Origin of the sequence: Cryptosporangium japonicum (assembly GCF_039524755.1) — a bacterium.
Taxonomy (GTDB): domain Bacteria; phylum Actinomycetota; class Actinomycetes; order Mycobacteriales; family Cryptosporangiaceae; genus Cryptosporangium; species Cryptosporangium japonicum.
The window spans coordinates 50953-108623 of the sequence record NZ_BAAAGX010000028.1 but is presented as its reverse complement, the minus strand read 5'-3'; the positions used below and the strand labels follow the sequence as shown (position 1 = coordinate 108623).

The window sequence follows — 57671 nt, the reverse complement described above, 5'->3', positions numbered from 1 at the left end:
GGCAGTTCGTCGATCGACACGGTCGTCCCTCGGTTCCGGGCCCGGTTCTCGGGCCGTCGGAACGAGATGCGGCCCACCGGGTCTTTCTGCGCGCGGTTCGGGGTGACCTACGTCTCAGCCGGTGCGGCTCGTCCCGTAGACGAGTCCGAGCTGCGCGACCCGGCCCTCCCGCATCCGCAGCAGCCAGGCGAACGTCGGCGGGCAGTGCTCCGGGTCGGACGGCGGGTTCACGAAGTCGCCCTCCCAGACCAGCACACCTCGGCTGCCGACCGCGTCGTGCAACCGGGTGACGACACCGGCCTGCAGCGTGAAGTCGATCATCGTCCGCATCATCGAGCGGTCGCCGACGATGCTGCCCTGGACGACGACGGAGGCGTCCGGGCGGAACCAGTCCCGGACGACGTGGTCGTAGCCGTCGGTCTCGATCGACGCGAGGTGCTCGCGCGCCCGGAGCCGGTGGGCGGCGGCCTCGGTGTCGGTGGCGCGGTAGGCGTCACCGGCGGTCTCGCGCAGCGCACGGGCCAGGGCCCGGCGCCCGTCACGCAACCGGCTGCCGACCGTGTCGAGGGGGATGTCGCAGAGCTGGGCGATCTGGTCGTAGGACGAGAACCGGCTGAAGTACCGCAGCAGGACGACCTCGCGGATCGGTTCCGAGAGGCGCGCGACCGCGTGCCACACCCAGTCCCGCGAACCGGCGCGCTCCAGTGCTTCGTCCGGCCGCGGATCGCCCGCGGGCGGGAGCAGGAGTTCCGGCTCGGCGACCGGGAGCGGGGTGCGTGCACGCAACTGCATCCGGCAGACGTTGCGCACTATCGCTTTCAGCCAGGGGCCGATCGCCTCCGGATCCCGGAGCTCGGGTAACCGGCGGAACGCGGTGAGCACCGCGTCCTGCACCGCGTCGTCGACCTCGTCGACGTAGCCCAGCAGGGAGATCGCGATCGCGCGCAGCGCCGCACGATGCCGCTCGGTGACCACGGCGAACGCCGCGGTGTCCCCGCGCTGGGCCGCACGCGCCAGCTCTCCGTCCGACTCCGCACCGACCGACCACATGGCACCCCAGTCTGCCAGCACCGGCCCGGGCGGCCCCCGTCTCGCTCAGTGCGCCGAGGGCCGGCCGCGCGGCCACCGTTTCGCTCAGCGCGCCGGGCCGGGCCGGGCGGCTCGCTCAGCGCGCTGCCGGGCCTCGCCGGCCGAGGCGGGCCAGGGCGGCTCGGCCGGCGCCACGGACACCGGCGGCCAGGAACGTCGTCCAGTCGAAGTAGTCACGCCAGAGCGTGATGCGACCCCCGTGCACCTCGAACGTTCCGCACACCCAGAACTCGGCTTCCCACGACCCGCGCCGCAGCACGTCGGTGCGCTCGGTCAGCACCACGGCGCCGTCCGCCGCGAGGTGATGCGTCCGCGCTTCGAACCCGCTGCAGAACCGCAACATCTGACGCAGCGTCCGCCCCACCGCGGCCCGCCCGCGCGCGGGACGCAGCGGCACGTTCTGGTACACCACGTCATCGGCGACGAGAGCCAGCGCGGCCTCGACGTCGAGCCGCTCCAACGCGGCCAGGAACTCGGCGACCACCGCCCGCGGATCGTCCGGCACGACGGGCCGCTAACCCAGCAGATCCGCGCCGACGAGAATCGCGAGAACAGTCAGAATCGGCAGGTACCAGAGCACGCGCTCGAGAAATTTCGGGGCGTCCGTCATGGACTCAGGATACCGGGCCGCGCCATCACCGGAGGGGCCGATCCGGCTGGTGATTCCAGGACAGCGCACCCAGGGTGTCGAGCAGATCACGCAGCACGGTGGCGTCCGCCGGCACGGCCGGACCGGCGGGGACCGGGAGCGCGCCGTCCGGCAACTCGGTCAGGACCGGCTCGTGGTCGGCCGGCCGGAGAGCTCTCGACGCGCCGCGGCGCGCAACCGGCGTTACCTTACCTGCGTGACCACGCTCTCACGGTTCGTGACCAGGCGGCGTAGGTGGATCCTGCTCGGCTGGCTGCTGCTGACCGTGGTGGGTGGCTTCGCGGCGCCCCGGGCGACGGCCGGGCTCTCCTACGACTTCTCCCTGCCGGGTCAACCCGGGTACGAGACCAACCAGGTCATCGCGCAGCGGTTCGGGTCGGGCGGGGACGCGGTGCCCGTCCTGCTCGTCGACGACGACCCGTCCCCGGAGAAGGCCGGGCGCGTGGTCGCGGCGGTCGAACGGGCGTTGCCCGGTGCCGACGTCCTGTCCTACGCCGACGAGAGGTCGCTGGCCTCGGCCGACGGGCGCACGGGGGTGGTGGTCGTCTACCCGCGCCTGGTGCCCGGCCCGGAACCCTACGTCGCCGCGCTGCCCGTGCTGGCGAAGGTGGCCGAGGCCCAGCAGGTCGCGGTCACCGGCAAGGACGCGCTCGCGGCCGAGGGCGGCGGCGACCGGGGCGCCACCGTGCTGGTCGAGACCGTCGTCGGCGGAACCGGGGCGCTGATCGTCCTCCTGGTCGTGTTCGGCTCGGCGCTGGCGTTGATGCCGCTGCTGGTCGCGGCCGCGTCGATCCTCACGACGTTCCTGATCGTCTGGGGCCTCACCGCGATCACCGACGTCTCGTTCATCGTGCAGTTCCTGCTGGCGCTGATCGGCCTGGGCGTGGCGATCGACTACGCGCTGCTCATCGTCACCCGCTGGCGCGAGGAACTGGGCCGGGGCGTGGACCCCGACGAGGCCGTGCACCGCGCACTGGCCACGGCGGGCCGGGCGGTGTTCTTCTCCGGTGTCACGGTCGCGGTGAGCCTGGCGGCGCTGATCGTCCTGCCGGTTCCGTTCCTGCGCAGCGTCGGCTTCACCGGGCTGCTCATCCCGGTCGTCAGCGTGCTGGCCGCGTTGACGCTGCTGCCCGCGCTGCTGCTCACCGCCGGCCGGCGGCTGGACTGGCCGCACCGGCGCACCGGCGACCCCGACAGCAGGCTGTGGCGGCGGGTCGGCACCGTCGTCGTGCGTCACCGCTGGGTGTCGGCGACCGCCGCGACGGTGGTGCTGCTGCTCCTGGCCGCACCGGTGCTGACGCTCCGGCTGGGTGAGCCGACGAACGCGTCGCTGGCCTCCTCGGACGGGCCCGCCGCGACCGCGATCACCCGGCTGGACGACTCGGGGATCGGCTCCGGACTGTCCACCCCGGTGGAGATCCTGACCGGTGACGCCGCCGCGGTCCGGGCCGCGGTGGCCGGCCTGCCCGGCGTGGCCGCGGCGATCGTCCGGCCGCGGACCGGCGACGGCGACACGCTGGTCCGGGTCTGGACCACCGAGGACACGTCGTCGGCCGCGGGGTCGGACACGGCGGCGGCGATCCGGTCCGCGGCCGAGGCCACCGGTGCCCGGGTCGGCGGCCGGCCCGCCGGTGACGCCGACTTCATCGCCGCGGTCTACGGCAACGCGTGGTGGGTGATCGGGCTCATCGTCGTCGTCACCGCACTGCTGCTCACCCGCGCGCTGCGCTCGATCGTGCTGCCGGTCAAGGCGCTGCTGCTCAACGTGCTCTCGCTGGGCGCGGCCTACGGCATCACGGTGTGGATCTGGCAGGACGGGCACGGTACCGAGGTGCTGTTCGGCCAGCCGGCGTCGGGCGCGATCACCACGTGGGTGCCGATCGCGGTGTTCGCGTTCCTGTTCGGGCTGTCGATGGACTACGAGGTCTTCCTGCTCTCGCGCATCCGCGAGGAGCACGACGACGGTCTCGGCACCGACGAGGCCACGGTGGCCGGGGTGGCACGCACCGGGCGCCTGGTCACCTCGGCCGCGCTGATCCTGTTCCTGGCATTCGTCTCGCTGGCGCAGGTGCCCACCGTCGAGGTGAAGATCCTGGCGACGGCGCTCGCGCTGGGCATCCTCATCGACGCGACGATCGTGCGCGGTGTGCTCGCTCCCGCGCTGGTCGCCGCCCTGGGCGACGCCAACTGGCGGTCGCTGCGGAGGACCCGGTGACCTTCGACGGCTTCGACGAGTTCGACGTCCCGACGTCCCGGACGTCGGTGCACGGTGTCCGGGGCGGCTCCGGTCCGCCCGTGCTCCTGCTGCACGGCATCCCGGAGACGCATCGGATGTGGCACCGGGTCGCGCCGGCGCTGGCCGAGCGGTTCACCGTCGTCGCCACCGATCTGGGTGGGTACGGCGCGAGCGGCCGGCCGCCGAGCACGCCCGACCACGCGCCGTACCGGATGCGTGCGCTCGCGCGGGACCAGGTCGAGGCCATGGCGGCGCTCGGCTTCGACCGGTTCGCGGTCGTCGGGCACGACCGGGGCGCCCGGTGCGCGTACCGGATGGCGCTCGACCACCCCGGCACGGTCAGCCACCTCGCGGTGCTCGACGTCGTCCCGACCGCCGACGCGTTCGCCCGGGCCGACAGCGACTTCAGCCTCGGCTACTGGGTGTGGTCGTTCCTGGCCGCCCCGGCCCCGGTGCCCGAGAACCTGATCGCCGCCGCCCCCGAGGTTCTGGTCGACCACATGCTCGACGCCTGGTCCGGCGTCCGCGGCGTGTTCCCGGCGGACGTGCGCGCGTCCTACGTGGACACGTTCCGCGATCCGGCGGCCGTGCACGCGATCTGCGAGCAGTACCGGGCCGCCGCGACCCTCGACCGCGCCGACGACGAGGCCGACCGCGGCCGCCGCCGGATCACCTGCCCGACGCTGGTGCTGTGGAGCGCCGACGGCCCGGTCGGCCAGTGGTACGACCCGCTCGAGCTCTGGCGATCCTGGTCCACCGACGTCCGAGGCGCCCCGATCGACGCCGGCCACTTCCTCCCGGAAGAGGCCCCGGAGGAAACCCTGGACCATCTCTGGGGACTGCTGACCTAGCGGCCGATGGCTTCGGTGGCGGTGCTCCCGTCGATCAGCGGGCGGGAGCCCAGGAGCTGGGTCAGTGCCACCGGGAACAGGCGGAGCGGCGGGTACGGCTGGGGCGGCGGTGAGCCGCCACCACTGCTGTCTCGGCGCGACCGCGCCCCGGAGCGCGAACGCGAGCAGCGCGATCCCGCCGATGATCAGCCCCACGCGGACGAGGCGGATCAGCTCGTCGCGGCGAGCTGTCGCGACACCGCGTCGAGGTCGCCGGCGTCGGAGATCAGCCCGACGTACCCGTCCGGGCGGATCAGCACCAGCGTGTCCGGACCGGCGCCGTAGGCCTCGGCGAGGTGCCCCCGGGTGTCGGCCAGCTCGTCGACGCCGGTCGGCCGGTCCACCACGCGCAGCACCCGCAGACCGGGCCACCCCGGCGTGGACCGGTGGCCGAGCAGGGTGAAGACACCGCCACCGATCAGCGCGAACAGCCGGCGTTCGCCGCCCACCGTGAGCAGCCCCGTCGCGTCGGGCGCGCGGTCACCGGCCCGGAGCGCCGCGGTGTCGTCGCGGTCGTCTGCGGCGAGCGCGGAGCCGCGGTATCCCACGTCGAGCTGGAGCGTGCTGGCGTCCCGTCGGACCGGGACGTCGTTGTCCTCCAGCATCTGACGCAGGCGCGCGTCGGACAGCGCGAGGACGTGCGCGGCCACCGGACGCCGCTCGGACTCGTACGTGTCGAGCAGCGCCGGAGGCGCACCCTGCGCGACCGCGGCGAGTTTCCAGCCGAGGTTGTACGCGTCCTGGATGCCGGTGTTCATGCCCTGCCCGCCGGCCGGGGAGTGGACGTGGGCGGCGTCGCCGGCGAGGAACACCCGGCCCTCCCGGTAGCGGTCGGCGAGGCGGACGTTGGCGCGCCACAGCGACGACCACCGCGGCTCGTGGAGCCGGATGTCGGTGCGTCCGGTGCGCCGCTCGAGCGTCGCCTGCAGCGCGGACCGGGTGAGCTCCGGGTGCTGTCCCGGCGCGACCCCGGCCCCGTACTGGAAGAGGTCGGTCGAGGGCAGCGGGCAGAGGCTGACGACACCCTCCTCGTGCCGCCACGTGCGCCAGGCCTGCCGGTCGAGACCGTCCACCCGGCAGTCGGCCACGATCATCCGCACGTCCTCGCGGGTCTCGCCGACGAACGCGACACCCGCCTGCTTGCGGACGACGCTGTGCCCGCCGTCGCAGCCCACCAGCCAGCGCGCGGTGACCGTCTCGGCGACGCCGTCGGTGACGAGCCGGGCGGTGACGCCGTCACCGGACTGCGTGAAGCCGACCAGCGCGGTGCCGAACTCGACCGTGCCGCCGAGCTCGGCCAGCCGGAGCCGCAGCGCCTCCTCGGTTCGCCACTCGGGCGTGATCAGGCTCGCCGGGTAGGGGATGTCGGGGCGGTCGCGCAGGAACGCGGGCACCTCGCCGCCGCGCGTCACCCGGCCGTCCGGGCCGATCGAGTGCATCGGCATCGCCGCCCGACCGGCGGTGAGCACGCGGTCGATCACGCCGAGGTCCTCGAAGACTTCGAGCGAGCGGGGCTGCAGCCCTTTGCCGCGTGAGCCGCCCTGCGGGCCGGGCGCCGCCTCGATCAGCCGCACCGGCACGCCACGGCGGGCGAGCACGCAGGCGAGCGTCAGCCCGGTCGGGCCCGCGCCGACGATCAGCACTGTCGTCGTCATGTCGCTCCTAAGAAAGGTTTTCCTTCCTAGCGACGGTAGGCCGGATTGCTAAGAAAGGAAAGCCCTTCTATCGTGGGGGTGTGACTGACGAGCCGCGGCGCCGACGGCACGGCCCGGAGCTCGAGTCGGCGATCCTCGTCTCCGCCTGGGACGAGCTGGTCGAGGTGGGCTACGCCCGGCTGACCGTGGGGTCGGTGGCCGCCCGCGCACGCACCAGCGAGCCGGTGCTCTACCGCCGCTGGTCCAACAAGGACGCCCTGGTGCTGGCCGCGATCGCGCACCACCAGGAGCGTCACCCGATCGACCCGCCCGACACCGGCAACCTGCGCGACGACCTGCTCGCCCACCTGACCACCGTGAGCCACGCCCGGGCCGCCCACTTCGCCATCGCGATGGCAGCCGCGTTCTCCGGGCTGCTCGCCGGCACCGGCCTCACGCCGGCGCAGCTGCGGGCCCGCTTCATCGGCGACCAGGACCCGGCCCGGCGGCGCACCGTCTACCGGCGCGCCCACGAACGCGGCGAGATCGACCTCGACCGCATCCCCGACGCGGTGCTGGCGATGCCGTTCGACCTGGTGCGCCACGACCTGCTGATGGACCTCGGCCCGCCGCCCGCCGCCCGGATCGCGTCGATCGTCGACGAGGTCTTCGTGCCGCTGCTCCGTCAGTACCCGGGCCCGACGGAAACGCGGTAGCCGCGCTCCTTCGGTGGGCCCGGTCCCTCCTCCTCGAGGAGGAGCCGGCGCGCCGTCCCCATCTCGTTCGCGCGCAGGTACTGCCCCGGCTCGCCCGTTCCTATCGTCGTGTCGACCGCAGACGACAGGAGGACGCCATGATCGAGGCGCAGGCGCTGACGAAGCGCTACGGGCCCACGACGGCGGTGGACGGGTTGTCGTTCACCGCCTTACCCGGCACGGTGACCGGGTTCCTCGGCCCCAACGGTGCCGGTAAATCGACGACGATGCGGCTGGTGCTGGGCCTGGAACGCCCGACGTCCGGCACCGTGACGATCGGTGGGCGGCGCTACGCCGACCTCGACGCGCCGCTGCGCACGGTCGGCGCGATGCTCGACGCCCGCTCGGTGCACCCCGGACGCACCGCGTTCCGGCACCTGCTGGCGCTGGCCCGCACGCACGGCATCCCGCGTTCGCGGGTGGACGAGGTCATCGGAATGACCGGTCTGGAGTCGGTCGCCGGGCGGCGGGTGAAGGGCTTCTCGCTGGGGATGAGCCAGCGGCTGGGGATCGCCGCGGCGCTGCTCGGCGACCCGGGGACGCTGATGCTCGACGAGCCGGTCAACGGCCTCGACCCCGACGGTGTGCTCTGGGTACGCAAGCTGGTCCGCGACCTGGCCGCCGAGGGCCGCACGGTGTTCCTGTCCTCGCACCTCATGCACGAGCTGGCGCTCTGCGCGGACCGGGTCGTGATCATCGGCCGGGGCCGGCTGCTCGCCGACGCGTCGATGCCGGAGATCCTGCACCAGTCCGAACGGGCGGGCCTGGTGCGTGTGCGCACGTCCGACCCCGCGCTGCTCGTGCCCGCGCTGCTCCAGCTCGGCGGCGACGTCGTCGCCCAGCAGGACGACGTGCTGCACGTGCGTCACGTGTCGCTCGAGGACGTCGGGGTCGCCGCCGGCCGGGCCGGGGCCACGGTCCTCGAGCTGGCCGCCGAGGCCGGTTCCCTGGAGGAGGCCTATCTGCGCCTCACCGCCGATTCCGTGCAGTACCAGGCCGGAGGGGCCCGATGACCACGCTCACGGTGACGGGGCCGTCGCTGCCCCGGGTGATCGCCGCCGAATGGACCAAACTGCTCGGCCTGCGCTCGTCGACGATCGTCGTGGTCGTCACCGCCGCGGTGTCCGGCCTGGTGACCTACCTGTCGGCGAACGCCTCGTCGGGCGACCCCGGGTTCGATCCGCTCGACTCGCTGACCACCGGTCTCCCGGTGGCGGTCATCGGCCCGCTGGTGCTCGGCGTGCTGGTCGGGACGGGCGAGTTCAGCACCGGGATGTTCCGCTCGACGTTCGCCGCGGTGCCGCGCCGCCTGCCGGTGCTGGTCGCCCAGGTCGTGGTCACGACCGCGCTCGCGCTGCTGGCCGCGGTACTCGCGGTGGCCGCGGCCGTCGTCGGCATCCTTCCGCCGGCGTCCTCGCGGGGCATCACGCCGGACCTGCTGAGCGAGGGCACACCGCAGAGCCTGCTCGGAGCGGGCGGGTTCCTCGTCGGCGCGGCGCTGTTCGGGCTGGCGGCCGGTGCGCTGCTGCGCCGCACGCTCCCGGCCCTGCTGGCCACGATCGTCGTGACGCTGGTGCTGCCGGTCGTGCTGCTGCTCGCGTCCGAGCTCGCGTCCGACCCGCTGGCGGCCTCCGCGTCGAACACCGTCCCCACCCGCACCGCGGTGGTCAACACGATCATCACGTTCACGCCGACCGGTGCCGGTTCGCTGCTGACCGAGCCGAGCTCCTCCGGGGTCGACGGCGCCCCGAACATCGGGGCGCTCGGAGCCGCGCTGGTGCTGGCGGCCTGGGTGTTCGTTCCGCTCGGCGCGGCCGCGCTCCGGCTCCGCCGCCGAGACCTGGTGTGAGCGGGCACCGGCTGCTCGCGGTCACCTTCCCCCGGGTCCTGGCCGCCGAGTGGAGCAAGCTGACGAGCGTCTCCTCGACGCTCTGGATCGCGCTCGGCACGGTCGTCTCGACGCTCTCGCTGGCGTTCGCGCTGGGCCTGTTCGTGCGCGCGGGCGACGCGGTCTCCGGCGCCTCGGTGGCGGTGTCCGGGAGCCTCTTCGCCCAGCTCGGGATGCTCGTCCTCGGGGTGCTGGTCGGGGCGGGCGAGTTCAGCACCGGCACCTCGACGGTGACGTTCGCCGCGGTGCCCCGCCGGCTGCCGGTGCTCGCCGCGCAGACGCTGGTGACCGTCGCCGTCGCCCTGCCCACCGCGGTGGTGTGCCTGGTGGGGTCGGCGCTGGTGACCACCGCGGCGCGCAGCGCGGCCGGGCTCACGCTCGACCCGGCCGACGCCGGAACCGTCCGGATCCTGGCCGGGTACGTGCTCTACCTGACCGGCGTCGCGCTGTTCGGCGTCGGGCTCGGCGCGCTGGTGCGCCGCCCGACCGGAGCGCTGCTGGCCGGCGTGGTGCTGTTCGTCGTCCTCGACCAGCTGCTGGCGACCAACCCCGGGCGGATCACCGACGTCCTCCGGGCCGCGCTGCCGGCCGCCGGGACCCGCCTGTTCGCCGACGAGGGGGCGCTGCCGACCCACCTCGGTGCCGGCGGCGGGGGACTGGTGCTCGGTGCCTGGGTCGTCGCGGCGCTGGCCGCCGCCGCGTACCGGCTGCGACGCTTCGACGTCACATGAGCGGCGGAACGCCACGGATGTGGGAGGGTGGCCGGGTGAGGATGCCGGGGCGGCCCCGGGAGAGCGACGCCGCGGCCGAGCTCACCGAGTCGCACGTGCAATGGCCGACCGCACCCGGCCGGCTCTTCGCCGCCCGCCCCTGGACCGCCCACACGATCGTCGCCGCGGCCGTACTGCTGCTCGGGCTGATCACCACGATCATCGCCTCGGAGACCGTCCGCGGGTCCACCTCCCTGGGCCTCTTCCGGCCCGACGAGCCCGTGCAGGAACGCGTGGTGGGCACCTGGCTCGCCGGTGCCGCCGTCGGGGCGATCACGCTGACCGCCCGCCGCGCCTGGCCGCTGGGCATCACGGTCGTGCTCACCGTGCTGGCGCTCGTGTCGCTGCGGACCGCCGGTGTCCTCGGCGTCGTGGGTGTGTGCCTCGCCTGGGCGCTGCACGCCGTGGCCGCGCGCCACCGTGCCCGCACCGCCTGGATCACCGGTGCGGTGGTGCTCGGCGTCGTGTCGGTCGCGCTCTGGCGGTGGCAGGACATCGGGCTCGCCGAGATCCTGCTCTGGAGCGACACCTACCCGCTGACGGACGGCGGGGTGCCGGCGCGTCAGCTGGCCGAACCCCCGTTCTCGGCCGGGCGCCGGTCGATGTCGGTGATGCTGCTGCTCGCGCTGCTCGTCCTCGGCGGGGTGACCGGAGCGGGCGCCCGTACCCGCCGGCTGCACGCCCGCGACCTGGTCGAGCGGTACGCCGCGCTGGCCAGGGAACGCGACACCAGCGCGGCGCTCGCCCGCTCGGCCGAGCGCGCCCGCATCGCCCGGGAGATGCACGACATCGTCGCCCACAGCGTCTCGGTGATGGTGGCGCTGTCCGACGGCGCGCTCTCGGCCCTCGACCGCGCGCCGGACCGGTCGCGGGAGGCCCTCACCGAGCTGTCGCGCACCGGGCGGGACGCGCTCGACGACCTGCGCGGCATGCTCGGCTCACTGCGTACCGACGACACCGAGCCCACGGCGCCCACCGACACCGACCTGGCCGCGGTCGTCGACCGGTTCCGCGCCGCCGGGCTGCCGCTCACGACCACCGGGCTGGAGACCCCGCTGCCCCCCGACACCGTGCTGCGCCTGGCCGTCGTGCGGATCGTCACCGAGGGACTCACGAACGTGCTCCGGCACGCACCGGGCACCCGGTCGGTCGGGGTCGCGCTCCGTCGCGCCGGGTCGAGCGTCGAGGTCGAGATCGCCGACGCCGGGGGCACCCGGCCCGGTGCGGACAGCGGAGCCCACCGTGGTCTGATCGGCATGCGCGAGCGCGCCGAGCTGCTCGGCGGCCGGGTCGAGGCCGGCCCCGCCGCCGGGGGTGGCTGGCGCGTCCGGGTGTCGCTGCCGACCAGCGTTCCAGCCGGGGAGGACAACACGTGACGACGGTTCTGCTCGTGGACGACCAGGCCCTGATGCGCATGGGGTTCCGCCTGGTCATCGAGTCCGAGCCCGACCTCGATGTGGTCGGCGAGGCGTCCGACGGCGCGGTCGCGATCGACCAGGTCCGCGCGCTGCACCCGGACGTCGTGCTGATGGACATCCGGATGCCCGGGATGGACGGCATCGAGGCCACCGGACGCATCGTCGCCGAGCACCCGTCGTCGCGGGTGCTCGTCCTGACCACGTTCGACGTCGACGAGTACGCGTTCGCGGCGCTCCGGGCGGGCGCGAGCGGCTTCCTGGTGAAGAGCGCCCAGCCGGCCGAGCTCGTCGACGCGATCCGCACCGTCGCCTCCGGCAACTCGGTCGTGGCGCCCCGCGTCGTGCGGCGCATGCTCGACCTGTTCGCGTCGCACCTGCCGGACGCGGCCGACGGGGCCGCCCGGAACGACCTGGACCCTCGCCTGCGTGCGCTGACCCCGCGCGAGCTCGAGGTGCTCGGCTGCATCGCCGAGGGCCTCTCCAACGCCGAGATCGCCGACCGCCTCGTGCTCTCGGCGACCACGGTGAAGACGCACGTCGGGAACATCCTGGCCAAGCTCGGGCTGCGCGACCGGGTGCAGGCGGTGATCGCGGCCTACGAGTTCGGGCTCGTCGGCCGGGGCGACTGAGCACCGCCGGCGTGCAGCACGGGTGACGACTGTCCTCAATGCCCGGTCGAGACGCCGAATCACTGACAAAATGGCCGTATGTCGCACTCGTCATCGGCCACCCCCGTAGTGGACCTCCGCGACCCGGCCGTCCTCGGTGATCCGATGCGCGGCTACGACCGCCTCCTCGCCGAGTCGCCGGTCTGCTGGGCCCGGCTCCCGAGCGGTGAGGAAGGCTGGGTGATCACCCGGAACGCCGACGTGCGGGCCGTGCTCGCCCACCCGGCCGTGCGCAACGACCCGGCCGGGCTGCCCGGGCCCGGCGCACGGCGCCAGGAACAGGCCTTTCTCGACCTGGGGACGCCACCGGAGCACCTGCCGTACCTGCGGGCCAGCATGCTCAGCCTGGACGGCGCCGCGCACGCGCGGCTGCGCCACGGCATCCGGGACGCGTTCACCGCGTCCCGGGTCGAGGAGCGGCGCCCGCGGGTGCAGCAGATCGTCGACCGGCTGCTCGACCGGCTGGACGCGTCGGCGCAACCGGTGAACCTGCTCGACGCGTTCGCCTATCCGCTCGCCACCGACGTGGTGTGCGAGCTGGTCGGGGTACCGGAGTCCGACTGGCCCGACTGGTGGCGCTGGGGCAAGGTGCTGGTCGGCGAGGACCCGGCCCGGATCACGCCCACGCTGGGCGAGATGTTCGCGTACTGCCACGCCCTGGTGGACCGGCGCCGCGTCGAGCCGGCCGACGACGTGCTCGGCCGGATCCTCGCCCAGGAGGGCACGACCGACGTCGACGCGGTGGCCCTGGTCGTGTTCCTGGTGCTCGCCGGGCACGAGACCATGGCGCACATGCTCTCCAACGGCGCGCTCGCGCTCATGCGCGACCACGCTCAGCGCAACCTGCTGCGCGCCGAACCCGAGCTGTGGCCGGCCGCGGTGCGCGAGCTGGTGCGCACCGACGGGCCGGTGCAGCTCGCCCGCCTGCGTTACGCCGCCGAGGACCTCGAGGTCGGCGGCGTCCGCATCCGCGCGGGCGACCCGATCCAGGTGGTGCTCGGGGCGGCCAACCGGGATCCGGAGCGCTTCGCCAACCCCCACCACATCGACGTGCGGTGGCAGCACGAGCACGGCGCGCGCGAGGGGGGCGTCGGGTTCGGCTGGGGGCCGCACTACTGCCTCGGGGTCGCGCTCGCGAAGCTGGAGGCCGAGGTCGCGCTGCGCGGACTCTTCGACCGTTTCCCCGGGATGCGTCCGGTGGACGAGCCGGCCTGGGTGCCGCTGCCCCGCGGCCGGCACCGGGTCAGCCTGCGGGTGCGGCTGCGCTGACCGGGCGGCGCCTCACCGCGGGCGGGCGAACGCGTCGACGGGCATCGTCACCTCGGCGCTCGACGCACCGCACTCGAGCATCCACAGCGCCGCCGCGGGGCCGAGGCCACCGCCCAGCGCGCGCAGCGCCTCCGGGTCGGGGGAGACGGCCTGCGCCTGCCCGATCCCGAGCCGGAACGCGTCCGGATCCCAGCCGGCCGGATCGGCGTCCCCGAGGCCGCGCGCCCCGTCGGCCATCGCGGCCAGCGTCGCCGGCGGCAGCGGATCGGTCACCGCCATCAGACCGTGGGTGCGTTCCCCGGCGAGGATCCCCATCCACCGGGAGCTCTCCGGGGTGGGGCGGGGCCCGGTCCAGCCGGGCCGGCCGTCGTGCGCGGGCAGCCGCGCCGGTACGCCGGTCGCGGCCCACCGGCCGGCCCACTCGACGGCCAGGCCCGGAGCGCTCCGGGTGGCCGGGTTGTGGAACCGGGCCATGTCCCACCGGTTGCCGACCGCCACCGCGGCGACGTCGCGGTGCGGCCAGACCCGCGCCTCCCACCAGAAGCCCCACGGGAACGCGGCCGTGTGCCCCCACCAGTGGTCCTCGCCCAGCGCCGGGTCGGCGATCTCGATCGTCAACCCGGAGTACGAGCGGGCGCCGCCCGGGCTCGGCCGCCGCGCCCGCGGAGCCACCATGACCTCGAGCGTGTCCGGTTTGATCAGACCAGGAGTGCCCCGGGCGGTACGCAGCAGCGACTGCAGCAGCCGCCCGGCGTCGGCGACGGTGGTGTGCAACCCGACGCCCGGATACGCCGAGGTCCGCAGCGGCGGGCTCGGCACGCACCAGTCGCCGAACGCCATGTAGCCGGTCGCCGCGTCCCCGGCCCGCGCGCGCGAACCGGTCGCCCACGGGTTCCGCGTGCCGTCCTCGACGCTGGTGCCGGTCAGGCCGGCCGCGGCGAACACCTGCTTCTGGACGCGGGCGCCGTACGGTTCGCCGGTCAGGTGCTCGACCGCGCCGCCGAGCACCCCGATGCCGAAACTGGAGTACGAGTACGAGCCGGGCGTCGTCGTCAGCGGCAGCGTCCCGTCGTACTCCGCCGCGGTACCCGCCCGGTGCCGGCGCCGGACGTAGTCCAGGATCCCCTCGGCCGGCGACGAGGGCGCGGTGGCGGTGACGATGTCGCTGTAGTAGCCGCCCTGGTGGGAGGCGAGCATCGCCGCGGTGACCGGCGCCGGGTCCGCCCCCCGCAGGCCCGGGGGCAGCACCTGGTCGATCGGGGTGTCCAGCTCGACCATCCCCTCCTCCACCAGCTGCAGGAACGCCAGTCCGGTGACGGGCTTGGTGAGCGAGCCGCCCGGCGCACGCGTCCGCGCGGTCATCGGGGTGGCCGAACGCAGGTCGGCGAACCCGGTGGCGGCGGTACGCAGCTCGGTGCTGGTCGCCACCGCGACCGCGACACCGGGCGTGCCGGTGGCCGCCGCCAGCCGGGGCAGGACGCGCTCCAGCGCGCCCATCACGTCGTCGAGCACGGTTCTCCTCAGCCCTTGAGCGGGCCGCCGTTGATCGCGATCCGGCGGCCGTAGCGGGTGAAGGGGTAGTAGTCGTACGTCGCGTGGTGCTGGACGCAGCGGTTGTCCCAGAACACCAGCGTGTTCGGCTCCCAGCGCACCCGGCAGGCCAGCATCGGCCGGTTCGGGACGAGCGTGAACAGCAGGTCGAGCACCGCCCGGCTCTCGTCGGCCGAGAGCTGGGGGATGTGCGAGGTGTAGGCCGGGTTGACGTAGAGCAGCGGCCGGTCGGTCTCCGGGTGACGCACCACCAGCGGGTGCTCGCTGGACGGCGGCTCGTAGCCGGGCGGGATCGTGGTGCCGCGGAAGGCCAGCGCCCCGTCGTGCACCGCGGTGAGCCCGCTCAGCAGCTCCTTCATCGGCGGCGAGAGCATGTCGTAGGCCAGGTGCATGTTGGCGAACAGGGTGTCGCCGCCGGTGCCGGGCTCGGGCATCCGGGTGATGTGCAGCATCGAGCCGAGCGACGGCTCGGCGTCCGCGGTGCCGTCGGCGTGCCAGCCGTTGCCGAACACGTTCGCGGCCTCGGCCGAGGTCGCGACCTCCAGGATGCAGGGGTCGCCGTGCTCGGGCGGCGGGTTCACCGGGCGCAGCTCACCGAAGTGCGCGGCCAGCCGCTTGTGGTCCTCGGGCGCGATGTCCTGGTCGCGGAAGACCAGCACGTGGTGGTCGAGGAAGGCGGTCCTGAGCTCGGTGAGTTCGTCACCGGTCAGTTCCCGGGTCAGGTCGAGGCCGGTCACCTCGGCCCCGATCACCGGGGTGAGGCCACGCACCGCCAGCGTCCGGTAGTCGCGGGCGGGCCGGGTGGTGATCCGCCTGACGGCGTCGAGCTCGTACTGCTCCATGCTCATCCTTCCGGGGTCGGGTCGAACGCTGCGGCCACGGCGGTGACGTGGGGAGCGCGCACGATGCCGTAGTGGGTCGTGGGCAGCTCGTGCCAGTGGCTCGGGTCACCGAGCCGGTCCCGCCAGCCGCCGCGGTCGGCGACCGGCAGGCCGGGCTCGGCGTCGACGGCCAGCCAGACGTGGCTCGGTGTCGACGTCAGGCGCGGCAGCACGTGCCCGGCCATGCTGTCCAGGTTGGCCCGGCACGCACGGGCGAGCCGCCCGGCGTACTCGGCGGCGACACCGTCACTCGCCCCCAGCTCGCGTGCGAACAGCGCCGCGAGCTGCGTGTCGTCGTAGTCGGAGGCGTCCGCGCCCGGTGGCGGCGGATCGAGCAGGTGCACCGCACGCACCGGCTGCCCGGTCGCCTCGGCGTCGGCGGCCATTCCGGCCGCCACCCAGGCGCCGAACGACCACCCGGCCAGCTGCCAGGTGCGGGCCGGGAACTGCGCCCGCAGCGCGGCGTAGTACCGGCGGGCCCGCTCGGCCACCGACCAGCCCGGCGGTTCCGGCCGGCTCAGCGCGGGGTCGGCGATCACGCAGACGCCGAGCGCCGGGTCGAGCGCGGCGACGAGCGCGCGGTACGCGTGGACGTCGCCGCCGATCGGGTGCACGAGACAGACCGCGTCCCGGCCCGTCCCCTCCCGCCACACCTGCACCGTGATCTCGTCGGTGTCGACGTCGGTCGCCAGCTGGGCCAGCAACGACGCCATCGTGACGTCGGGGCCGAGCGAGGCCGGGTCGAGGTCGACACCGAACAGCCGCTTCACCGCCTCGACCAGTTCCAGCAGGAGCAGCGAGTCGGCGCCCAGGTCGTAGAGCGGCACGTCCGGCTCGAGCTCGGCGACGCCCAGCAACGCACGCACCTCGTCGATCAGCTCGGACCCGGAGTGCCGGGCCGGTTCGGCCGGTGCCGGTGCGGTGTCGCGCTGGTGGAACTCCCGGACGGCTTCCAGCCCGGTCGTCGCGACCAGGACCTGCGGCAGCCCGGAGCCCAGCGCGCGGACGAAGGTCCGCTGCCCCTCCTCGTCGGTCAGGCCGACGGCCAGGTGCGCCTGGTGCCTGGCGTCGGTCTCCAGCGCGGACACGGCCATGCCGGTCTCCCGCCAGACGTCCCAGCCGATCGAGAGCCGGGCCGTCGGACCGGCGCGGTGCGCGAGCGCGTCGAGGAAACCGCCGGCCGCCGCGTAGTCCAGCTGGCCGACGCCGCCGAACTGGGCCGACAGCGACGAGCAGTAGACGACGAACGCGGGCCCGTGCCGTTCGACGAGCCGCTCGACGAGCAGCGCACCGGCCAGTTTGGCCGACGGCGTGCCGCCGGCGCGGGTGGCGATCAGCGCACCGTCCGGCGTTCCGGCCGCGTGCACGATCCCGGCCAGCGGTGCGCCGACACGCGCGCTCACCTCCTCGGCGGTGACCGTGGTGAGGTCGGCGGCGAACAGGTCGACGCGGTCGGCCCAGGGCTCGAGCGCCGCGGGCAGGCGCGGTCGCCGGGCGAGCAGCACGACCCGGTCGGCGCCGGCGGCGAGCAGGGTCCCGGCGACCGCGGCGCCGATCCCGCCGGTGCCGCCGAGGACGAGGTGCACGCCGTCCACCGCCACCGGCTCGCCCGCGGTGACCGGTGCGCTGCCCGGCGTCCACCAGAACCCGTCCCGCAGCGCGACGCGCGGCGACGGCACCGGGCCGGTGAGCAGGTCGGCGAGCGCGTCCAGCGCCGGGCCGGGCAGGTCGACCCAGTGGCCGCGCAGCCCGCTCTCCTGCGCGCCGGTGGTGTTCGCGCCGGCGAGCAGGCCGGCCTCCGGGCGGGTCACGGCCGTGGTCGCGGGCGCGGCGCCGGCCGAGATCCACCAGGTCGTGAGCGCCCGGCCGGACGCCGCCACCAGCAGGGCCGCCGGGGTGTCCACACAGGCCCGCGCGGCCTCGGCCAGCGAGTTCCCGTCCAGTGGGCCGGTGAGGCCGAGCGGCAGGGTGTGCAGCCAGTCGATCTCGGCGCCGGGCAGCGCGTCCAGGACCCGGCGGAGCGATGCCGGGTCGGCCGGGTCGGCGTCGAAGGTGTCGGGGCCGCGGCGTGCGAAGCCGGTGGCCGGGTGGACCCGCACCACCCGGGCGTAGGCGGCGTCCAGCGCCGGCGCGGTCAGCGGGCCGTCGCCGCAGATCACCAGGGTGCGGTCGGTGCGACCGGGGAGCGTCGCCCGGCGGAGCCGCACCCAGGTGGGCTGGTGCAGCCACTCGCTCTCCGGGCGCTTGGGAACCGCGGGCGGGCGCGGGAAGTCGTAGTCGCGCACGGCGAACGCGGGCGGCGGGAAGTCCCACGGCGCCGGCGCCGACCCCGACCCCCACTCCACCCGACCCCCCGCCAGCCACACCGCGCCGACGTCCGCGCCGGCACCCGCCGCCGCGGGCGCGGCCGCGTCCGGTGCCGCGGGCGCGGCCGTATCCGGTGCGGTGAGCGCCGTCGGGGACGCCGTGTCGTGCGGCTCGGCGCGGCGGAGCCACTCGGCCGCCGATGCGGGGGAGGTGCACGTCGCCGCCGCTCGCCACCGCCCGGCCGGGCGCCCCGACTGCAGGTGCCGGAGAACGTCGGGATAGGACTCCGGCCGCCGGTCGAGGTACGCCGCGATCCGCTCGGCGTCGGCACGCAGTGCCTCCGGGCTGCTCGCGGAGAGCACCACGCACGGCACGGGCTCGCCGGAACCCGCGCGAACCGGCCGGACCGACTCCACCACCGCGTGCGCGTTCGTGCCCCCGATGCCGAAGCTGCTCACCCCGGCCACCCGCCGCTCGGCCGGCCAGCGCTCGGCCCGCGTCGCCACCCGGAACGGCCCGAGGTCCAGGGCCGGGTTCGGCGCCCGGAAGTCGACGGTCGGCGGCACCACCCCGTGGTGGACGGCGAGCACCGCGCGGATCAACCCCACCACCCCGGCCGCGGCCCCCAGGTGGCCGAGCTGACTCTTGACCGACGAGAGCACGCAGTCCGCGGCGTCGGGCAGCGCCTCGCGCAGCGCCGCGACCTCGATCGGGTCACCGAGCCGCGTCCCGGTCCCATGCGTCTCGACGTACCCGACGTCGGCGCCGGTGCGCCCGGCCCGGCGCAGCGCCGCCCGGATCGCGCCCCGCTGCCCGGCGGGCGAGGGCGCGCTGAAGCCCTGCTTCACCGCGCCGTCGTTGGTCAGCGCCGAGCCGGTGATCACCGCGTACACCGTGTCGCCGTCGCGCCGGGCGGCACTTAGCGGTTTCAGCACCACCACGCCGACGCCGCTCGCGCCCACCGTGCCGTCGGCGTCGTCGCTGAACGGGCGGCAGTGCCCGTCCGGGGAGAAGATGTGTCCCGGCCGGTACCGGTACCCCTCGGCGAGCGTGACGTCGACGAGGACGCCGCCGGCCAGCATGACGTCGGCCTCGCCGGTCCGCAGCATCCCGGCGGCCTGGTGGACGGCGACCAGCGAGCTCGAGCAGGCGGTCTGGGTGGTCAGCGCCGGGCCGGTCAGGTCGAGGTGGTAGGCGACCTTGGTGGCGAGGAAGTCCTTCTCGTGGTGCAGGGCGAGCTGGAAGCCGTCCGGCAGCGCGGCCGGGTCGCCGTCGCGCAGCAGCTGCTGGAAGTACGTGTCCTCGCCGCCGCCCGCGACGATCCCGACCCGGCCCGCCGCCGCGGTCACACCCGCGTGCACCAGCGCCTCGACGCTCGCCATCAGCAGCTGTCGTTGCTGCGGGTCCATCAGGGCGGCGTCGCGGCGGCTGATGCCGAAGTGCTCCGGGTCGAACGCGAGCGGACGCTCCAGCAGGCTGCGCGCGCCGACCAGCCCGTCCGCGGCCGGGAAGTCCTCGATGCCCCGGCGGCCCTCGGTGACCAGGTGCCAGAACGCGGCCAGGTCGGGCGCGCCGGGCAGCCGCACCGCCATGCCGACGACCGCCACCGGCTCGTCGACGCCGGCGGCGTCCCCGTCCTTCGTGGCCGGTGCCCGGACCGGCTCTCCGGCCAGGTGCCGGGTCAGGTCCCGCAGCGTGACGTGCTCGAACAGGTCGGCCGCGGTGAACCGGTACCCCGCCTCGGCGCAGCGCAGGTGGAACCGCATCAGCGACAGGCTGGTCGCGCCCGCGGCGAAGAACGTCTCGTCCGGGCCGATCGGCCGGCCGGTCACCTCCTCGAACAGCGCCGCCAGCTCACCCGCCGGCCGCGCCCGGCCCCGGTCGAGGTCGCGCCCGGGCGTGCGCAGCGCGGCGTCCCGGTCGAGCTTCCCGCTCGGCGTGCGCGGCAGGGCGTCCACGACCCGGAACTTCTCGACCCGCGCGTGCGGCGGCAGCAGCGACGCGAGGTGCCCGGTCAGCTCGGCCACGGCCGGTGTCCGGTGGCACTCGACGACCGCGACCAACCGGTCGTTCTCGGCCACCACGACCGCGTTGACGACGTCGGGGTGGCGCAGCAGCGCGGCCTCGACCTGCCCGAGCTCCAGGCGGTACCCGCTGAGCTTGACCTGCCGGTCGGCCCGGCCGTCGAAGTGCAGGAGCCCGTCGCGGTCGAAGTGCGCGAGGTCGCCGCTGCGGTAGTACAGCGCGGGGAGCTCGAGGAACTTCTCGTCCACCGGTTCGCCCAGGTAGCACCGGGTGGCCGGCCGCCCGCCGATGAGCAGCTCGCCCACCTGCCCGGGCGGCAGCGGCGCGCCGGCGGCGTCGGCGACACGCAGCAGCGTGTTCGCGACCGGCCGCCCGATCGCCGGGCGTTCGGGCCACCGGTCCGGGTTCCCGTCGAGCGTCAGCGTGCTCACGACGTGGGTCTCGGTCGGGCCGTAGTGGTTGTGCAGGCGGGCTCCGGGCAGCCCGGCGAACCAGCGCCGGATCGCCGGCGTGCAGACCAGCTGTTCACCGGCGGTGATGACGTCACGCAGCCGCGACGGGAAGCGGCCGAGCCGGACGCCGTGCTCGGCGAGCAGCTGCAGCGCGACGTACGGCAGGAAGATCCGTTCGATGCCGCCGGTCTCGAGCGCCTCGAGCAGCGCCGGCACGTCGTGGCGCCACTCCGGCCGCACCAGGTGCAGGTGCCCGCCGCGCAGCGTCGTGAAGATCTCCTGGAACGACACGTCGAACGACAGCATCGAGAACTGCTGGGTCACCGCGGGCGGTGCGTCCTGCCACTGGAGCAGGTTCGCCAGCGTGCTCTCCGGGACGCGTACCCCCTTGGGGGTGCCGGTCGAGCCCGAGGTGAACAGCGTGTAGAGCGGCCGCCCGGCGTGCCGGGGCGGTACGTGCGGCACCGGGGTGTCGGTGAGCGTGACGAACCGGCGTTCGAGGCCGGTGTCGATCGGGTCGAACGCCTCCGCGTCGCCGGGCGCGAGCAGCACGCACCGGGGCCGGACCTGGTCGAGCACGGTGCGCAGCAGGTCGGCCGGGTAGCCGGGGTCGAGCGGCACGGCGGTGACGTTGAGCCGGGCGAGCGCGAGCAGCGCGACGACGTGCTCGACCGACGGGCGGAAGTAGAGCGCGACGTCGGTGGCGTCGTCGGGGAGCACCGCGGCGAGCCGGGCCGCGTGCGCGTCCAGCTCGGCGTAGGAGAGCGTGGTGTCGCCGGTCAGCGCGGGAGCGTCCGGTGTGCGCGCGACCTGGGCGGCGAACGCGGCCGCGACGGTGTCGTGCTCCACCGCGAGCGACGGGCCGCGCCCGTGGTCGGGCAGGCTGCGGCGGTACGGTGCGGCCAGGTCGGCCGGGGTGCGCCCGGCGCCGTCGAGGGTGCGGGCGAAGAGGTCGCCGAGCGCCTCGATCTCGGCCGCGGTGAAGTGGCCGTCGCCGTACTCCCAGAGGCAGCGGAAGCCGTCCGGCTCCTCCACCACCGAGAGCGTCAGCGCGCACTTGGCGTCGGCCGGCTCGACCCACTGCGGGGTGACCGTGCCGCCGGGCAGCCGCAGGGCGGTGAAGTCGGTGTTCTCCAGGACGAACAGGTAGTCGAACGCCGCGCGCCGCGGGTCGAGGTCGGCGAACGCGACGTCCTGGTGGTCCAGCGCGACGCCGGCGGCCTCGCCGAGGCGACGCAGCTGGTGGTCGAGGTCCTCGTCCGGGTCGACGGTGAGCGCGAGCGGGACGGTGTTGGCGAACATCCCGACCGCGTCCTCGAACTCACGCACCGGCCGGTTGACGACCGGCGCGGCGATCCGGGGCCCGGTCCGGCCGGTCACCGCCCAGAGGCTCGACGCGAACACGCCCAGCAGCAGCTGGAACGGGGTCAGGCCGAGCGTGCGGGCCCACTCGTCGACCCGCTCCCGCCCGATCGCGGTGGTGTGCAGCCGTCCGGCGAGCGACCGGTCGGCCGCGGCCACGGTGTCGTCGGCGGGTCCGTCGAGCCGGGCGTGGGCCTCGCGGAGGGCCTGGTAGACGGGTGACGCGAACCACCGGGACTGCCAGGCGGCGAAGTCCAGCGGCGTGTGCGTGCCCGCGCGCGGCGGGGTGCCGGACAGCTCACGCAGCAGCACGGTCAGCGACCAGCCGTCGACCGCGATGTGGTGCAGGCACAGCAGCAGCGTGCTCGACCCGTCGGGCTCCCGGCGCCGGGCCGCGCGCAGCATCCGGCCCGAGGCCAGGTCGAACGGCGCGGTGAAGAAGTCGTCGGCCGGCTCGGTCCACGGGTCGTAGGGCGCGCGTACCTCCTGGCGGAGCCCGTCCCGCGTCGCGACGAACGCGGTGCGCAGCGCGGGGTGCCGTTCGACCAGGCCGCGGATCCCGTCGTGCAGCGCCTCGACGTCGGGGTCGCCGGTGATCCGGAACGCCATCGGTACGAAGTAGGCCGTGGAGGCCGGGCTGCGCTGCTGGAGCAGCCACAGCCGCTGGTGTTCGCTGGTGGCCGGCGCCGTCGTTCCGGTCGTCGGCGCGGCCGGCACCGGGTACACGGTGGCGGTCGCCTCGGCGAGCGCGCGGGCCAGGTCGGCGAACGTGCCACGCTGCACCGCCGACGGCGGCAGGTCGGCACCCCAGCGCTCGCGGAGCGCGAACCGCAGGCGCAGCGCCTTGAGCGAGTCGCCGCCGGACCGCAGCCAGGTGTCGCCCGGCCGGAGGTCCCGGACGCCGAGGGCCTCCTCGACGACCGCCAGCACCTCGCGTTCCCAGGCCGACGCCGCGGCACCGTCCGACGCCGGCCGCCACGCCGGCACCCCGGTGGCCAGCAGCGCGGCCTCGTCGATCTTCCCGTTGGCGTTGCGGGGCAGGTCGTCGACCCGGAACACGTGGTGCGGCCGCATGTAGGCCGGCACGGTCGCGCCCAGGTGCTCCTCGAACGCGTCGGCGGTGAGGTCGGGTGCCACCAGGAACGCGTGCAGTTCGGCGGCGGCGCCGGGACGCACGGCCACGTGGGCCTGCCGGATCGCCGGGTGGGCGAGCAGCCGCTGCTCCAGCTCGCCGGGTTCGATCCGGAAGCCGCGCACCTTCACCTGCCGGTCGGTGCGGCCCACGTAGGCGAACCGGCCGTCGGCCAGCACCCGGACCAGGTCACCGGTGCGGTAGTGCCGGGTCCGGCCCTGGTCGAGCCACGGCAGCCGGACGAACCGCCGCGCGGTCTCCGCGGGCCGCCCCCGGTAGCCGGCGGCGAGCCCGGTGCCGGACAGGTACAGCTCGCCGACCTCACCCTCGGCGGCGACGCGCTCGTCCGGCGTCACCGCGACCGCGCCGGTACCGGGCAGCGGGCGGCCGATCGGCACCACGTCGTCGTCGAAGGACCGGGGGATCGGGTGGCTGACGGCGAACGTCGTCGTCTCGGTGGGGCCGTACCCGTTCTGCAGGCGCGTCGGCGCGTCCGGGTTGGCCCGGTACCACCGGCGCACCGCCGCGGCGTTGAGCTGCTCGCCGCCGATGAGGACCCGGTTCACGGTCGCGAAGCTGTCCGGGACGGCCTCCGCGACCGCGTTGAACAGTGTCGCGGTCACGAACATCGTGTCGACGCGTTCGCGGACCAGCGCGTCGGCGAACGCCCGGGGGTCACCGACGGTGGCGTCGTCGAGCACGACGCAGGTGCCGCCGGTGAGCAGCGGCGTCCACACCTCGAAGCTGATCGCGTCGAACGCGGGGTTGGCCAGGCACGCGAACCGGTGGCCGGGGGCGAGCCAGCCGGGTTCGGCGAGCCGGAGAACACCGGCGTCGCCGACCTCGACGCCCTTGGGCCGGCCGGTCGTGCCGGAGGTGTAGAAGAGGAACGACGACGCCGCGGGCTCGGCCGGCGGCCCGGCGCCGGCCGGGTCGGCCAGGAGCTCGGCCGGCGTCAGCGGCGGCAGGTCGGGCAGTCCGTCGTGGACGACGGCGGCCGCCTGCGCGTCCGCGAGGATGACGTCGCGGCGGGCCGGTGGGCTCTGCCGGTCCAGCGGCACGACCTGGCCGCCCAGCCGCAGCACCCCCAGCATGACCTGCACCAGCTCGGCCGAGCGGGGCAGGCCGACGGCGACCGCGTCGCCCGGCCGGACACCCCGGCGGGACAGGGACGCCGCCACCGACGCCGCGCCGGCGTCGAGCCCGGCGTAGGTGAGCTGGTGGTCGCCGTCGGAGACCGCGAGCGCGTCCGGGTGCCGCCGGGCCCGGTCGTGGACGCGGCGCGCGATCGAGCTCATCGGACCTCGCACTCGGCCGTGATCAGCTCCGCGACCCGCGGCAGCGCGTCGCTCTCGAGCAGGTCCCAGTGCCCGCATCCGACCGGCACCACGGTGAACCCGCCGCGCGCCCGTCGCCGCCAGAACTCGTCCGAGCCGGCGACGGTGTCCTCGCCGACGGCCTGCACGAAGACCACCCGGGCCCTCGACTCGCCCGGGTCGTGGTCGCGCGCGGTCAGCCGGTTGTGGTTGTACGTGCGGTGGTAGCGCTCGACCTGCGCGTCGTCGATGCCGGGGTACATGCCGTTGAACCGCACCAGCTTCTCGCGGAACTCGGCCGCGGACACCGGTTCGATCCCGGCCCGGTCGTCGGTGCCGGTGGTGTCGAGCAGCACGACGGTGACCCGGGGGTGGCTCGCCGCGAGCCGGCGGCCCATCTCGTACGCGACCAGGCCGCCGTAGGACAGGCCGCAGAGCACCAGCGTCTCGTCCGGCCGCGGCCCGACCAGCCGCAGGTACTCCTCGGCCATCGCGTCGACGCTCGGCAGCAGTTCCTCGCCCGGGTTGAGCCCGGGGGACTGGATCCCGACCACGCCGATCTCCCCGGGCAGCGCCGCGCTGAGCGGGAGGTAACAGAACGCCGTGCCCCCCGCGGGGTGGACGCAGACGACGCGGACGCGCCCGGTGCCCCGCCGGAACTCGATCAGGCTGCCACCGGCCGGCGGGCTCTCCGCGCGCACCAGCGCGGCCTGCGCCTCGATCGTCGGGTGCACGATGACCTCCCGGATCGGCAGTTCCCGGCCGAACTCCGCGCCGATGGCGGTGGCCAGCTTGATCGCCGAGATCGACGTGCCGCCGACGTCGAAGAAGTTGTCGGAGACCCCGATCGACGGGTGCACCAGCACGCTCTGCCAGATCCGCAGCAGCGTCAGTTCGACGTGGTCGCGCGGGGCCGCGGTGTTGACGACCGCCGGAGCGCTCGCCCGGGCGTGCGCCAGCACGGCGTCCCGGTCGAGCTTGCCGCTGCGGTTCAGCGGCAGCCGGTCGAACTCGGCGAAGACGGACGGCACCATGTAGTCCGGCAGCCGGTCGGCGAGCGCGGCGCGCCACTCGGGCGTGCTCCGGCCACCGCCCCCGGCCACCCCGGCGACCAGCCGGGGCTCGCCGTCGCGGTCCACCAGCACGACCGCCTCGCGCACGCCGGGGACGGCCAGCAGCGCGGCGGTCACCTCGCCGGGCTCGATCCGGAACCCGCGCAACTTGATCTGGTCGTCGCGTCGGCCGACGTACTCGGCCTGGCCGTCGGTCCGCCACCGGGCGAGGTCGCCGGTGCGGTACAGGCGCTCGCCCGGCACGAACGGATCCGCGACGAACCGGTCGGCGGTCAGGTCGGGCCGGTTCAGGTACCCGCGGGCCAGGCAGTCGCCGCCGAGGTACACCTCGCCCGCCACGCCCGGCGGCACCGGGCGCTGCCGTTCGTCGAGCAGGTACATCCGCGATCCCGGCAGCGGGCGCCCGATCGGCGCCGGACGGTCGAGCGGCTGCGGGTCGAGGTAGGCGGCCGCGTAGAGCGTGGCCTCGGTGGGGCCGTAGCCGAAGCAGACGCGCAGGCCGGGCCGCGCCGCGGCGAACCGGGCCAGCGCGGCCTCCGGCAGCGGTTCGACGCCGGTGAGCACCTGACGGAGCGCGAGGCCGGCCACCCGGGTGGGGTCCTCGTCGATCCAGCGCACGTAGGCCGGCGGCAGGAACGCCTGAACGACGCGGTGCTCGGCCAGCCAGGCCAGGAACGCGGCCGGGTCGGCCCGGATGTCCTCGGGAACCACGTGCACGACCGCGCCGGTCGTCAGCGGGAGCAGCAGTTCGTGCACCGAGGCGTCGAAGCCGATGCTCGACCAGGCCGAGGTCGCCTCGCCCGGGGTGGCGCCGAACCGGTCGAGCCACTGGTCGAACAGCGCGAGGACGCTGCGGTGGGGAACCGCCACGCCCTTCGGACGCCCGGTGGAGCCGGACGTGTAGATCACGTAGGCCGTCTCGTCCGGCCCGGTCGGAACCGGGGTGCGGACCGGCGCGCCCTCGGCCGCCAGCGCCGCGATCGAGCCCGGGTCGTCGCTCAGCACCAGCAGTGGGCGCGCGTCCTCGCGCATCGCCGCGCGCCGGGCCGGCGGCTGGGCCGGGTCGAGCGGGAGGTAGGCCGCCCCGGCCTTCAGCACCCCCAGCACCCCGACGACCAGCTCCACCGACCGCCCGCACTCCAGCGCGACGACCTGGCCCGGCCCGGCGCCGCGGGCCCGCAGGGCGTCGGCCAGCCCGGTCGAGCGCCGGTCCAGCTCGCGGTAGGAGAGCGTGCGGCCGTCGCAGACCAGCGCCGGGGCGTGCGGGGTGGCGTCGGCGCAGGCGGTGAAGCGTTCGACGAGCCCGCCGGGGCGTGGGTTGGCGCGCGGGCCGGTGCTCCACCCGGTGAGGATCTCGTGGCGTTCGGCGTCGTCGAGCAGGTCGTAGCTCGCGACGTCGTCGTCCGGCCGGGTGCTCAGCTGTTCGAGCAGGCGTACGAGGTACCCGCCGTACCGGGCCGCGGTGGCCCGGTCGAAGAGCGCGACCGAGTAGTCGAGGTGCCCGGTGACGCCGCCGGGCTCGTCGGCGAGGTTCAGCGAGAGGTCGAACTTCGCCGGTGCGAACGCGACGTCGCACGGCTCGACCAGGACGTCCGGCAGTTCGAGCAGGTCGTGCAGGGTGGGCACCCAGGCGAACATGGTCTGGAACAGCGGGTTGTACGCCGGGCTCCGCGGCGGGTTCACCAACTCGACGACCCGCTCGAACGGCAGACCGGCGTGGTCGAGGGCGCCGCGCAGCGTCGCGCGGACCTGCTTGAGCAGGACGGCGCCGGTCTGGGCTCCGGCCGCGTCGGCCCGGACGGCCAGCGTGTTGACGAAGAAGCCGATCGTGTCGGGGAACTCGTCGCGACCACCGCGGCTCGTCGTCGGCACGCCGACCACGACGTCGGTCTGCCCGGACAGCCGGGAGAGCAGCAGGAACCAGCCGGCCAGGATCGTGGAGTAGAGCGTGGCGCCGTGCTCGCGGGCCACCGCACGCAGCGCCTCGGTGAGCGGCGCGCCGAGCGTCACCGGCACCCGGTCGCCCCGGTGGTCGCGCCGGGCCGGGCGGGGACGGTCGGCGGGCAGGTCGAGCACCCCGGCGACGCCGTCGAGCCGGTCCAGCCAGTACGCCTCGTGCGGTGCCGGCCCGCCGCCCGCGAGCCAGTCCCGCTGCTGGTGGGCGTGGTCCCGGTACGGCCGGGTCTCCGGCAGCGCCGCGGTTTGGCCGCGCCGCTGGGCGGCGTAGAGCACGCCGAGCTCACGCAGCAGCAGCGAGCGGGACCAGCCGTCGAACACGGTGTGGTGGACGGTGATCAGCAGGACGTGCTGCTCGCCGTCGACGAGCAGGTGGGCCCGGGCCAGCGGAGCGCGGGTGCTCTCGAACGGCTCCAGCGGTTCGTCCCGGCGGATCCGCGCCCGCTCGTCCGGCCGCCCGGTCGTGTCGGTGACGGTGAGCGGGAAGCCGTGGCCGGGGGACTCGACGATCTGCACCGGGTGCCCGTCCTCGACGGCGAACCGGGTACGCAGCGTCTCGTGGCGGTCGGCGAGTGCGTCGAACGCGCGGCGCAGCGCCCGTCGATCGAGGGGGCCGCGCAGCGTGAACGCCATGGTCTCGTTGTAGGCCGGACCGGCGCCGTCGAGCTGGGAGAGGGTCCACAGGCGCTGCTGACCGGACGACAGGGGAGCGGACACCGGCATCGGGGGCGACCTTTCCGGGGATACGCGCACTGCTACCGCGTTGCGAGCCGGTACCGCGTCGTGCCGTCGCAGCCGAGGTCGGGCGAATTCTCTGTCGATTGTGGAAGTTAGCACCATCGGAGGGCGCTGCGATCTACAAGAGACGAAAAATTCCACAAAGGAGGTACTTCGGCGGGCATCCTGGGACAGCGATGCCGACACGGAAGAGGTCGCCGGATGCGTGTTCTCTTGGCCACGTACGGGACACGCGGTGACGTCGGCCCGCTGGCGGTCCTCGCGCTCCGGCTGCGGACGCTCGGCGTGGACGTGCGGCTGTGCGTGCCGCCGGACGAGGAGTTCGTCGACCGGCTGGCCGGTCTGGGGCTGCCGGCCGTGCCGGTGGGGCCCCCGATCCGGGCGCTGACCAGCGGCTCGGCCCCGCCGTCGGCGGCCACGCTGGCCCGGTACCGCTCCGCGTTGCTCGACGCCCAGTTCGACCGCCTCCCGGCGGCAGCCGCGGACTGCGACGCGCTGCTCGCGGTCGGCCTGGCGCAGGTCGGCGCGCGGTCGGTGGCCGAGGCCGCGGGGATCCCCTACGTGTACGCGACCTGGGCCGCGGTCAACCTGCCCTCGCCGCACCACGCGCCGCCACCGCGTCCGGGCTGGCCCGAGCCGGAGCCCGCCGATCACGCGACGCTCTGGGCCCGCGACGCCGATCAGGTGAACACGCAGTTCGGGGCGGCGCTGAACACGCACCGGGCCGCGCTGGGGCTGGCACCGGTGAGCGACGTCCGCGACCACGTCCACACCGACCGGCCCTGGTTGGCGGCCGACCCCACGCTCGGACCGTGGCCGGGGGGCGCCGGTCCCGACGTGGTGCAGACCGGGGCGTGGACCCGCCCCGACCGCCGCCCGCTCCCGGCCGACGTCACCGCGTTCCTGGACGACGGTGACCCGCCGGTCTACGTCGGCTTCGGCAGCGCCCGCCCGGCCCCGGGCGTCGCCGACCGGGCCGTCGAAGCGGTCCGGGCCGAGGGACGGCGCGTCCTGGTCTCCCGGGGCTGGGCGGACCTGGACCCGGCCGGTTGCTTCGTCGTCGGCGACGTCAACCACGAGCGTCTGTTCGCCCGGGTGGCCGCGGTGGTGCACCACGGCGGGGCCGGGACCGTGCTGACCGCCGCGCGGGCCGGCGTGCCGCAGATCGCGGTCCCGATGCCGGTCGGCGACAACCCGTACTGGGCCGGTCGGGTGGCGGCGCTGCGCCTCGGGGCGGCGATCGACGGTCCGGCCGCGACGGTGCGGGCCCTGCGTGCCGCGGTCGCGTCGGCGCTGACCGCCGGAACCCGGGCGCGGGCGGCCGCCCTCAGCGCCCGGGTCCGCACCGACGGAGCCCTGGTCGCGGCCGCCCGCCTGCGCGACCTGGTCTCCGCCGGTTAGGCGGGCTCGGTCGGCCGGAAGCGGTCGAGCAGCAGCAGGGCCAGGTTCGCCCCGGCCGCCGCGCCGATCAGCGCGGTGAGCAACCCGGTGACGCCGGCCAGCGCGAACAGGCCGAGGAACGCACCGGCGGCGGCACCGCCGACCGCGACCCCGGCCCCGATCCGCCGCGCGCGTGCCGGGCGGTCCGGGGCGATCCACGCCAGCACCACCCCGAGACCGACGAACAGCGCCAGCGACGGCACGATCACCCGGCTGCTGAACAGCGGGGTCTGCGGCAGCACCGACCAGACCAGCAGCGCCGCCGCGCTGAGTGCGCCGAGGCCGAGGGGGAGCGGCGCCAGGACACGCAGCCACACCCCGGCGCGGGGGCCGATCCCGCCGCGGCGGCGGACCCGCAGCGCGAGGAACCCGAGCAGGGCCAGCGCGAGCAGCACCAGCACCAGCGTGGTGGTGGCGAGGGCGGTCGCGATCGCCGACATGCTCGGTCCGGCCGGCGTGAAGTCCACCGGGCGGGTGCCGAACTGGGAGTCGTCGACCGCGCCGGTGTCGAAGAACGTCAGGAGCAGGTGTTTGCTGGCCTCCGGGCGGTGCTCGTAGAAGTCCCCGGTGTGCCCGAGCTCGGGCAGGATCACCTGCTTGCCGCGGGCCAGCGTGGGCAGGAGCTCGTCGCGGGCCAGCTGCGCCGGGGTGGAGTAGTCGATCGTGCCGCTGACCAGCAGGGTCTCGGTCTGGCTGGGGCGCAGCGTGCGGTACTCGGCGTTGTCCGGGCTGTCCGGCCAGACGGTGGCGACCCCCTCGGGGCCGCCCCAGAGGAACTCCGCGCCGGCGTTGCCGAGGATCGAGCCCGGGTCACCGCCGGCGGCGTAGTACTTCCTGGCGGCGGGCGCGTCGAGCATGGCGAACGAGGCGAACTCGCCCCACACGATGCCCTCCGGCAGCAGGAGGTCGCCGAGGGCCGACATCGCCCAGACGCCGCTCGCGTCACCCTCCGCGGCGCTCAGGAACGCGTCGAGGACGTTCGGTGCGGTCTGCGGGGCGGCGCCGGGACCGTTGTTGTGCATGCCGAACATCCCGGCGGCGCGCACGTTGCCGTCCTTGACCCGCAGCGGCCCCCACCGGGACGGGAGATCGCCCGCGGCCTCGCGCATCGTGGCCGCGAAGTCGTCGGTGCGGGCCGAGCAGCCGCGGTCGGCGGCGCACAGCCGGCTGTACTGACCGAACTGCGCGTCGGTGATCGTCGGGTCCCACACCATGTGGCCCGGCGGGTTCACCGACACCAGCGCCGAGCGGAACAGCGAGGTGGGGTGCCGCCACGAGTAGACCATCGAGGTCCGGGTGCCCGCGCTGGAGCTGAGCAGGTTGATCCGCGGGTAGTTCAGGGCCTTGCGGGCCGCCTCCAGGTCCTCGACGCGCTGGACGACCGAGTACGCGGTGAGGTCGACGCCGTCCTTGGTGAGCCGCTCGGCGCAGGCCTTGAACGCCGTCCGCACCCGGCGCTGGGTCCCGGTGCCGATCAGGTCGTCCGAGGTCTGCAGGGTTCCGGCCACCTCCGGGCAGTCCAGCCGCCGTGACCCGTCGACGCCGCGGTAGCCCACCAGCACCAGGTCGTGGCCATCGGTGAGGCGGCTGGCCTGGGGGAACGTCATGTTCGTCCCGCCGGGGCCCCCGGCGAGCCGGAAGATCGGCTCGCGCGCGGTGCCGCTGGCCCGGATCCGCACCACCGGCAGCGCGATCAGCTCCGAGTCGGGGTCGCTCCGGGTTTCGGGCACCACGAGCGTGCCGCACTCGGCCGCCACCGTCCCGTCCTCGGTGTCGTACTCGCACGACTCCATCGAGAGGGAACCGGCACGTGCGCCCTCGGGCACCTCCAGAGTGGAGGAAGGCCATAACGCGAGACCGACCAGACACAGCAGGATGAGCCCGCTGACGGTGACCGCGATGGTCTTTTTGATCGTCATGCTGCGAACCGTACGAATTCGCCCGCTAGCTGACCTCCCCCACGTGTGGGATGCGGCGGCGCCGGTGAACGACGATGATCGCGGAGGCCCGTCGTCGTCGAAGGAGCGTGGTGAGCACCCCCGCCCAGGTCCATCGTCGGCTCGCTCACATGTCGCTGCTGATCGCGGCGGTCTGCGTGGTCACCGACGTGCTGGTCTATTTCGGGCAGGAGGTCCCGGTCGGCCGCCCGGCCGCCCTCGCGGTGCTGGTCGCGGTCGTCGTCGCCGACGTCGCGCTGGTGGCCCCGGTGCGCCTGTCGCTCGCCGTGGTGCTGGTCGCCGTCGCCGTCAACGCCGGTGGCGCCGCGCTGCTGGGCGGGCCGGAGTCGCTCAGCCTCAACGAGGCCGGCCTGCTGGTCGCCTCGTACCGGGCCGGGGCGTGGTTGCACGGGCGGCAGGCGGGTGCCGCGCTCGCCGCGGTGGTCGGCGGCCTGGTGCTCGCCCACGCGACGCGCGGCATCGAGCTGGACTGGACCGTGTTCGTCTCGTCGGTGAAGTTCGGCCTGGTCACCTGGTTGGTGGGGCGCTACACCACGGCCTGGCGCGGCTACCTGGACGAGTTGCAGCAGCGGGCCGAGAACCAGGAACGCGACGAGCGGGCCGCGGTCGAGCGGGCGGTCGCGGCCGACCGCACCGCGATCGCCCGCGACCTGCACGACGTCATCACGCACCACGTGAGCGCGATCAGCGTGCACGCCGGCGCGGCCCGGCTGCGCCTCACCGGCCCGGGCACCGACCCGGTGGCGCTCGCGTCGCTGCGGTCGGTGGAGGAGACCAGCCGGTCCGCGCTCGGCGACCTCCGGCACATGCTCGACGTGTTGCACGGCCAGCCCACCCCGGCGGAGGACCGGCCCGGTCTGGCCCGGCTCGACGAGTTGCTGCGCGGTTTCCGCAGCGCGGACGTCGAGGTCCGTCTGCGGGTCACCGGCCCGCCGGTCGACCTGCCCGAACCGCTCGACATCGCGCTCTACCGCATCAGCCAGGAGATGTTGACCAACGCGTTGCGTCACGGCACCGGCGGCCCGGTCGACCTGGCGGTGCGGCGGGGCGACGGCACGGTCGAAGTGGAGACGGTCAATCCCTACGCCCCCGGTGTCACCCGCACCGGAGGGGGGCGTGGGCTGGCCGGGATCACCAACCGGGCCGAGGTCTTCGGCGGGCAGGTCCGCAGCGGCCCCGGGCCGGACGGGCGGACCTGGAGCACCTACGTCTCGTTCGATCTGGAGAAGCCCGCGTGATCACCGTGTTGCTCGCCGACGACCACGTGGTGTTCCGCGCCGGTCTGCGGGCGATCCTCGAGACCCAGGACGACATCGTCTGCGTCGCCGAGACCTCCGACGGCGACGAGGCGGTCGAGCAGGCCATCCGGGTGCGCCCCGACGTCGCGGTGCTCGACGTGCGCATGCCCCGGCGCGACGGGCTGGGGGCGGCCAGGACGATCCTCGCGGTACCCGGCAACCGCACCAAGGTCGTCGTGCTGACGACCCACGACACCGACGACTACGTGCGTGACGCGCTCACCGCGGGCGCCAGCGGTTTCCTGCTCAAGTCGTTGCCGCCGGAGGAGCTCATCTCCGCGGTGCGGATCGCCGCCCGGGGCGACGCGCTCATCGACCCGTCGATCGTGCGCCGCCACCTCACCCGCTTCGCCGGCACGCTGGCCCCGGCCGTGCCGCCCGACGACATCACCCGGTTGACCGCGCGGGAACGCGAGGTGCTGCAACTGCTGTCCCGGGCGCTGAGCAACCCGGAGATCGCCCGCCAGCTGCACGTCGGCGAGGAGACCGTCAAGACGCACGTCTCCAGCATCCTGCGCAAGCTCGGCCTGCGTGACCGCACCCACGCGGTGGCCTACGCGCACCGCACCGGGTTCGCCACCGCGGCTCCGCCCCGGCCGCTCAGGTAGTACCGCGTCGTCGGAGGCGCTCGTTCGCCACGGCGCCGGCCTCCCCGAGGCGGGTGACGAACGCGGTGATCCGGCGCAGGTCGTCGAGGCCGGTGTCCAGCAGCACCTCGGCGACCTCCACGCCGGCCACCGCGAGGAACCGGCGGACCTGTTCGCGGGCCTCCGGTTCGGGCCGCAGCGTGACCCGGCGCCGGTCGGTGTGCTCCCGGCTGCGTCGGATGTGCCCCGCGGCCTCCAGCCGGTTGAGCAACACGGTGGTCGCGCCGGAGGTCATGCCGATCTGCCGGGAGAGCTCCGCCGGTGACAGCGGTTTCCCGTCCTCCGCGGCCCAGACGACGTGGCTGAGCGCGTTCGCGTCCGAGCCCGGCAGGTTCATCCAGGCCGCCAGGTGCTGGTTCAGCTCGGCGAACCGGATCGCCCAGTTCCGCAGGCCCTGGATCGCCGCGGTGTGCTCGGGCGCCCACGCCACCGCGAGGGGGTCCACTCTCGCCATGCGCCATCCTTCACTCTGAAGTAGCTTCACTGTAAAGCACGATTCGGTTCCGATCGGAAGGAAGTGAAGCAGGTCATGAGCTCACGACGTGCCGTGGTGTCCGGGGCCAGCATCGCCGGGCTCTCCGCCGCCTACTGGCTCGCGCGTACCGGCTGGGACGTCACCGTGATCGAGCGCGCGCCGGCCTTCCGCGACGGCGGACAGAACGTCGACGTCCGCGGTGTCGCCCGGGACGTCCTCACCCGGATGGACCTCTTCGACGCGGTGAAGGCGCAGAACACGACCGAGACCGGGACGGTACTGGTCGACGCGTCCGGGGCGGTGCGGGCCGAGCTGCCGTCCGAGGGCCCGGACGGCCCCACCGCCGAGCTCGAGGTGCTGCGCGGCGATCTGGCCCGCACGATCCTCGACCACCTGCCCGGCGGCGTCGTGTTCCGCTACGGCGAGCAGATCGAGGACGTGGACGACGGCGCCGACGACGTCACGGTCACCACGTCGTCCGGTGGCTCGCTCCGGGCGGACCTGCTCGTCGTCGCCGAAGGCGTGCGGTCGGCCACCCGCGACCGGATCTTCGGCGACGCGGTCGAGCGCCGGGAACTCGGCATCACGATGGTGTTCGGCACGATCCCCCGCACGGCGTCCGACGACGACCGCTGGCGCTGGTACACCACGGTCGGCGGGCGCCAGATCCACCTCCGGCCCGACAACCACGGCACCACCAGGGCGATCCTGTCCTACGCGCGGGGCGAGGACCTGACCGGCCTCGACCGGGCCGACGCGCTCACCCGCCTCCGGGAGCGCTACGCCGACGCCGGCTGGGAGGCCGAGCGGGTCCTGGACGGGTTCGCGGAGTCCGACGACGTCTACCTCGACCGGCTCACCCAGATCCGGATGAGCACCTGGCACCGCGGCCGGGTCGTCCTGGCCGGCGACGCCGGGTGGTGCGTCACCCCGATGGGCGGCGGCGGCGCGTCACTGGCGCTCACCAGCGGGTACGTGCTCGCCGCCTACCTCGCCGTGGAGCCCGGCGACCTGCCGTCGGCGCTGACCCGCTACCAGGAGTGGATGCGCCCGCTCGTCGACGACGTGCAGAAACTGCCGCCGGGCATCGAGCACTTCGCCTACCCGCAGACGCGGCTCGGCCTGGCGGCGCGCGAACTGTTCGATACGGTGCTCACCTCGAAGCTCCTCGCGCCGCTCACCGCGAAGCTCACCCAGGTGGCCGACACCGACCGGTCCCTCCCGGACCTGCCGGCCTAGCCGGGACGTGACGCGCGGGGCGGTGCCGGCGACAGGTAGCCATGACCCACGCCGATCCGCCCAGCGACCGCGACCTCTGGTCCGCCGCGGCCGCCGGTGATCACCACGCCTTCGGTGAGCTCTTCGACCGGCACGGCCAGGCGGTCTACAACCACTGTTTCCGGCTGACCGGGAACTGGTCGTCGGCCGAGGACGCGACCTCGGCGGTGTTCCTGGCCGCCTGGCGCCGGCGCGCCGATCTGCGGCTGGTGCGCGACTCCGCGCTGCCGTGGCTGCTCACCGTGGCGACCCACCAGGTCCATAACGAACACCGCTCCTCCCGACGGCGCCGGGCGCTGATCGCGCGGGCCGGGCCACCGCCGGAGAGCCCGGACCACGCCGACGCCGTCGCCGAGAAACTCGACGACGAGCGTCGGATGGCGGTGGTGCTGGACGCGACGCGGATGCTGCCTCCGTCCGAACAGGAGGCGCTCGTGCTGTGCGTCTGGTCCGGCGTCTCCTACGCCGACGCCGCGGCGGTGCTGGGCATCGCCGAGTCCGGCGTCCGCTCGCGGGTGAGCCGCGCCACCGGCCGCCCTGCTCGGAGTGTTCGCGCTCGGACCGACCTCCCCCGAAGCGCCCGCCGGCCCCGTTCTTCTGGCTGGTCACCGACCAGGTCGTGGCCGGCCAGGTCCCGCCCGGCTACCAGAGCATGCTGGGGTGCTAGACCTTGCGGCCGATGCCGCAGTAGACGGCGAGCTCGGTGTCGTCGTCCCCGGGGGCGGGCCGCCAGCGGGGGTTCGAGACGACGCCGGGCTCGACGAGTTCGAGACCGTCGAAGAACGCGGTGATCTGCGCCGGGGTGCGCAGGTGGTAGTCCCAGCCCTCGCTCTTGGCGGTCTCGATCGCCCCGTCGTTCTGCGGCGTGGTGATGCTGTCGTTGATCGCGAGGTAGCTGCCGGCCGGCAGAGCGTCGACGAACGTGCGCACGATCCCCGCCGGGTCGGCCTCGTCGGGGACGTGGCCGAGGATGCCGATCATCATGACCGCGATCGGCTCGGTGAAGTCGAGGGTGTCCCGGGCGGCGCGCAGGATCTTCTCCGGTTCGCGGATGTCGGCGTCGACGTAGTCGGTGACGCCCAGCCGGCTACCGGTCAGCAGCGCCCGGGCGTGCACCAGCACCAGCGGGTCGTTGTCGACGTAGACGATCCGGGACTCCGGCGCGATGCGCTGCGCCACCTCGTGCGTGTTGTCGGCGGTGGGCAGCCCGGTGCCGAGATCGAGGAACTGGCGGACACCGGCCTCACCGGCCAGGAACTCGACCGCCCGCGCGAGGAACCGCCGTCCGGCCCGGGCGAAGTCGACGATCTCCGGCAGCTGGTCGATCACCGAGTCGGCGGCGTTGCGGTCCGCGGCGAAGTTGTCCTTGCCGTCGAGCAGGTAGTTCCAGATCCGCGCGCTGTGCGGCCGATCGGTCTTCAATCGACCCTGCAGGTCGGACCCGGAACCGCTCGTCATCGATCCGCCTTCCGCTGAGCATGGAGCTCGGTGCTCGCAGGAAAAGCGTAGTGCGCGCCCCACCGGTCCGGCGTCCCGGATGCACAACGTCACTCACCGCGACCCGGGCGCGAGGACGGCACCGTGGTCGGCCCGCATCCGTTGCCGGTGCACGACGCCCGCCGCGTCGTAGACGACCTCGACGTCACGCAGGTGGCCCGACCGGCCGGAGCGGGACCACCGCGTACTCCTCGGAGAGCGTGTACGGCGGCACCTCCAGCCCACCGACGGGCCGCAGGTACGCCGCGCGGGTCGTCCCGGGGCGGGCTGCTGGTCTCCGACCAGGCAGCGTGGGCGGGCAGCTGGGGGTCAGGCCGCGAACAGTAGGGCGGCGCTGATCAGCACCACGATCGCGGTGGCGAAGTGGACACCGAACGCGGTGGTCCTGGTGCCGCCGAAACGCAGCACGATCACCGTGTCGCCCAGCGGGATGATCGCGGCCGCGAGCATGAACCAGGCCGCCGGGGTGGCGCCGGCGAACGCGAGCAGAGCCAGGCCCAGAACGCCGAGGGCGGCATCGCGCACGCCTTTCACGGCGAGGTAGGCGCTGCGCTCGGACGGCACGCCGTACCCCGCCGCGGCCGCTGACGGCTGCAGCAGGAATCGGCCCCCGATGAACAGGATGAACAGGTCGAGAACGACGGCCAGAGAGTACGCGACGGTCGTCATCATGAGGGTTTCTCCAATTTCTAGCGCTGCTAGCGAACGAGGCGACGCTAACACTAGCGGTGCTAGAACGACAAGCGGCGCTAGAAGATAGCGTGGGCGGAATGATCACCACGCTGGCCGTCGCGAACTACCGCTCCCTGCGGCATCTCGTGGTGCCCCTGGGGCGGCTGACCGTGGTCACCGGGGCCAACGGCAGCGGCAAATCCAGCCTCTACCGTGCGCTCCGGCTCCTCGCCGACTCGGCACGCAACGGCGCGATCGCGGCGCTGGCCCGCGAGGGCGGCCTGGCCTCGACGCTCTGGGCCGGCCCGGAGAACGGCACCCGTGAGGACCGGCCGCAGGGCACCGTCCGGCGCGGCCCGGTCAGCCTGCGGCTGGGCTTCGCCGGCGACGACTTCGGCTACGCGATCGACTTCGGACTGCCCCGGCCGTCGAGCTCGGCGTTCGGGCTGGATCCGGAGATCAAGCGGGAAGTGATCTGGTCCGGGCCGTTCCTCCGCCCGGCCGGGCTGCTGGCCGACCGGGCGAACGGCGCGCTGCGGCTGCGCGACGGCCGGAGCTGGCTGGCCGTGCCCGGCGTACTGGCCAGCTACGACAGCATGCTCAGCGAGTACTCCGACCCGCAGCGCGCGCCGGAGATCCTCGAGGTCCGCGAGCGCATCCGCTCCTGGCGGTTCTACGACCACCTGCGCACCGACGCCGACGCACCGGTCCGTCAGTCGCAGATCGGCACCCGCACCCCGGTGCTCGGCCCGGACGGCGCCGACCTCGCCGCCGCGCTCCAGACGATCCGCGAGATCGGCGACGCCGACGCGCTCGACACCGCGGTCGACGCGGCCTTCCCCGGCAGCGCGCTGTCGATCGAGGAGGAGGCCGGCCGGTTCGCGCTGCGCCTGAGCCAGCCCGGTCTGCTGCGGCCCTTCGGTGCCGCCGAACTGTCCGACGGCACCCTGAAGTACCTGATGTGGGTGGCGGCCCTGCTGACGCCGCGGCCGCCGGCCCTGCTGGTGCTCAACGAGCCGGAGGCCAGCCTGCACCCCGACCTGCTCCGGCCGCTGGCCGGGCTGATCACCACCGGTTCGGCACGCACCCAGGTGGTGGTGATCAGCCACTCCCGCGCGCTGGTCGGCGCGCTCGACGCCGACCACGCGATCGAGCTGGTCAAGGAGCTCGGCGAAACCGGCGTCGAGGGCCAGGGCCGCCTCGACGAGCCGCCCTGGCACTGGCCCGCCCGCTGACTAACGAACGTTCTCCAGCGCCAACGCCATCGCGCCGAGCAGCGGCGCGTCGTCGACGAAGTGCGCCAGCGCCAGCTCGGGCGGGAACGGCACCGCCCGCTCCAGCACCGCGGCGACCCGCGGCACGATGTGTTCGGCCGCACGCATCAGGCCACCGCCGAGCACCACCGTCGAGGGGTCGAGGGTCACGCAGAGGTTGGCGACGACCCGCGCCAGCGCGTCGACGGTCTCGTCGAGCAGTGCCGCCACGCCCTCCTCGCCGCGCAGCGAGAACAGCGCGGCCGCCGTCACCGGCCGCCCCAGCAGCGCGGATCCGCGCCGGCTCAACGCCATTCCGGAGACGACGTCCTCGAGCGGCGCGTGCCCGTCGGCGAAGTACCCGTCACCGTGTCCACGCAGGTACGCGATCTCGCCGGCCGCGCCGTGCGCCCCGGGCACCACGCGCCCACCGGCCACCAGCGCCGCGGCCAGCCCGGTGCCGACGTTGACGTAGAGACCCACGTCGACCCCGCGCAGCGCGCCCCACCGCAGCTCCGCCGCCGCGCCCGCGTTGACGTCGTTGTCGATCGCGACCGGGGCGTCGCCGAACCGCTCGCGCAGCAGCGCGGGCAGCGCCAGTCCGTCCCACCCCGGCACGTTGGGAGCGAGCCGGATCCGGTCGCCCCGGACGACGCCGAACGTCGACACGCCGACGGCCGCGGGGGAGTCCACGAGTTCCCGGGCCGCGTCGAACGTGCGCCGCACGGCCTGCGCCGCCCCCGCGGTGCCCAGCGTGTCCAGGCGGACGGTGGCCGACGGCCGGGACGAACCGACCGCCGCCGTCGCCAGCGCGATCTTCGTCCCGCCGAAGTCGATCGCCAGCACCTGCCTCACGAAGGCGCACCCCGGCGAGCCACCGAGTCCACCGCGATCGCCAGCGCCAGGACACCGGCGGTCACCATCAACCGCACCGACGAGTCGACGCTGAGCAGCAGCATGCCGTTGGTGATCGACTGGATCACCAGGATGCCCAGCAGCGCGGCGTACGCCCGGCCCCGGCCGCCGAACAGCGACGTGCCACCGATCACGGCGGCGGCGATCGCCATCAGCAGCGTGTCGCTGCTCCCGGAGCTCTGGTTGACCGCGGCCAGGCGGCTGGCCGCGAGGATGCCACCGCAGGCGGCGAGCACCGACGCGGCGGCGAAACAGATCAGCCGGATCCGGGTGACGTTGATGCCCGCCCGGCGCGCGGCCTCGGCGTTGCCGCCGACCGCGTACACGTGCCGGCCGAACACCGTGTGCCGCAGGACGAGATCGACCGCGACGACGAGCGCCGCGAACAGGACGAGCAGCAGCGGCACGCCGCGGTCGGCGGAGAGCACGGCGACGACGACGGCGAGCACCAGCCCCAGCCCGCCGAGACGCAGCCCCACCCCGGCGAGCGGCGTCACCGGCAGCGACGACGCCCGGCGCAGCCGGCGGTCGACCACCGCGCTCGCCGTGCACACCCCGACGATCACCACGACGACCAGCCAGGACAGCCACGCCGGGAGCCAGGTGTCGCTCAGTTTCGCCAGGAAGCCGTCGAACGGCAGGTTGATCGTGCCGCCGCGGCCCAGCAGGTAGAGCATCAGGCCCTGCCACCCGATCAGCCCGGCGAGCGTCGCGACGAACGACGGCATCCCGAGCCGGGTGAACATCCAGCCGTGGAGCAGCCCGATCAGCGCCGCGCCGACCAGCGCCACCGCGATCGCCGCCACCGGGGGCCAGCCGTGCTTGACCGAGAGGATCGTCATGATCACCGCGCACAGCCCGCTGACCGACCCGGCCGACAGGTCGATCTCGCCGAGCAGCACCACCATGATGATGCCGAGCGCGATCGTGCCGGTCGCGGCCATCTGCAGGGCCAGGTTGGTGAGGTTCTCGGGGGAGAGGAACCGGTCGTTCAACGACCGGAACACCACCGCGATCAGGATCAGCCCGACGACGACGGGCCAGGCGCCGAGGTCGGCGCGAGCACGGAACCGATCGATCATGAGGCCGAACTCCCGGTGATGGCGCCGACGATCTCCTCCGGAGTGGACTCCGCGGTGCGGAACTCCCCGGCGTTGCGGCCGAGGCGCAGGACGACGACCCGGTCGCTCACCGCGCGGACGTCGGCGAGGTTGTGCGAGATGAGCAGTACCGCGAGCCCGCGGTCACGCAGGCGGCGGATCAGGTCGAGCACCTGCGCGGTCTGCTCGACGCCGAGTGCGGCGGTCGGCTCGTCCAGGATCACCACGCGCGGCTCGCCGACCAGCGCCCGCGCGATCGCGACCGACTGGCGCTGGCCGCCCGAGAGCATCGCCACCGGCACCGTGATGTCCCGGATCCGGACGTCGAGCGAGGTCAGCAGTTCACGCGCGGCCCGTTCCATCCGGATCGGCCGCAGCACCGAGAAGCGCCGCCGTTCGTCGCCGAGGAACAGGTTGGCGACGACGTCGAGGTTCTCGCAGAGCGCCAGGTCCTGGTGCACGGTCGCGACGCCGAGGCGCTGGGCGTCGTGCGGTGAGCCGATGCGCACCGGGTCGCCGTCGCGCTCGATCACGCCCTGGTCCGGGATCACCACCCCGGACAGCACCTTGACCAGCGTGGACTTGCCGGCCCCGTTGTCGCCGACGAGCGCGACGACCTCGCCGTCGGGCAGGTCCAGCCGCACGTCGTCGAGCGCCTGGACCGCGCGGTAGCGCTTGGAGATGCCGGACGCGGAGAGCATTACTTGATGCCTTCGCGGTCGCAGGCCGCCTTGACCTCGGCGGTGCAGAGGTCGGCCGCGGAGTAGAAGCCGTCCTTGACGATCGTGTCCTTGACCTTGTCGGCGGTCACCGGGATCGGGTCGAGCAGGAACGCCGGGATCTCCCCGACCTTCGTCGGCGCGCTCGGCTTCTCGCCCTTGACCAGGGCGACCGCGAGCTCGGCGGCCTTCTCGGCCTCGCTGCGGATGTCCAGGTAGATCGTCATGTACTGCTCGCCGGTCAGGATCCGCTGCACGGCCGCGAGTTCGGCGTCCTGCCCGGTGATCGGCGGCAATGTGGTGTACCCGGCCCGCTTCATCGCGGCGATCGCGCCACCGGCCATGCCGTCGTTGGCCGAGAGCACGCCGACGATCGACTGCCGGCCGAGCGCGGTGATCGACTGCTCCATCTCCTGCTGAGCCTTGTCCGGGCTCCAGTCGGGGGTGTCGAACTCGCGCCCGATCTTCACTTTTCCGTCGAGGACGTTGTGCGCGCCCTTTTTGTAGTCGGCCGAGCTGGGGTCGGTCGGGGCGCCGTTGATCATCACGATCTGGCCCTTGTCGGCCGTGCCGGCCTTGGTGAGCGCGTCGAGCAGGGCCTGGCCCTGCATCTCGCCGACCCGGACGTTGTTGAACGAGACGTAGTACTCGTAGGTGATCCCGGTGATCAGCCGGTCGTAGGCGATGACCGGCACGTCCTTCTGCTTGGCCTGGTTGACCAGCGGCGCCACCGCGCCGGCGTCGACCGCGTCGAGCACCAGCGCGTCCGCGCCCTGGGTGAGCGCCGCCTCGATCTGTTGCTGCTGCTTGGCGGCGTCCTGGTCGGCGTTGGAGTAGAGGATCTCGCAGTCGGCGCAGAGTGCCTTGACCTTGGCCTCGAACAGCGGGCGGTCGAACGCCTCGTAGCGCGTGGTCTTCGACTCGGGCAGGAACAGGGCGATCGTCTTGGCGTCGGAGTCGCCCGACGACGATCCGTTGCTGCAGGCGGTCACTAGGAGAAGTGCTAGGACGGCGACGATTCTGGCCCTCATGGCGGCGCCTCTCTCGCGGGGTGTGGAGTGGATCGTGGGCCATCACCGCGCCTTTGGCAATGTCCTTTACAAATTTGATAAGTGACCTTTACGAACGGGTGTGGCAGCCTGATGGGGTGCAGACCGCCAGTACGACGGCGCTTCTCCGGGTCATGAACGAACGGGCGGTGTTCGCCGCGGTGTTCCGGCTCGGCCGGGCGTCCCGCCCCGAGTTGGCGCAGCTGACCGGGCTGTCGAAGCCCACGGTGGCGGTGGCGCTCACCAACCTGGAGAGCGCGGGCCTGCTCCGCCAGACCGGTTCGCGCGCGGGCTCCGCCGGTCGCTCGGCGCTGCTCTACGAGGTGCGGCCCGAGGCCGGGTACGTGCTCGCGGTCGACATCGGACGCGCCTACGTGCGGACGGCGCTGGCCGACCTCGTCGGTGACGTCGTCGCCCGCGTGGACGACCCCGCGTGCGGGCCCGGCGCCGACGACCTCGTCGCCCAGCTCACCCGGCTCGCCGACGAGCTCACCGCCACCGCGGGCATCACCCGCGCCGACGTCACGCTGGCCGTGTTCGGCACCCCCGGCATCCACGACGAGGCCAACGGTTCGCTGCACCTGGCGCCCAACCTGCCGGGCTGGGAGGAGCGCGACAGCCTGGACCGGCTCGCCGCCGTCGCCGGCCCGGCGTACACGGTGGAGAACGACGTCGACCTCGCGGCCATCGGCGAGGCCACCTACGGCCTGGGCCGCGACGTACCGCACTTCGTCTACCTGCACATCGGCACCGGCCTGGGGATGGGCATCGTGATCGACGGCAAGCTCTACCGCGGTTTCCGCGGTGCCGCCGGCGAGATCGGTTACCTGCCGATCGGCGAGGGCGACCCGCTGCTGCACCGGCCCGGGGTCCGCGGCCGGGGCATGTTCGAATCGGTGGCGTCGGCGGCGGGCCTGCTCGCGACCGCCCAGCGGTTCGGCCTGACCGGCGCGCGGAGCGCGAAGGACGTCCTGGACGCGGCCCGCGCCGGGGACGGGCCGGCGCGTCGCGCGGTCGAGCAGGAGGTCGAGCACCTCAGCCGGGCCGTGGCCGGGGTGGCCGCGGTGCTCGACCCGGAACTCGTGGTGCTGGGCGGCGGGGTGGGCAGCCACGCCGGTGACCTGCTGACCGCTCCGCTGCTCGACCGGCTCGGCCACCTGGTCGCGCTCGAACCGCCCCGGATCGAGGTGTCCACCCTCGGTGGCGACGCCGTCCTGCTCGGGGCGCTCGCGTCCGGCCTCGCCGCGGCCCGCGACCTCGTCCTCGACCGCGCGGCCACCGCCTGATCAGCCCGCGGCGTCGAGGTGGTCCGCCCAGATCTCGGCCGGGATGCCGTCGCCGGTGACGCGCTCCCCGGTGCGGGCGTCCCGCATCGGAAAGTCGTCGCCGCTGCTGCCCACCCACACCGCGACCGCGCGCTCGGGGGTGAAGCCGCACATCCAGGCGTTGGTGTTGCCGTCGGAGGTGCCGGGCCGCGCCGCGGCGTGGGCGGCCAGCACGTCGGTGGCCTCGGCCGGCAGCACCCGGTAGCCGGGTGACGGCGGCCGCTCCCAGACGACGGTGCCGTCGGACGCGGTGACCCGCTGGACGAAGTAGGGCTCCCGGGCGTGGCCGTCGTCGGCGAAGGTCGCGTAGCCCGACGCCTGGTCGAGGGGCGAGATCGTCGGGAGGTCGGTCCCGGGCACCGGGGAACCGCCGAGCTTCGCCGCGAGGACGTAGGGCCAGTACGTCTCCGCGGCCAGCCGGGGCGTGTCGGCCAGGTCCAGGTACCCGTACCCGGCCTCGCCGCCGTAGTACGCGGTGACCCGGCCGGTCGAGGGCTCGACGGCGACCAGCGCGGCGGTCAGGCGGGTGTCCTGGCCGCGCAGGCGGGTCGCCACCGCCCGGGCGGCCCGCCGCTGCTCGGCCCGGTCGATCGTCGTCGTGATCGTGTAGCCGCCGGTGTAGAGCTGCTGCTCGGTGAGGACACCGGCGAGTTCCCGCTCGATCCGGCCGCCCAGCACGCCGCGCCAGCCGGACCGCAGCGCCGCCCGGGCGGAGGCGGACGCCCGGCGCTCGACGGTGGCCGGGAACCGCCGGGTCCCGGGGGACAGGTACCCGTTCTCGACCATCCGGTCGATCAGGTACCGCCAGCGGCCGCGCGCGCTGTCCGGTCGGATCCGGGGGTCGAAGTTCGTCGGGTCCTTGATCACCGCGGCCAGTACCGCGCCCTGCGCGGCGGTGAGCTCGTCGACGTCGAGCCCGAAGTAGGCCTGGGCGGCGGCCTGGATCCCGAAGGCGCCGCGGCCGAAGTAGATCGTGTTGAGGTACCCCTCCAGGATCTCCGTCTTCGACGCGGTGCGCGCGAGCTTGCCCGCCAGCACCAGCTCCTTGGCCTTGCGCGCGTAGCTGCGCTCGCGGGTCAGGTCGAGTGCGTTGCGGACGTACTGCTGGGTGATCGTCGAGCCGCCGCCGCTGCCCGCGTCCCGGCGCACCAGCCCGAGCACCGCGCGGCCGATCCCGGAGAGCGACACCCCGTCGTGGTCGTCCCAGAAGCCCGCGTCCTCGGCGGTGACAACCGCGTCCTGCACGGAACGCGGCACCCGGGCCAGCGGCACGCGCTGCCGGTTCTCGGTGGCGAACAGGGCCAGCGGGTGCCGTCCGTCGGCGAAGACCGCGGTGCTGGTCTGGGGCTGGTCCGGGAACGGCGGCAGCTCGACGGCGGAGAACCCGGCCACCGCCAGCACCAGGGCTCCGATCAGGACACCCCCGGCGATCCGCACCGCCCAGCGGATGATCACCGGCGCCCGGCCCGGACCCGGTGGGCGCCGACGAGCACCGCGAGCACGACCAGGCCCCCCAGGGCGAGCCGTCCGAACGGAACGCCGCCGCCCCGTACGGTGTCCTCGATCCAGCCGCTCAGGTTGTCGGTGCGCGCCCCGATGTCCGCGCCGGGGTGCGGGCACGACGGCCCGGTGCTGACGACCCCGACCAGCACCGCCACCCCGTCCGGCCGCTCCCGGAAGTACGGTCCGCCGGAGTCGTGCTCGCAGGCGCTGGTGTCGGGGCCGGGCACCCGGCCGGAGATCTCCAGCACGCTGTCGCCGACCCGGTCGACGGCGAACTGCCCGGTCTGCAGCCGGGTCGCCGGTGCGTAGGCGCCGTCCCGGATCGTCAGCCCGTACCCGGCGAGGCGCACCGTCTCGCCGACCGTGGGCGGCGCGGTGCCGACCACCAGCGGCGTTCCGCCGGGGACGTCGGCGTCGAGCCGGGCCAGGGCCACGTCGGCGTCGCCGGCCTGGCGCACGTCGACGACCTCGCGCTCCCAGCCCTCCGTGCCGCCCAGGTCGGACCGGCCGACGACCGCGGTGGTGCGGTCGGCCACCGTCCGGCTCACCCGCCGCCCGCCGACGTCGCGGAAACAGTGACCGGCCGTGATCACCCACTCCGGCGCGATCAGCGCGCCGGAGCAGGAGCTGTCGCGGGTGCCGTGCTCCGCGGTGGGCAGGCCGGACATCACCAGCAGGACCGCGAACGGATAGGCGCCGTCGGTGCCGTTGGCGATCGCGGCGGCCGGTCGGACACCCACCGGAGCGACGGCCGCGGCCGCGGTCAGCACGGTGACGGCGAGGAACCGGAGGAACATGGGATCGATGGTGGAATTCCGGGCGTCCGACGACGTTAAGCGACGCCTTGACGGATCTTTTATGAACGCTGTGTCAGCCTGCAGGGGTGCGGATACTCGTGGCCGAGGACGAGCGGGTGCTGGCCGACACGGTCGCCGAAGGCCTGCGCCGGCTCTCGATGGCCGTCGACGTGACCTACGACGGCGACACCGCGCTGGAGCGGCTCGCGGTCAACCGCTACGACGTCGCGGTGCTCGACCGGGACCTGCCCGGCAGCACCGGCGACGAGGTCTGCCGCTGGATCGTCGCGCACGGCACCGGCACCCGGGTGCTGCTGCTGACGGCCGCCGCGGGCATCCGGGAGCGCGTCGAGGGACTGGGCCTCGGCGCCGACGACTACCTCACCAAACCGTTCGCGTTCGCCGAGCTCGTCGCCCGGCTGCAGGCGCTGTCCCGCCGTTCGGCCCCGGCGCTGCCGCCGGTGCTGGAACGCGACGGCATCGTGCTCGACGTCGCCAGGCACGCCGCCTCCCGCGACGGCCTGCCGCTCGCGCTCTCCCCGAAGGAGTACGCCGTCCTGCACGTGCTGATGCGCGCGGACGGGCGCGTCGTGAGCACCGAGGACCTGCTGGAACAGGCGTGGGACGAGCACACCGACCCGTTCACCAACACGGTGCGCACCACGGTTATGACCCTGCGCCGCAAGCTCGGTGAACCCTCGCCGATCCGGACCGTGCCGCGCGTCGGCTACCGGCTCGGGACGTGACGCCGGCGCGGAGGATCCTCGTGCTCTGCGGGGCGATCTTCGTCGCCTCGCAGTTCGCGCCGTGGATCGCCGAGCAGCTCGTCTGGCTGTGGCGGGAGTTCGTCCCGTCCTGGTGCCCCCCGGACGAGTTCAACGGCTCGTACGTGTGCACGCAGGTCAACCGGCGGCCCACCATCCCCACCGTGATCGCGCTGGTGTTGATCCTCGCCGTGATCCTGGCCGGGTGCGTCGTCGCGGTGCGGTGGTGCCTGCGGCCGGTACGGGACCTCGTTCCGATGATCGCGAACGTCGGGCCGCAGAACCTCGGTTACCGTCTCCGTCCCGGCCCCGGCCGCGACGAACTGTCGGTGCTCGGCCGCGCGATCGACGACATGACCGACCGCATCGCGGTGGGCTACGACGCGCAGCGCCGCTTCGCCGCCGACGCGTCCCACGAGCTGCGCACGCCGCTCGCGGTCCAGCGCACGCTGATCGAGGTCGGCCTGTCCGGCGCGCCCACCGGGGAGCAGCTCGCGTTGCTCACCCGGCAGCTACTGGCCACCAACGAACGCAACGAGCGTCTGATCGAAGGCCTGCTCGTGCTCAGCGAGAGCGACCGCGGCCTGCTCTCACGCACCCCGCTGCGGCTCGACACGATCACCGCCGAGGTGCTCGACGCCCACCGCGCCCGCGCGGCCGGGGCCGGGATCACGATCACCAGCACCCTGCGTCCCCGGGTGGTGATGGGGGAGCAGGTGCTGCTCGAACGCCTGATCACCAACCTGGTGCAGAACGCCGTCAAGTACAACCGCGACCAGGGCACGGTCGACGTCGAGGTCGGCGACGACCCGGCGCTGGTCATCACGAACACCGGCGACGACGTGCCGCCCGACGCGGTGCCCGCGCTGTTCGAGCCGTTCCGCCGGCTGGCCGGCACCCGGATCGACCACAGCGGCGGCGTCGGGCTGGGGCTCGCGATCGCCCGCTCGATCACCCGCGCCCACGACGGCGTCATCACGGCGTCCTCCACCGGCCACGACGGCCTGCGGGTGACGGTGTCGTTCCCGGCCGCGGCCAGCGGGCCCTAGCCTCCGGCCAGGTGGCGCGGTCAGCGGGCCCTGGCCTCCGGCCAGGTGCGGAACTCCAGTGGATCCGCGACGAGCTCCGCCGACTCGGCCACGGCCCGGCACCGCTTCGCCGCCACCCCGATGCTCGCCGCGGTCTTCGGCCGGTCGTCGCAGCCGAACCCGAACTGCACGGTGGGCTGCCGCACGCGGACCCCGGCGAAGTCGCCGTCCCGGGTGGTCTGCCCGGGCCGGTCGGCGACCACGGTGTTCGGCTCGAAGTCCAGCGTCATCGTGTTCGCGGACGCTCCGGTGCTGATGATCGCGCCGGTGGTGGTGTCCTCGAAGTACCAGTGGAACGACCGCAGCTCGTCGCGGCGCCAGTAGGTGCCGGCCTGGGAGGTGCGGTACGTGTCCGGCACGTCGAGCGTGTACGGCATGCGCAGCGGCGTACTCGTCATGCGGGGTCGAGGTGGCGATGCGCACCGCGACGTCCAGCGCGTCCGGCCGGTCGGGGAGCAGGACACCCGCGCGGGCACCCGGGGACCACTCCCAGCGCAGCTCGTGGCGCGTGGTGTGCCCTCCGTCGTAGGTCGCGCTGTACCAGCGGCTGGGGACGCCGTCGACCGACGGCCCGGGCACCGACGTGGCGCCCGGCAGCGCGAACTCGTCGTCCAGGGCGAAGGACCGGCCGCGGGCCGCCATCCGCACCCAGTACTCGGGCTGGCCGTCCGTGCGGGTGGCCAGGTACGACGCCTCGGTCAGCCGGACGTCCTCGGTGACGTAGGTCAGGCCGGACGGCATCCACCCGACCCGGATCGCCTGGCGGAGCGGGTCGAACTCGGTGGGCGCGTCGGTGAGCGGGGGCCCGTAGGTCAGCTCCGGGCCCGCCGGCCGGACCGGGGCGTCCCGGTCGGCGACCGCGATCACGGCCCGTGATCACCAGGACGGCCACCGCGGCGGCCGTGGCCGCCGACCGCCGGTGCCGGCGACGCTTGCGCTCCGCGCGGCGGACCACCTTGCCCAGATCCACCCCGGCCGGCGGGGGAGCGTCGTCACTGATCTGCCGGAAGAGGAGCCGGGTCGTCGTCTCGTGTGCTCGAAGAGTGCTTCGAGCGCGGCGACGTGCCGGCGGTACGCGGCTTGCCGCTCGGCGTCAGGCTCACGCAGGTTCTTCACCCGGCGGCGGCCGGTGGGCTGGGAGATGCCGACGTAACCGGCGTCCTGCACCACCTTGAGGTGCGTGCTCAGGTACCCGGCGAGCTGCTCAGCGGGCGTTGTTCTCCGTGACGGAAAGTGAACTGGGGTGCGATCGGGGAGCGGATCCGCCGGACGGCTCACCCGCCGCGGACCGCCCCCGATGCGCACGGCATGACTTCACATCTCTCCATCACCGGCTTATCCGGCGCGACCGTCGAGAACTCGCCGACCGTGCTCGGCTGGCAGCTCGCCCAGCGCATCCAGCTCACCGTCAAACAGGTCGCCAAGCAGAAGCCCGCGGCCTCGGTGGACGAGCTCGCCCGCGAGCTCGACGTCCGCCTGCGCCGGTTCGGCGTCGTGATGACCCAGAAGGAGCTGCACGAACACGCCGCCTCGATCAGTGCGACTCCCGGCTGACCTCCGAACCGCTGGAGCCGAGCAGGAAGTCCAGGTCGGCGCCGGTGTCGGCGCCGAGGACGTGGTCGACGTAGAGCCGCTCCCAGCCCCGGCGCGGTGCGGCGAAGCCGTCGGTGTTCGGGGCGCGGTCGCTCAGGTCGGCCTCGACGTCGATCCGGCGCCCGGGGACGTCGAGAACGATCCAGTCGCCGGTGCGCACGCGCGCGAGCGGGCCACCGGCGGCCGCCTCCGGCGCCACGTGCAGGACGACGGTTCCGTAGGCGGTGCCGCTCATCCGCCCGTCGCAGATCCGCACCATGTCGCGGACACCCTGCTCGAGCAGCTTGCGGGGCAGCGGCATGTTCGCGACCTCGGGCATGCCGGGGTAGCCCTTGGGGCCGCAGCCACGCAGCACCAGCACCGAGGAAGCGTCGACGTCGAGGTCGGGGTCGTCGATGCGGGCGTGGAAGTCCTCGATCGAGTCGAACACGACCGCCCGGCCGCGGTGGCGCAGCAGTTCCGGCGACGCCGCGGCCGGTTTGATCAGCGCGCCCGACGGTGCCAGCGAGCCGCGCAGCACGGCGATGCCACCCTCGGCGACCAGCGGCGCGCTCCGCGGCCGGATCACCTCGGCGTCCCAGATCGGCGCCTCGTCCAGGTAGTCCACCAGCGGCTTGCCGGTCACCGTCAGCCCGGCCGGATCGAGCAGGTCACGCACCTCGCGCAGCACCGCGAGCAGGCCGCCGGCGCGGTGGAAGTCGTCCATCAGGAACCGGCCGGCGGGCAGCAGGTCGACGAGCACCGGCACCCGGGAGCCGATCCGGTCGAAGTCGTCGAGCGTCAGCTCGATGCCGAGGCGGCCGGCGATCGCGAGCAGGTGCACGACCGCGTTGGTGGACCCGCCGATCGCCGCGAGCGCCACGATCGCGTTGTGGAAGTTGGCTTCGGTGAGGAACGTCGAGGGTCGCCGGTCGGCGGCGACGAGCTCGACGGCGGCGCGGCCGGTGCCGTGGGCGGCTTCGAGCAGGCGGCTGTCCGGGGCCGGGGTGCCGGCCACGCCCGGGATCACCGTGCCGAGGGCTTCGGCGACCAGCGCCATCGTCGACGCGGTGCCCATCGTGTTGCAGTGGCCCCGGGAACGGATCATCGACTTCTCCGAGCGCGTGAAGTCCTCGTTCGAGAGGGTGCCCGCCCGGACCTCCTCGGAGAGCCGCCACACGTCGGTGCCGCACCCGAGCGGGACACCGCGGAACGTGCCGGTGAGCATCGGCCCGCCGGGCATCACCACCGCCGGCAGGTCCACCGACGCGGCCGCCATGAGCAGCGACGGGATCGTCTTGTCGCACCCGCCGAGGAGCACGACGCCGTCGATCGGGTTGGCGCGCAGCATCTCCTCGGTGGACATCGCGGCCATGTTGCGCCAGAGCATCGCGGTCGGCCGCACGTTGGTCTCGCCCAGCGACACCACCGGCAGTTCGCGCGGGATGCCGCCGGCCTCGTAGATGCCGTTGGCGACCGACTTCGCGACCTCGGTCAGGTGCGCGTTGCAGGGCGTGAGGTCCGACGCGGTGTTGGCGATCGCGATCTGCGGCCGGTCGAACGCGTCGTCCGGCGTGCCGCGGCGCATCCAGGCGCGGTGGATGTAGGCGTTGCGGTCCTGCCCGGCATACCAGTGGGCGCTGCGGAGGGTCACGGGCGGCCGCCTTTCCGACGATGAACGCGGTGTCTTATTTTCTACCGATGAAACCGGCCACAGATGAGTCGTACACGTTGGCTGAGGGGCCGATCTGGGACAAACCCCGCCGGCGCCTGCTCTGGGTCGACATTCCGAGCGGCACCCTGTTCGAGGGCGCGCTCGACGGTGACCGGATCCGGGTGACCCGCACGCACACGTTCGACGGCACGCTCGGCGCGGTCGTACCGGCCGAGGACGGTTCGCTGCTCGTCGCCGCGCAGGAGGAACTGATCGTGCTGCGGCCCGACGGCACCCGCGAGATCGGGCCCCGGCTGGTGGTCCCCGGCGAGGGGCGGCGCCTCAACGACGGCGCCGTCGACCCGGCCGGGCGCTTCCTCGTCGGCACGATGCTCATCGACGGCGAGTCCGAGCACGAGCGGCTGCTCCGGGTGGAGTACGACGGGCTGGTCACCGTGCTCGACGACGACCTCACGCTCTCCAACGGGCTCGCCTGGTCGCCCGACGGCCACCGCCTGTACAGCACCGACACGCTCCGCCGCCGGATCTACGTGCGGAACTACGACCCGGCCGACGGCGCGGTCGGCGAGCGCCGCGTGCACCTCGACCTCGGCGACGATTACCCCGACGGCATCACGACCGACGCCGAGGAGCACCTCTGGGTCGCGGTCTGGGGCGCCGGTGAGGTGCGGCGGTACGCGCCCGACGGCACGCTCGTCGACCGTCGTGCGGTGCCGGCGCCGAACGTCTCCAGCGTCGCGTTCGCCGGCGACGACCTGGACCGGTTGGTGATCACCACCGCCACGGTGGCGCTCACCGAGCAGCAGCAGCGCGACCACCCCGAGTCCGGTCACCTGTTCGTGGTGCCGGTCGAGGTGCCCGGCCTGCCCGTCACCCCGTGGGCGCAATGAGAGCTTTCGTCCTCACCGGGCCCGGTCAGGCCGAGGTGCGTGACGTGCCCGCGCCCGTCGCCGGCCCCGGTGAGGTCGTCGTCGACGTCGAGCGGGTCGGCGTCTGCGGCACCGACGTCGAGTTCTTCACCGGCGAGATGGCCTACCTGCACCAGGGCGTCTCGTCGTACCCGATGCGCCTGGGCCACGAGTGGTGCGGGCGGGTCGCCGCGGTCGGCCCCGGCGTCGACCCGGCGTGCATCGGGCGGCGGGTCACCGGCGACACGATGGTCGGGGACGGCACCTGCCGCCGCTGCCGTCGCGGCCACCAGCACGTCTGCGAGAACCTCCGTGAGGTGGGCATCCGGGACGGCCTGCCGGGCGCGCTGGCCGAACAGCTCGCGGTCCCGGTCCGGTCACTGCACCCACTGCCCACCTCGGTCGACGCCGTGCGCGGCGCGCTGGTGGAGCCGGGCGGGAACGCGTGGCGGGCCGCCCGGGCCACCCAGGCCGGGCCGGACGACCGGGTCCTGGTGCTCGGGCCCGGCACGATCGGCCTCCTAGTCGCGGCGTTCCTGCAGGCCGCCGGCGCCGAGGTGCACCTGCTGGGCCGCGACGCCGACTCGCTCGCGTTCGCGGCTGGCCTCGGGTTCGCGGTGTCCGACACCGTGCCCGACGGGCCGTGGGACGCGATCGTCGACGCGTCGAACGCCGCCCACCTGCCCGCGCTCGCGCTGGCGCGGGTCGAGCCGGCCGGCCGGCTGGTGTACATCGGCCTGGCCGGTGCACCGAGCCCGATCGACACCAGGGCGCTCGTGCTCGGCGACGTCACCGCGGTCGGCATCCTGTCGGCGTCCCCGGGCCTCGCGGCCACGATCGACGCGTACGCCGACCGGGTCGTCGACCCGCGCCCGCTGGTCGCGGCCACGGTCGGGCTGGACGACGTCGCGGCGGTGCTGGCCGGTACGCGACCGGCCGGCGCCGGTCCGGGGCCGAAGTTCCACGTCGATCCGCGACGCCGCGGCTGAGACCGGAGCCGCCCACCGGCCGCCGGAGCGGGATAGGCTCTTCGTGTGGATCTGCCGAGATCCCGCCCGATGTGGCTGTGCGTCCTCGGACCGGTACAGGCCTGGGCGGACGGACGCTCGGTCGACGTCGGCCCACCGCAACAACGGGCTGTGCTCGCGCTGTTACTGGCCCGCGCCGGCGAGGAGGTTCCGCTCGCCGAGCTGATCGACGCGCTGTGGCCGGCCGGGCCACCGGCCAGCGCGGCCGGGAGCCTGCACGGCTACGCCAGCCGGTTGCGCCGCGTCCTGGAGCCCGACCGCCCGGTGCGGGCCCCCAGCCGCTGGATCGAGCGGGTGTCGCGCGGCTACCGGCTGGTCGCGGACGCCGACGAGGTGGACCTGCTGTGGTTTCGCCGCCGGGTCGCCCAGGCCCGGGCGTCGGCCGTCGCCGCCGACACGATCGCCGCCTACGTCGACGCGCTGGAGGTGTGGCGCGGTCCGGTGGCGGCCGGCCTGGACGTCGCGGTCCGGTCGCACCCGGTGTTCCGGGCGCTCGAGAGCGAGTACGCCGAGGTGCTGGCCGACGCGGCCGACGCCGCCCTCGACGCCGGCCTCACCCGCGACGTGCTGCCGTTCCTGCAGCGTCAGGCCGCGCTCGAGCCGCTCGACGAGCCGCTCCAGGCCCGCCTGGTGCGCACGCTGGCCGCCGAGGGGCGGCGCGGCCCGGCGCTGGCGCTCTACCGCAGCGTGCGCGACCGGCTCGTCGACGAGCTGGGCATCGAACCGGGGCCGGAGCTGCGCAGCGCCCACGAGGACGTCCTGCACTCCGACGGGGCCGAGCGCGGCACGGTCCCGGCCCAGCTGCCGGCCGCGCTGGCCACGTTCACCGGGCGGGGCGCGGAGCTGGCCGCGATCGACGCCGCCGTCGACACCGCCGTCGCCGTCGCGGTACGGGGCATGGGCGGCGTCGGGAAGACCGCGCTGGCCGTGCGGTGGGCCCACTCGGTCGCCGCGCGCTACCCCGACGGCCAGCTCTACGTCGACCTGCGTGGTTTCGACGAGAACGAGTCGCCGGTGGACCCGGGTGAGGCGCTCCGCGCGTTCCTGGACGCGCTCGGGGTGCCGCCGTCCTCCGTTCCCGACGGCCTCGACGCGCAGGCCTCGCTCTACCGCAGCCTGCTGGCCGGCCGCCGGATGCTGGTGGTACTCGACGACGCCGGGGACGCGCGTCAGGTCGCCCCGCTGCTGCCCGGCGCCTCGGGCTGCACGGCCGTGGTGACCAGCCGGGATCCGCTGGCCGAGCTGGTCGCGGCCGGTGCGGTGGCGTCGGTGGCGCTGGACGCGTTCACCCCCGAGGCGTCCCGCGAGTTCCTGCGCGGCCGGCTCGGCACCACCCGGGTGGCGGCCGAGCCCGAGGCGGCGGACCGGATCGTCGCCCGCAGCGGACGCCTGCCGCTGGCGCTGGCCATCGTCGCGGCCCGGGCGGCGCTGAACTCCACGTTCCCGCTGTCCGCGCTCGCCGACGAGCTGGAGTCCGACGTCGGCCTCGACGCGTTCACGGTGCCGGGTCTGCGCGGCGACCTGCGTGCGGTGTTCACCTCCTCGTACCGGACGCTGCGCCCGGAGACCGCGGCGCTGTTCCGGCGGATGGCCGCGCACCCCGGCCCGGATCTGGGCCTGCCCGCGGCGGTGGCGATGGCCGGCGCGCCGGAACCGGTCGTGCGCCGCGGGCTGCGCGAACTGGTGGCGGCGAACCTGCTCACCGAGCTGCGCCCGGGCCGGTTCGTCTACCACGACCTGCTGCGTGAGTACGCGCTCGAGCTGGGTGGGGCCGAGGACGACGGGTTCGTCGGCGCGCTGGACTACTACCTGCACACCGCGATCGAGACCCGCCAGGTACTGGCGCCCGCGCGTCCGCTGGACCGGCTGATGGACCGGCCGCCGGGGCTGGCCCGGCACGACTTCGCCGACGCCGACGCGGTCGTGGCCTGGTACGAGATCGAGCGCACGGCGCTGCTGGAGATCGTGCGTGCGGCCGAACGCCGCTGCCTCGACGCGTACGTCTGCCAGCTGTCCGCGGCGCTGAGCATGGTGCAGCACATGTCCGGGCGGTGGCGGGACTGGATGGTGCAGGCCGAGCTGGCGCTGCTGTCCGCGGCCCGGCAGCACGACGCCTGGTGGATGGCGCACGCCCACCACCGGCTCTCGATCGGGCTGAGCGAGCTGAGCCGGCCGGCCGAGGCGGTCGACCACAGCCGGGAGGCGGCCCGCCTGTTCGCCGCCGTCGGCGACACCGGGTGGCAGGCCATGGCCCAGGTCGGGGTGGCGGCCGCGCTCTCGCTCGCGGGCCGTCCGGAGGCGGCGCTGGAGGAGGACCGCCGGGCGATCGAGCTGCACCGGGCCATCGGCGACCGGGCGGGCGAGGCCTACTCGGAGAACAACATGGGCTGGCGGCTCTCGCTCAACCCCGAGACGCTCGACGACGCCGCGACGCACTACTGGCGGGCCGCCATGTTGTTCGCCGGCACGGCCGACCGGTTCGGGGAGGCGTCGGTGCTGGCCAACCTCGCGCAGCTGCACCGCCGCCGCGAGGAGTGGACCGCGGCGCTGCGCTGCAACGAACGGGCCCTCGGGCTGTTCGCCCAGATCCACGGCGGGCTGGAAGCCGCGCAGGCGCACCACGAGCACGGCATCTGCTGGTGGAACCTCGGCTCGGCGGAGAACGCGCGCGACTCCTGGAACCGGGCGCTCACGCTGGTGCAGGACGCCGATCAGCCCGCCGCCGAGCAGCTGCGTACCGAGCTCCGCGCGCTGCTCGCCCGGCCCGTGCAGAGCGCGTACAGATTTCCTACACGGGTGCTCTCGTACGCTCCGCGCGTTCTGCTGGCCAGCACCGAGGAGTAGCCGCGTGCCGCGTTCCCGAGTCGCTTCCCGCCCCGACGACGGGCCGCGACCGGACCCGAATCGGATCCCGGTCACCATCCACTGCGACGATCCACTGACCCGCGCCGGTCTGCTCAGCCATCTGCGCGGCGACCCGCTGCTCGAACCGTTCGACGTCAGCGTCGGCACGGTCGGCGGGGTGGCGGTGGTGCTCGCCGGGCGCCTGGACGACCTCGACGTGGCCCGGCTGCGCCGGCTCGCGTTGAACAAGCGGATCGTGCTCGTCGTCGAACGGATGCGTGAGCCGGAGCTGCTGCGGGCGCTGGACAGCGGCGTGACCGCGATCGTCCTGCGGTCCGACGCGACGCCGGAGCGGCTGGCCGCCGCGGTCAGGGCCGCCGCACGCGGTGACCGGGACCTGCCCAGCGACCTGCTCGGCCAGCTCGTGGACGCGGTGAACCGGATGCGCAGGGAGTCCGCCGACGGGCTGCTCCCCGGCTCGCAGCAGCTCACCGACCGGGAGCTCGACGTGCTGCGGCTGCTCGCCGACGGGTGGGAGACGCGGGCGATCGCGGCCAAGCTCGCGTACTCCGAGCGGACGGTGAAGAACGTGCTCGCCGGCCTGAACGCGCGGTTCCGGCTCCGTAACCGCACACACGCGGTTGCTTACGCCTTCCGGGAGGGTTACCTGTAGCGCATGACCACGCTGCGCACCGACGTCCTGTCCGTCACCTATCGCGACGCGGGCCCGGCGGACGGCCCGGCCGTGCTGATCCTGCACGGCTGGCCCGACGCCGCGTCGGCCTGGACGCCGATCGCCGACCACCTGGCCGGGCTGGGGCTGCGCACGATCACGCCGGAGCTGCGTGGACACGGGCAGACCCGGTTCCTCGACCCCGGCACGGTGCGCGACGGACGGGGCGTGGCGCTGGCCGGCGACGCACTGGAGCTGCTCGACGCGCTGGGGGTCGAGCGGTGCGCGGTCGTCGGCCACGACTGGGGCGCGCGGGCCGGGTACACGCTGGCCGCGCTGGCCCCGGAGCGGGTCACCCGCCTGGTCACGCTGTCGCTGGGCTACCAGCCGCACGGCGTGTTCACGATGCCGGACTTCGCGCAGGCCCGGGCGTTCTGGTACCAGTGGCTGATGTTCGTCGACGCCGGCGCGGAGGCGATCCGGCGCGATCCGGCGGGGTTCGCCCGGCTGCAGTGGGAGACCTGGAGCCCGCCCGGCTGGTTCGACGAGGAGACGTTCGCGGCCGCGGCCGAGGCGTTCGCGAACCCGGACTGGGCGGCGATCACGCTCAGCGGGTACCGGTCGCGGTTCGCCGCCGACGAGCCCCGCGACCCCCGCTACGACCCGCTCGCCGCGCGCCTGGCCGAGGTGGGGACGATCGGCGTCGACACGCTCACCGTCCAGGGCGGAGCCGACCACTGCGACCCGCCGTCGCTGCTGGCCGGCCAGGAGAAGCACTTCACCGGCGGCTACCGGCTCGAGGTACTCGACGGCGTCGGCCACTTCCCCCACCGCGAGGCCCCGTCGGCGGTGACGTCGCTGATCGCGGAGTACCTCAGCTGATCCGGTGGCCGGTGGCGGTGGAGAGCGGACCGAGGTCGGGGTCGCCGTACCGGCGGCGCAGGGCGTCGAAACGGGCGACCTTCTCCGGGCCGAAGCGGGCCACGATCGTGCGGTAGGTGTCGGCCGAGACGAAGACCGGTGGGTCGAGCTTGCTGTGGAACTTGTCGGCGTAGAGGACCAGCTCCTCCTCCGGCGTCTCCGGGAGGTAGTCGTCGACCGGCAGCGGCAGCCGCTGGTCGACGACGTCGGCGC

43 protein-coding genes and 2 pseudogenes (1 of these 45 running past the window's edge) are annotated in these 57671 nt (G+C 74.4%); 24 read left to right on the top strand and 21 right to left on the bottom strand.

Translation table 11 applies throughout. From position 1 onward, the window contains the following. The 3 genes from ABD437_RS31995 to ABD437_RS31985 all read right to left on the bottom strand — a co-directional run. Positions 1–20, bottom strand: partial view of an acyl-CoA dehydrogenase family protein gene (locus ABD437_RS31995; protein WP_344652677.1) — the start only. It extends 1102 nt beyond the left edge of the window; the window shows 20 of its 1122 coding nt (coding positions 1–20); it begins with the start codon at positions 18–20; its stop codon lies off the left edge, out of view. A 94-nt stretch (positions 21–114) separates the two neighbouring features. Next, complete coding sequence (locus ABD437_RS31990; RefSeq protein WP_344652676.1) at positions 115–1050, bottom strand: RNA polymerase sigma factor; 936 nt, start codon at positions 1048–1050, stop codon at positions 115–117. 115 nt (positions 1051–1165) lie between these two features. Next, on the bottom strand, positions 1166–1573 hold the full coding sequence (locus tag ABD437_RS31985; RefSeq protein ID WP_344652918.1) for a limonene-1,2-epoxide hydrolase family protein: 408 nt from the start codon (positions 1571–1573) through the stop codon (positions 1166–1168). 124 nt (positions 1574–1697) lie between these two features. On the opposite strand from ABD437_RS31985, the gene ABD437_RS31980 reads away from it, so the two are divergent. Both ABD437_RS31980 and ABD437_RS31975 read left to right on the top strand, forming a co-directional pair. After that, complete coding sequence (locus tag ABD437_RS31980; RefSeq protein ID WP_344652675.1) at positions 1698–3953, top strand: MMPL family transporter; 2256 nt, start codon at positions 1698–1700, stop codon at positions 3951–3953. Beyond that, positions 3950–4825 (top strand): alpha/beta fold hydrolase, encoded by an 876-nt coding sequence (locus tag ABD437_RS31975; protein ID WP_344652674.1) that lies wholly within the window; start codon positions 3950–3952, stop codon positions 4823–4825. The genes ABD437_RS31980 and ABD437_RS31975 overlap by 4 nt, the downstream gene beginning before the upstream one ends. 209 nt (positions 4826–5034) lie before the next feature. Here ABD437_RS31975 and ABD437_RS31970 read toward each other — a convergent pair whose 3' ends face one another. Then, a complete protein-coding gene (locus tag ABD437_RS31970; protein ID WP_344652673.1) occupies positions 5035–6519 on the bottom strand; it encodes an FAD-dependent oxidoreductase in 1485 nt (494 codons plus the stop codon). 80 nt (positions 6520–6599) lie between these two features. On the opposite strand from ABD437_RS31970, the gene ABD437_RS31965 reads away from it, so the two are divergent. The 7 genes from ABD437_RS31965 to ABD437_RS31935 all read left to right on the top strand — a co-directional run bounded on the left by ABD437_RS31965 (position 6600) and on the right by ABD437_RS31935 (position 13266). Further along, a complete protein-coding gene (locus ABD437_RS31965; RefSeq protein WP_344652672.1) occupies positions 6600–7214 on the top strand; it encodes a TetR/AcrR family transcriptional regulator in 615 nt (204 codons plus the stop codon). A 137-nt stretch (positions 7215–7351) separates the two neighbouring features. After that, positions 7352–8266 (top strand): ATP-binding cassette domain-containing protein, encoded by a 915-nt coding sequence (locus ABD437_RS31960; protein ID WP_344652671.1) that lies wholly within the window; start codon positions 7352–7354, stop codon positions 8264–8266. Then, positions 8263–9102, top strand: a complete 840-nt coding sequence (locus ABD437_RS31955; protein ID WP_344652670.1) for a hypothetical protein — start codon at positions 8263–8265, stop codon at positions 9100–9102. Before ABD437_RS31960 ends, ABD437_RS31955 begins: the two co-directional genes overlap by 4 nt. After that, positions 9099–9872, top strand: coding sequence for a hypothetical protein (locus ABD437_RS31950; RefSeq protein WP_344652669.1), 774 nt, complete (start codon positions 9099–9101; stop codon positions 9870–9872). The genes ABD437_RS31955 and ABD437_RS31950 overlap by 4 nt, the downstream gene beginning before the upstream one ends. Before the next feature lie 41 nt (positions 9873–9913). Then, positions 9914–11287: a histidine kinase gene (locus ABD437_RS31945; RefSeq protein WP_344652917.1), complete on the top strand. Its 1374-nt coding sequence runs from the start codon at positions 9914–9916 to the stop codon at positions 11285–11287. Then, positions 11284–11958: a response regulator gene (locus tag ABD437_RS31940; protein ID WP_344652668.1), complete on the top strand. Its 675-nt coding sequence runs from the start codon at positions 11284–11286 to the stop codon at positions 11956–11958. The genes ABD437_RS31945 and ABD437_RS31940 overlap by 4 nt, the downstream gene beginning before the upstream one ends. A 78-nt stretch (positions 11959–12036) precedes the next feature. Then, complete coding sequence (locus ABD437_RS31935) at positions 12037–13266, top strand: cytochrome P450 family protein (RefSeq protein WP_344652667.1); 1230 nt, start codon at positions 12037–12039, stop codon at positions 13264–13266. Positions 13267–13278: 12 nt separating this feature from the next. Here the strand turns inward: ABD437_RS31935 and ABD437_RS31930 are convergent, their stop codons facing one another. Genes ABD437_RS31930 through ABD437_RS31915 form a run of 4 tightly spaced genes read right to left on the bottom strand, consistent with a single transcriptional unit; the run spans position 13279 to position 28044 of the window. Continuing rightward, positions 13279–14778: a serine hydrolase domain-containing protein gene (locus ABD437_RS31930; RefSeq protein ID WP_344652666.1), complete on the bottom strand. Its 1500-nt coding sequence runs from the start codon at positions 14776–14778 to the stop codon at positions 13279–13281. Positions 14779–14786: 8 nt separating this feature from the next. After that, positions 14787–15659, bottom strand: a complete 873-nt coding sequence (locus ABD437_RS31925; RefSeq protein WP_344652665.1) for a TauD/TfdA dioxygenase family protein — start codon at positions 15657–15659, stop codon at positions 14787–14789. Between the two features lie 2 nt (positions 15660–15661). Continuing rightward, positions 15662–24274, bottom strand: coding sequence for an amino acid adenylation domain-containing protein (locus ABD437_RS31920; protein WP_344652664.1), 8613 nt, complete (start codon positions 24272–24274; stop codon positions 15662–15664). Continuing rightward, the gene (locus ABD437_RS31915; RefSeq protein WP_344652663.1) at positions 24271–28044 is read right to left on the bottom strand and encodes a non-ribosomal peptide synthetase; all 3774 of its coding nucleotides are present in this window, start codon (positions 28042–28044) and stop codon (positions 24271–24273) included. Before ABD437_RS31915 ends, ABD437_RS31920 begins: the two co-directional genes overlap by 4 nt. Positions 28045–28260: 216 nt before the next feature. On the opposite strand from ABD437_RS31915, the gene ABD437_RS31910 reads away from it, so the two are divergent. After that, on the top strand, positions 28261–29460 hold the full coding sequence (locus tag ABD437_RS31910) for a glycosyltransferase (RefSeq protein WP_344652662.1): 1200 nt from the start codon (positions 28261–28263) through the stop codon (positions 29458–29460). On the opposite strand, the gene ABD437_RS31905 is transcribed toward ABD437_RS31910, so the two are convergent. Continuing rightward, positions 29457–31418 (bottom strand): alpha/beta fold hydrolase, encoded by a 1962-nt coding sequence (locus ABD437_RS31905; RefSeq protein ID WP_344652661.1) that lies wholly within the window; start codon positions 31416–31418, stop codon positions 29457–29459. The two genes, ABD437_RS31910 and ABD437_RS31905, sit on opposite strands and share 4 nt — an antisense overlap. A 110-nt stretch (positions 31419–31528) precedes the next feature. Between ABD437_RS31905 and ABD437_RS31900 the strand changes: the two genes are divergently transcribed. After that, positions 31529–32695 carry a sensor histidine kinase gene (locus tag ABD437_RS31900; RefSeq protein ID WP_344652660.1) on the top strand — a complete coding sequence of 389 codons (1167 nt, stop codon included), beginning with the start codon at positions 31529–31531 and terminating at the stop codon, positions 32693–32695. Further along, entirely contained in the window at positions 32692–33363 is a 672-nt protein-coding gene (locus tag ABD437_RS31895; RefSeq protein ID WP_344652659.1) for a response regulator, read from the top strand. The genes ABD437_RS31900 and ABD437_RS31895 overlap by 4 nt, the downstream gene beginning before the upstream one ends. On the opposite strand, the gene ABD437_RS31890 is transcribed toward ABD437_RS31895, so the two are convergent. After that, positions 33356–33856: a MarR family winged helix-turn-helix transcriptional regulator gene (locus ABD437_RS31890; protein ID WP_344652658.1), complete on the bottom strand. Its 501-nt coding sequence runs from the start codon at positions 33854–33856 to the stop codon at positions 33356–33358. The genes ABD437_RS31895 and ABD437_RS31890 overlap by 8 nt on opposite strands. Positions 33857–33931: 75 nt before the next feature. Here ABD437_RS31890 and ABD437_RS31885 point away from each other — a divergent pair, with 75 nt between their 5' ends. Together ABD437_RS31885 and ABD437_RS31880 are read left to right on the top strand one after the other, a co-directional pair. After that, a complete protein-coding gene (locus ABD437_RS31885; RefSeq protein WP_344652657.1) occupies positions 33932–35116 on the top strand; it encodes an FAD-dependent monooxygenase in 1185 nt (394 codons plus the stop codon). A gap of 41 nt (positions 35117–35157) precedes the next feature. Further along, positions 35158–35700: pseudogene (locus ABD437_RS31880) on the top strand (RNA polymerase sigma factor); the annotation flags it as partial. A gap of 118 nt (positions 35701–35818) precedes the next feature. Here the strand turns inward: ABD437_RS31880 and ABD437_RS31875 are convergent. Both ABD437_RS31875 and ABD437_RS31870 read right to left on the bottom strand, forming a co-directional pair. Next, complete coding sequence (locus ABD437_RS31875; protein ID WP_344652656.1) at positions 35819–36613, bottom strand: SAM-dependent methyltransferase; 795 nt, start codon at positions 36611–36613, stop codon at positions 35819–35821. Between the two features lie 348 nt (positions 36614–36961). Continuing rightward, the gene (locus ABD437_RS31870; protein ID WP_344652916.1) at positions 36962–37321 is read right to left on the bottom strand and encodes a DUF4267 domain-containing protein; all 360 of its coding nucleotides are present in this window, start codon (positions 37319–37321) and stop codon (positions 36962–36964) included. Positions 37322–37422: 101 nt separating this feature from the next. Between ABD437_RS31870 and ABD437_RS31865 the strand changes: the two genes are divergently transcribed. Continuing rightward, positions 37423–38559 carry an AAA family ATPase gene (locus ABD437_RS31865; RefSeq protein ID WP_344652655.1) on the top strand — a complete coding sequence of 379 codons (1137 nt, stop codon included), beginning with the start codon at positions 37423–37425 and terminating at the stop codon, positions 38557–38559. Here the strand turns inward: ABD437_RS31865 and ABD437_RS31860 are convergent, their stop codons facing one another. From ABD437_RS31860 to ABD437_RS31845, 4 genes are read right to left on the bottom strand one after another with little or no spacing between them, the layout of a single operon-like run. Further along, on the bottom strand, positions 38560–39432 hold the full coding sequence (locus ABD437_RS31860; RefSeq protein WP_344652654.1) for an ROK family protein: 873 nt from the start codon (positions 39430–39432) through the stop codon (positions 38560–38562). It abuts the gene before it with no gap. Then, positions 39429–40574 (bottom strand): sugar ABC transporter permease, encoded by a 1146-nt coding sequence (locus tag ABD437_RS31855; protein ID WP_344652653.1) that lies wholly within the window; start codon positions 40572–40574, stop codon positions 39429–39431. The genes ABD437_RS31860 and ABD437_RS31855 overlap by 4 nt, the downstream gene beginning before the upstream one ends. Beyond that, positions 40571–41293, bottom strand: coding sequence for an ATP-binding cassette domain-containing protein (locus tag ABD437_RS31850; protein WP_344652652.1), 723 nt, complete (start codon positions 41291–41293; stop codon positions 40571–40573). Before ABD437_RS31850 ends, ABD437_RS31855 begins: the two co-directional genes overlap by 4 nt. Continuing rightward, a complete protein-coding gene (locus tag ABD437_RS31845; RefSeq protein WP_344652651.1) occupies positions 41293–42342 on the bottom strand; it encodes a sugar ABC transporter substrate-binding protein in 1050 nt (349 codons plus the stop codon). The genes ABD437_RS31850 and ABD437_RS31845 overlap by 1 nt, the downstream gene beginning before the upstream one ends. A 116-nt stretch (positions 42343–42458) precedes the next feature. Here ABD437_RS31845 and ABD437_RS31840 point away from each other — a divergent pair, with 116 nt between their 5' ends. Then, a complete protein-coding gene (locus ABD437_RS31840) occupies positions 42459–43646 on the top strand; it encodes an ROK family transcriptional regulator (protein ID WP_344652650.1) in 1188 nt (395 codons plus the stop codon). On the opposite strand, the gene ABD437_RS31835 is transcribed toward ABD437_RS31840, so the two are convergent. Continuing rightward, positions 43647–45140 carry a transglycosylase domain-containing protein gene (locus ABD437_RS31835; RefSeq protein WP_344652649.1) on the bottom strand — a complete coding sequence of 498 codons (1494 nt, stop codon included), beginning with the start codon at positions 45138–45140 and terminating at the stop codon, positions 43647–43649. It abuts the gene before it with no gap. After that, a complete protein-coding gene (locus tag ABD437_RS31830) occupies positions 45137–45985 on the bottom strand; it encodes a S1 family peptidase (RefSeq protein WP_344652648.1) in 849 nt (282 codons plus the stop codon). Before ABD437_RS31830 ends, ABD437_RS31835 begins: the two co-directional genes overlap by 4 nt. Before the next feature lie 86 nt (positions 45986–46071). On the opposite strand from ABD437_RS31830, the gene ABD437_RS31825 reads away from it, so the two are divergent. Together ABD437_RS31825 and ABD437_RS31820 are read left to right on the top strand one after the other, a co-directional pair. Further along, positions 46072–46731 carry a response regulator transcription factor gene (locus ABD437_RS31825; protein WP_344652647.1) on the top strand — a complete coding sequence of 220 codons (660 nt, stop codon included), beginning with the start codon at positions 46072–46074 and terminating at the stop codon, positions 46729–46731. Next, complete coding sequence (locus tag ABD437_RS31820; RefSeq protein ID WP_344652646.1) at positions 46728–47798, top strand: sensor histidine kinase; 1071 nt, start codon at positions 46728–46730, stop codon at positions 47796–47798. Before ABD437_RS31825 ends, ABD437_RS31820 begins: the two co-directional genes overlap by 4 nt. A 20-nt stretch (positions 47799–47818) precedes the next feature. Here ABD437_RS31820 and ABD437_RS31815 read toward each other — a convergent pair whose 3' ends face one another. Further along, on the bottom strand, positions 47819–48235 hold the full coding sequence (locus tag ABD437_RS31815) for a hypothetical protein (RefSeq protein ID WP_344652645.1): 417 nt from the start codon (positions 48233–48235) through the stop codon (positions 47819–47821). Positions 48236–49145: 910 nt separating this feature from the next. Between ABD437_RS31815 and ABD437_RS31810 the strand changes: the two genes are divergently transcribed. Continuing rightward, entirely contained in the window at positions 49146–49391 is a 246-nt protein-coding gene (locus ABD437_RS31810) for a hypothetical protein (RefSeq protein WP_344652644.1), read from the top strand. On the opposite strand, the gene ABD437_RS31805 is transcribed toward ABD437_RS31810, so the two are convergent. Beyond that, the gene (locus ABD437_RS31805; protein WP_344652643.1) at positions 49372–51063 is read right to left on the bottom strand and encodes an IlvD/Edd family dehydratase; all 1692 of its coding nucleotides are present in this window, start codon (positions 51061–51063) and stop codon (positions 49372–49374) included. The two genes, ABD437_RS31810 and ABD437_RS31805, sit on opposite strands and share 20 nt — an antisense overlap. 47 nt (positions 51064–51110) lie before the next feature. On the opposite strand from ABD437_RS31805, the gene ABD437_RS31800 reads away from it, so the two are divergent. Genes ABD437_RS31800 through ABD437_RS31780 form a run of 5 tightly spaced genes read left to right on the top strand, consistent with a single transcriptional unit; the run spans position 51111 to position 57419 of the window. Further along, on the top strand, positions 51111–51974 hold the full coding sequence (locus tag ABD437_RS31800; protein WP_344652642.1) for an SMP-30/gluconolactonase/LRE family protein: 864 nt from the start codon (positions 51111–51113) through the stop codon (positions 51972–51974). Next, complete coding sequence (locus ABD437_RS31795) at positions 51971–52981, top strand: zinc-dependent alcohol dehydrogenase (protein WP_344652641.1); 1011 nt, start codon at positions 51971–51973, stop codon at positions 52979–52981. Before ABD437_RS31800 ends, ABD437_RS31795 begins: the two co-directional genes overlap by 4 nt. A 45-nt stretch (positions 52982–53026) precedes the next feature. Further along, complete coding sequence (locus ABD437_RS31790; protein ID WP_344652640.1) at positions 53027–55864, top strand: AfsR/SARP family transcriptional regulator; 2838 nt, start codon at positions 53027–53029, stop codon at positions 55862–55864. A gap of 4 nt (positions 55865–55868) precedes the next feature. Beyond that, the gene (locus ABD437_RS31785) at positions 55869–56537 is read left to right on the top strand and encodes a helix-turn-helix transcriptional regulator (RefSeq protein WP_344652639.1); all 669 of its coding nucleotides are present in this window, start codon (positions 55869–55871) and stop codon (positions 56535–56537) included. Between the two features lie 3 nt (positions 56538–56540). Beyond that, on the top strand, positions 56541–57419 hold the full coding sequence (locus ABD437_RS31780) for an alpha/beta fold hydrolase (protein WP_344652638.1): 879 nt from the start codon (positions 56541–56543) through the stop codon (positions 57417–57419). On the opposite strand, the pseudogene ABD437_RS31775 reads toward ABD437_RS31780, so the two are convergent. Then, a pseudogene (locus tag ABD437_RS31775) lies at positions 57412–57671 on the bottom strand (phosphohydrolase); the annotation flags it as partial. The gene ABD437_RS31780 and the pseudogene ABD437_RS31775 sit on opposite strands and share 8 nt — an antisense overlap.

Excerpts from the sequence above, each read along its gene's own strand:
- ABD437_RS31810 (WP_344652644.1), top strand. The coding sequence starts at position 49,146 with ATGACTTCACATCTCTCCATCACCGGCTTATCCGGCGCGACCGTCGAG.
- ABD437_RS31780 (WP_344652638.1), top strand. The coding sequence starts at position 56,541 with ATGACCACGCTGCGCACCGACGTCCTGTCCGTCACCTATCGCGACGCG.
- ABD437_RS31905 (WP_344652661.1), bottom strand. The coding sequence starts at position 31,418 with ATGACGATCAAAAAGACCATCGCGGTCACCGTCAGCGGGCTCATCCTG.
- ABD437_RS31830 (WP_344652648.1), bottom strand. The coding sequence starts at position 45,985 with ATGTTCCTCCGGTTCCTCGCCGTCACCGTGCTGACCGCGGCCGCGGCC.
- ABD437_RS31845 (WP_344652651.1), bottom strand. The coding sequence starts at position 42,342 with ATGAGGGCCAGAATCGTCGCCGTCCTAGCACTTCTCCTAGTGACCGCC.
- ABD437_RS31960 (WP_344652671.1), top strand. The coding sequence starts at position 7,352 with ATGATCGAGGCGCAGGCGCTGACGAAGCGCTACGGGCCCACGACGGCG.
- ABD437_RS31890 (WP_344652658.1), bottom strand. The coding sequence starts at position 33,856 with ATGGCGAGAGTGGACCCCCTCGCGGTGGCGTGGGCGCCCGAGCACACC.
- ABD437_RS31920 (WP_344652664.1), bottom strand. The coding sequence starts at position 24,274 with ATGAGCTCGATCGCGCGCCGCGTCCACGACCGGGCCCGGCGGCACCCG.
- ABD437_RS31800 (WP_344652642.1), top strand. The coding sequence starts at position 51,111 with ATGAAACCGGCCACAGATGAGTCGTACACGTTGGCTGAGGGGCCGATC.
- ABD437_RS31815 (WP_344652645.1), bottom strand. The coding sequence starts at position 48,235 with ATGACGAGTACGCCGCTGCGCATGCCGTACACGCTCGACGTGCCGGAC.
- ABD437_RS31925 (WP_344652665.1), bottom strand. The coding sequence starts at position 15,659 with ATGGAGCAGTACGAGCTCGACGCCGTCAGGCGGATCACCACCCGGCCC.
- ABD437_RS31875 (WP_344652656.1), bottom strand. The coding sequence starts at position 36,613 with ATGACGAGCGGTTCCGGGTCCGACCTGCAGGGTCGATTGAAGACCGAT.
- ABD437_RS31990 (WP_344652676.1), bottom strand. The coding sequence starts at position 1,050 with ATGTGGTCGGTCGGTGCGGAGTCGGACGGAGAGCTGGCGCGTGCGGCC.
- ABD437_RS31935 (WP_344652667.1), top strand. The coding sequence starts at position 12,037 with ATGTCGCACTCGTCATCGGCCACCCCCGTAGTGGACCTCCGCGACCCG.
- ABD437_RS31850 (WP_344652652.1), bottom strand. The coding sequence starts at position 41,293 with ATGCTCTCCGCGTCCGGCATCTCCAAGCGCTACCGCGCGGTCCAGGCG.
- ABD437_RS31885 (WP_344652657.1), top strand. The coding sequence starts at position 33,932 with ATGAGCTCACGACGTGCCGTGGTGTCCGGGGCCAGCATCGCCGGGCTC.
- ABD437_RS31855 (WP_344652653.1), bottom strand. The coding sequence starts at position 40,574 with ATGATCGATCGGTTCCGTGCTCGCGCCGACCTCGGCGCCTGGCCCGTC.
- ABD437_RS31970 (WP_344652673.1), bottom strand. The coding sequence starts at position 6,519 with ATGACGACGACAGTGCTGATCGTCGGCGCGGGCCCGACCGGGCTGACG.
- ABD437_RS31865 (WP_344652655.1), top strand. The coding sequence starts at position 37,423 with ATGATCACCACGCTGGCCGTCGCGAACTACCGCTCCCTGCGGCATCTC.
- ABD437_RS31915 (WP_344652663.1), bottom strand. The coding sequence starts at position 28,044 with ATGCCGGTGTCCGCTCCCCTGTCGTCCGGTCAGCAGCGCCTGTGGACC.
- ABD437_RS31910 (WP_344652662.1), top strand. The coding sequence starts at position 28,261 with ATGCGTGTTCTCTTGGCCACGTACGGGACACGCGGTGACGTCGGCCCG.
- ABD437_RS31795 (WP_344652641.1), top strand. The coding sequence starts at position 51,971 with ATGAGAGCTTTCGTCCTCACCGGGCCCGGTCAGGCCGAGGTGCGTGAC.
- ABD437_RS31980 (WP_344652675.1), top strand. The coding sequence starts at position 1,698 with ATGGACTCAGGATACCGGGCCGCGCCATCACCGGAGGGGCCGATCCGG.
- ABD437_RS31945 (WP_344652917.1), top strand. The coding sequence starts at position 9,914 with ATGCCGGGGCGGCCCCGGGAGAGCGACGCCGCGGCCGAGCTCACCGAG.
- ABD437_RS31870 (WP_344652916.1), bottom strand. The coding sequence starts at position 37,321 with ATGACGACCGTCGCGTACTCTCTGGCCGTCGTTCTCGACCTGTTCATC.
- ABD437_RS31955 (WP_344652670.1), top strand. The coding sequence starts at position 8,263 with ATGACCACGCTCACGGTGACGGGGCCGTCGCTGCCCCGGGTGATCGCC.